The organism is Streptomyces sp. ML-6 (assembly GCF_030116705.1).
GTDB lineage: Bacteria > Actinomycetota > Actinomycetes > Streptomycetales > Streptomycetaceae > Streptomyces.
The window spans coordinates 4,739,636-4,795,229 of the sequence record NZ_JAOTIK010000001.1 but is presented as its reverse complement, the minus strand read 5'-3'; the positions used below and the strand labels follow the sequence as shown (position 1 = coordinate 4,795,229).

At 72.0% G+C, this 55,594-nt stretch carries 56 protein-coding genes and 1 pseudogene (2 of these 57 cut by a window edge); 14 read left to right on the top strand and 43 right to left on the bottom strand.

Annotated features, from left to right (window positions below):
* On the bottom strand, window positions 1–384 hold the 5' portion of the coding sequence (locus OCT49_RS21530; RefSeq protein WP_003948568.1) for a response regulator transcription factor. 228 nt of this gene lie to the left of the window's left edge; 384 of the gene's 612 nt are visible here — the first part of the coding sequence; its start codon is at window positions 382–384; its stop codon lies off the left edge, out of view.
* Between the two features lie 411 nt (window positions 385–795).
* Between OCT49_RS21530 and OCT49_RS21525 the strand changes: the two genes are divergently transcribed.
* On the top strand, window positions 796–1,119 hold the full coding sequence (locus OCT49_RS21525) for a WhiB family transcriptional regulator (protein WP_283853469.1): 324 nt from the start codon (window positions 796–798) through the stop codon (window positions 1,117–1,119).
* A 335-nt stretch (window positions 1,120–1,454) separates the two neighbouring features.
* Here the strand turns inward: OCT49_RS21525 and OCT49_RS21520 are convergent, their stop codons facing one another.
* Complete coding sequence (locus OCT49_RS21520) at window positions 1,455–2,345, bottom strand: LysR family transcriptional regulator (RefSeq protein WP_283853468.1); 891 nt, start codon at window positions 2,343–2,345, stop codon at window positions 1,455–1,457.
* 98 nt (window positions 2,346–2,443) lie between these two features.
* On the opposite strand from OCT49_RS21520, the gene OCT49_RS21515 reads away from it, so the two are divergent.
* Window positions 2,444–3,139: an MOSC domain-containing protein gene (locus OCT49_RS21515; RefSeq protein WP_283855890.1), complete on the top strand. Its 696-nt coding sequence runs from the start codon at window positions 2,444–2,446 to the stop codon at window positions 3,137–3,139.
* Between the two features lie 201 nt (window positions 3,140–3,340).
* The gene (locus OCT49_RS21510; RefSeq protein ID WP_283853467.1) at window positions 3,341–4,114 is read left to right on the top strand and encodes an SDR family NAD(P)-dependent oxidoreductase; all 774 of its coding nucleotides are present in this window, start codon (window positions 3,341–3,343) and stop codon (window positions 4,112–4,114) included.
* A 308-nt stretch (window positions 4,115–4,422) separates the two neighbouring features.
* Here the strand turns inward: OCT49_RS21510 and OCT49_RS21505 are convergent, their stop codons facing one another.
* A complete protein-coding gene (locus OCT49_RS21505) occupies window positions 4,423–5,952 on the bottom strand; it encodes a right-handed parallel beta-helix repeat-containing protein (protein WP_283853466.1) in 1,530 nt (509 codons plus the stop codon).
* Window positions 5,953–6,156: 204 nt separating this feature from the next.
* Between OCT49_RS21505 and OCT49_RS21500 the strand changes: the two genes are divergently transcribed.
* From OCT49_RS21500 to OCT49_RS21475, 6 genes are all read left to right on the top strand, one after another.
* Window positions 6,157–7,245, top strand: coding sequence for a substrate-binding domain-containing protein (locus OCT49_RS21500; RefSeq protein ID WP_283853465.1), 1,089 nt, complete (start codon window positions 6,157–6,159; stop codon window positions 7,243–7,245).
* Window positions 7,246–7,560: 315 nt separating this feature from the next.
* Window positions 7,561–8,886 carry an ABC transporter substrate-binding protein gene (locus tag OCT49_RS21495; protein ID WP_283853464.1) on the top strand — a complete coding sequence of 442 codons (1,326 nt, stop codon included), beginning with the start codon at window positions 7,561–7,563 and terminating at the stop codon, window positions 8,884–8,886.
* Entirely contained in the window at window positions 8,886–9,779 is an 894-nt protein-coding gene (locus tag OCT49_RS21490) for a carbohydrate ABC transporter permease (protein WP_283853463.1), read from the top strand. The genes OCT49_RS21495 and OCT49_RS21490 overlap by 1 nt, the downstream gene beginning before the upstream one ends.
* Window positions 9,776–10,630: a carbohydrate ABC transporter permease gene (locus tag OCT49_RS21485; protein ID WP_283853462.1), complete on the top strand. Its 855-nt coding sequence runs from the start codon at window positions 9,776–9,778 to the stop codon at window positions 10,628–10,630. The genes OCT49_RS21490 and OCT49_RS21485 overlap by 4 nt, the downstream gene beginning before the upstream one ends.
* A 35-nt stretch (window positions 10,631–10,665) precedes the next feature.
* On the top strand, window positions 10,666–11,694 hold the full coding sequence (locus OCT49_RS21480; RefSeq protein ID WP_283853461.1) for a hydroxyacid dehydrogenase: 1,029 nt from the start codon (window positions 10,666–10,668) through the stop codon (window positions 11,692–11,694).
* 168 nt (window positions 11,695–11,862) lie between these two features.
* Window positions 11,863–12,576, top strand: a complete 714-nt coding sequence (locus OCT49_RS21475; RefSeq protein ID WP_283853460.1) for an ester cyclase — start codon at window positions 11,863–11,865, stop codon at window positions 12,574–12,576.
* 150 nt (window positions 12,577–12,726) lie between these two features.
* On the opposite strand, the gene groL is transcribed toward OCT49_RS21475, so the two are convergent.
* From groL to OCT49_RS21460, 3 genes and pseudogenes are all read right to left on the bottom strand, one after another.
* Window positions 12,727–14,352: a chaperonin GroEL gene (gene groL / locus OCT49_RS21470; protein WP_283853459.1), complete on the bottom strand. Its 1,626-nt coding sequence runs from the start codon at window positions 14,350–14,352 to the stop codon at window positions 12,727–12,729.
* 98 nt (window positions 14,353–14,450) lie between these two features.
* Window positions 14,451–14,759, bottom strand: coding sequence for a co-chaperone GroES (gene groES, locus OCT49_RS21465; protein ID WP_148838741.1), 309 nt, complete (start codon window positions 14,757–14,759; stop codon window positions 14,451–14,453).
* Window positions 14,760–15,221: 462 nt separating this feature from the next.
* Window positions 15,222–16,243: pseudogene (locus OCT49_RS21460) on the bottom strand (polysaccharide deacetylase family protein).
* 82 nt (window positions 16,244–16,325) lie between these two features.
* Between OCT49_RS21460 and OCT49_RS21455 the strand changes: the two are divergent.
* On the top strand, window positions 16,326–17,615 hold the full coding sequence (locus OCT49_RS21455) for a THUMP-like domain-containing protein (protein ID WP_283853457.1): 1,290 nt from the start codon (window positions 16,326–16,328) through the stop codon (window positions 17,613–17,615).
* Window positions 17,616–17,657: 42 nt separating this feature from the next.
* Here the strand turns inward: OCT49_RS21455 and OCT49_RS21450 are convergent, their stop codons facing one another.
* The 7 genes from OCT49_RS21450 to tsaB form a co-directional block, all read right to left on the bottom strand.
* The gene (locus OCT49_RS21450) at window positions 17,658–18,323 is read right to left on the bottom strand and encodes a hypothetical protein (protein WP_283853456.1); all 666 of its coding nucleotides are present in this window, start codon (window positions 18,321–18,323) and stop codon (window positions 17,658–17,660) included.
* Between the two features lie 11 nt (window positions 18,324–18,334).
* Window positions 18,335–19,657, bottom strand: a complete 1,323-nt coding sequence (locus OCT49_RS21445) for an RNA polymerase sigma factor (protein ID WP_283853455.1) — start codon at window positions 19,655–19,657, stop codon at window positions 18,335–18,337.
* 100 nt (window positions 19,658–19,757) lie between these two features.
* Window positions 19,758–20,126: a YciI family protein gene (locus tag OCT49_RS21440; protein WP_283853454.1), complete on the bottom strand. Its 369-nt coding sequence runs from the start codon at window positions 20,124–20,126 to the stop codon at window positions 19,758–19,760.
* A 259-nt stretch (window positions 20,127–20,385) separates the two neighbouring features.
* Entirely contained in the window at window positions 20,386–20,646 is a 261-nt protein-coding gene (locus OCT49_RS21435; RefSeq protein WP_283855889.1) for a hypothetical protein, read from the bottom strand.
* Window positions 20,647–20,666: 20 nt separating this feature from the next.
* Window positions 20,667–21,773 carry a tRNA (adenosine(37)-N6)-threonylcarbamoyltransferase complex transferase subunit TsaD gene (gene tsaD, locus OCT49_RS21430; protein WP_283853453.1) on the bottom strand — a complete coding sequence of 369 codons (1,107 nt, stop codon included), beginning with the start codon at window positions 21,771–21,773 and terminating at the stop codon, window positions 20,667–20,669.
* On the bottom strand, window positions 21,773–22,258 hold the full coding sequence (rimI, locus tag OCT49_RS21425) for a ribosomal protein S18-alanine N-acetyltransferase (protein ID WP_283855888.1): 486 nt from the start codon (window positions 22,256–22,258) through the stop codon (window positions 21,773–21,775). The genes tsaD and rimI overlap by 1 nt, the downstream gene beginning before the upstream one ends.
* A gap of 29 nt (window positions 22,259–22,287) precedes the next feature.
* Window positions 22,288–22,950: a tRNA (adenosine(37)-N6)-threonylcarbamoyltransferase complex dimerization subunit type 1 TsaB gene (tsaB, locus tag OCT49_RS21420; protein ID WP_283853452.1), complete on the bottom strand. Its 663-nt coding sequence runs from the start codon at window positions 22,948–22,950 to the stop codon at window positions 22,288–22,290.
* 170 nt (window positions 22,951–23,120) lie between these two features.
* On the opposite strand from tsaB, the gene OCT49_RS21415 reads away from it, so the two are divergent.
* Window positions 23,121–23,687 (top strand): hypothetical protein, encoded by a 567-nt coding sequence (locus OCT49_RS21415; RefSeq protein WP_283853451.1) that lies wholly within the window; start codon window positions 23,121–23,123, stop codon window positions 23,685–23,687.
* A 126-nt stretch (window positions 23,688–23,813) separates the two neighbouring features.
* Here the strand turns inward: OCT49_RS21415 and OCT49_RS21410 are convergent, their stop codons facing one another.
* The 11 genes from OCT49_RS21410 to lanA form a co-directional block, all read right to left on the bottom strand.
* Window positions 23,814–24,005, bottom strand: a complete 192-nt coding sequence (locus OCT49_RS21410) for a hypothetical protein (protein ID WP_283853450.1) — start codon at window positions 24,003–24,005, stop codon at window positions 23,814–23,816.
* A gap of 196 nt (window positions 24,006–24,201) precedes the next feature.
* Window positions 24,202–24,732 carry a tRNA (adenosine(37)-N6)-threonylcarbamoyltransferase complex ATPase subunit type 1 TsaE gene (tsaE, locus tag OCT49_RS21405; protein WP_283853449.1) on the bottom strand — a complete coding sequence of 177 codons (531 nt, stop codon included), beginning with the start codon at window positions 24,730–24,732 and terminating at the stop codon, window positions 24,202–24,204.
* A gap of 176 nt (window positions 24,733–24,908) precedes the next feature.
* Complete coding sequence (locus tag OCT49_RS21400; protein ID WP_283853448.1) at window positions 24,909–26,120, bottom strand: alpha/beta fold hydrolase; 1,212 nt, start codon at window positions 26,118–26,120, stop codon at window positions 24,909–24,911.
* A 108-nt stretch (window positions 26,121–26,228) separates the two neighbouring features.
* Window positions 26,229–27,383 carry an alanine racemase gene (alr, locus tag OCT49_RS21395; protein ID WP_283853447.1) on the bottom strand — a complete coding sequence of 385 codons (1,155 nt, stop codon included), beginning with the start codon at window positions 27,381–27,383 and terminating at the stop codon, window positions 26,229–26,231.
* A gap of 106 nt (window positions 27,384–27,489) precedes the next feature.
* On the bottom strand, window positions 27,490–27,876 hold the full coding sequence (locus OCT49_RS21390) for a DUF488 domain-containing protein (RefSeq protein ID WP_283853446.1): 387 nt from the start codon (window positions 27,874–27,876) through the stop codon (window positions 27,490–27,492).
* 60 nt (window positions 27,877–27,936) lie between these two features.
* Entirely contained in the window at window positions 27,937–29,463 is a 1,527-nt protein-coding gene (locus OCT49_RS21385) for an NAD(P)H-hydrate dehydratase (RefSeq protein ID WP_283853445.1), read from the bottom strand.
* Window positions 29,464–29,467: 4 nt separating this feature from the next.
* Window positions 29,468–29,836: a holo-ACP synthase gene (locus tag OCT49_RS21380; protein ID WP_283853444.1), complete on the bottom strand. Its 369-nt coding sequence runs from the start codon at window positions 29,834–29,836 to the stop codon at window positions 29,468–29,470.
* 20 nt (window positions 29,837–29,856) lie between these two features.
* The gene (glmS, locus tag OCT49_RS21375) at window positions 29,857–31,704 is read right to left on the bottom strand and encodes a glutamine--fructose-6-phosphate transaminase (isomerizing) (protein WP_283853443.1); all 1,848 of its coding nucleotides are present in this window, start codon (window positions 31,702–31,704) and stop codon (window positions 29,857–29,859) included.
* 163 nt (window positions 31,705–31,867) lie between these two features.
* On the bottom strand, window positions 31,868–33,268 hold the full coding sequence (locus OCT49_RS21370; protein WP_283853442.1) for a lanthionine synthetase C family protein: 1,401 nt from the start codon (window positions 33,266–33,268) through the stop codon (window positions 31,868–31,870).
* On the bottom strand, window positions 33,265–36,360 hold the full coding sequence (locus OCT49_RS21365) for a lantibiotic dehydratase (RefSeq protein WP_283855887.1): 3,096 nt from the start codon (window positions 36,358–36,360) through the stop codon (window positions 33,265–33,267). Before OCT49_RS21365 ends, OCT49_RS21370 begins: the two co-directional genes overlap by 4 nt.
* Window positions 36,361–36,583: 223 nt before the next feature.
* Window positions 36,584–36,742 (bottom strand): SCO0268 family class II lanthipeptide, encoded by a 159-nt coding sequence (lanA, locus tag OCT49_RS21360; RefSeq protein ID WP_283853441.1) that lies wholly within the window; start codon window positions 36,740–36,742, stop codon window positions 36,584–36,586.
* A gap of 475 nt (window positions 36,743–37,217) precedes the next feature.
* Between lanA and coaA the strand changes: the two genes are divergently transcribed.
* Window positions 37,218–38,213: a type I pantothenate kinase gene (coaA, locus tag OCT49_RS21355; protein ID WP_283853440.1), complete on the top strand. Its 996-nt coding sequence runs from the start codon at window positions 37,218–37,220 to the stop codon at window positions 38,211–38,213.
* Window positions 38,214–38,385: 172 nt separating this feature from the next.
* Here the strand turns inward: coaA and glmM are convergent, their stop codons facing one another.
* From glmM to OCT49_RS21335, 4 genes are all read right to left on the bottom strand, one after another.
* Window positions 38,386–39,744 (bottom strand): phosphoglucosamine mutase, encoded by a 1,359-nt coding sequence (glmM, locus tag OCT49_RS21350; RefSeq protein ID WP_283853439.1) that lies wholly within the window; start codon window positions 39,742–39,744, stop codon window positions 38,386–38,388.
* A gap of 231 nt (window positions 39,745–39,975) precedes the next feature.
* Window positions 39,976–40,503 carry a 30S ribosomal protein S9 gene (rpsI, locus tag OCT49_RS21345; RefSeq protein ID WP_072486701.1) on the bottom strand — a complete coding sequence of 176 codons (528 nt, stop codon included), beginning with the start codon at window positions 40,501–40,503 and terminating at the stop codon, window positions 39,976–39,978.
* A gap of 44 nt (window positions 40,504–40,547) precedes the next feature.
* Window positions 40,548–40,991, bottom strand: coding sequence for a 50S ribosomal protein L13 (gene rplM, locus OCT49_RS21340; RefSeq protein WP_283853438.1), 444 nt, complete (start codon window positions 40,989–40,991; stop codon window positions 40,548–40,550).
* Between the two features lie 290 nt (window positions 40,992–41,281).
* Window positions 41,282–42,910, bottom strand: coding sequence for an ABC-F family ATP-binding cassette domain-containing protein (locus OCT49_RS21335; RefSeq protein WP_283853437.1), 1,629 nt, complete (start codon window positions 42,908–42,910; stop codon window positions 41,282–41,284).
* A gap of 81 nt (window positions 42,911–42,991) precedes the next feature.
* Between OCT49_RS21335 and OCT49_RS21330 the strand changes: the two genes are divergently transcribed.
* The gene (locus tag OCT49_RS21330; protein ID WP_283853436.1) at window positions 42,992–43,846 is read left to right on the top strand and encodes a hypothetical protein; all 855 of its coding nucleotides are present in this window, start codon (window positions 42,992–42,994) and stop codon (window positions 43,844–43,846) included.
* A gap of 17 nt (window positions 43,847–43,863) precedes the next feature.
* Window positions 43,864–45,807 (top strand): hypothetical protein, encoded by a 1,944-nt coding sequence (locus OCT49_RS21325; protein WP_283853435.1) that lies wholly within the window; start codon window positions 43,864–43,866, stop codon window positions 45,805–45,807.
* Window positions 45,808–45,814: 7 nt separating this feature from the next.
* Here OCT49_RS21325 and truA read toward each other — a convergent pair whose 3' ends face one another.
* The 15 genes from truA to rplF all read right to left on the bottom strand — a co-directional run.
* A complete protein-coding gene (gene truA, locus OCT49_RS21320) occupies window positions 45,815–46,669 on the bottom strand; it encodes a tRNA pseudouridine(38-40) synthase TruA (RefSeq protein ID WP_283853434.1) in 855 nt (284 codons plus the stop codon).
* Between the two features lie 106 nt (window positions 46,670–46,775).
* The gene (rplQ, locus tag OCT49_RS21315) at window positions 46,776–47,300 is read right to left on the bottom strand and encodes a 50S ribosomal protein L17 (RefSeq protein ID WP_283853433.1); all 525 of its coding nucleotides are present in this window, start codon (window positions 47,298–47,300) and stop codon (window positions 46,776–46,778) included.
* Window positions 47,301–47,508: 208 nt separating this feature from the next.
* Window positions 47,509–48,531 carry a DNA-directed RNA polymerase subunit alpha gene (locus OCT49_RS21310; RefSeq protein ID WP_073786804.1) on the bottom strand — a complete coding sequence of 341 codons (1,023 nt, stop codon included), beginning with the start codon at window positions 48,529–48,531 and terminating at the stop codon, window positions 47,509–47,511.
* Window positions 48,532–48,668: 137 nt separating this feature from the next.
* A complete protein-coding gene (gene rpsK / locus OCT49_RS21305) occupies window positions 48,669–49,073 on the bottom strand; it encodes a 30S ribosomal protein S11 (RefSeq protein ID WP_125496499.1) in 405 nt (134 codons plus the stop codon).
* Between the two features lie 104 nt (window positions 49,074–49,177).
* Complete coding sequence (gene rpsM / locus OCT49_RS21300; protein WP_283853432.1) at window positions 49,178–49,558, bottom strand: 30S ribosomal protein S13; 381 nt, start codon at window positions 49,556–49,558, stop codon at window positions 49,178–49,180.
* A gap of 194 nt (window positions 49,559–49,752) precedes the next feature.
* On the bottom strand, window positions 49,753–49,866 hold the full coding sequence (gene rpmJ / locus OCT49_RS21295; RefSeq protein WP_003956441.1) for a 50S ribosomal protein L36: 114 nt from the start codon (window positions 49,864–49,866) through the stop codon (window positions 49,753–49,755).
* 60 nt (window positions 49,867–49,926) lie between these two features.
* Window positions 49,927–50,148: a translation initiation factor IF-1 gene (gene infA, locus OCT49_RS21290; protein ID WP_003956442.1), complete on the bottom strand. Its 222-nt coding sequence runs from the start codon at window positions 50,146–50,148 to the stop codon at window positions 49,927–49,929.
* 291 nt (window positions 50,149–50,439) lie between these two features.
* Window positions 50,440–51,276 (bottom strand): type I methionyl aminopeptidase, encoded by an 837-nt coding sequence (gene map / locus OCT49_RS21285; protein WP_283853431.1) that lies wholly within the window; start codon window positions 51,274–51,276, stop codon window positions 50,440–50,442.
* Between the two features lie 141 nt (window positions 51,277–51,417).
* A complete protein-coding gene (locus OCT49_RS21280; protein ID WP_283853430.1) occupies window positions 51,418–52,074 on the bottom strand; it encodes an adenylate kinase in 657 nt (218 codons plus the stop codon).
* Window positions 52,074–53,393, bottom strand: coding sequence for a preprotein translocase subunit SecY (gene secY, locus OCT49_RS21275; protein ID WP_283853429.1), 1,320 nt, complete (start codon window positions 53,391–53,393; stop codon window positions 52,074–52,076). Before secY ends, OCT49_RS21280 begins: the two co-directional genes overlap by 1 nt.
* Before the next feature lie 213 nt (window positions 53,394–53,606).
* Window positions 53,607–54,062, bottom strand: a complete 456-nt coding sequence (rplO, locus tag OCT49_RS21270) for a 50S ribosomal protein L15 (protein WP_283853428.1) — start codon at window positions 54,060–54,062, stop codon at window positions 53,607–53,609.
* A gap of 1 nt (window position 54,063) precedes the next feature.
* Window positions 54,064–54,246: a 50S ribosomal protein L30 gene (gene rpmD, locus OCT49_RS21265; RefSeq protein ID WP_005313525.1), complete on the bottom strand. Its 183-nt coding sequence runs from the start codon at window positions 54,244–54,246 to the stop codon at window positions 54,064–54,066.
* Complete coding sequence (gene rpsE / locus OCT49_RS21260) at window positions 54,246–54,851, bottom strand: 30S ribosomal protein S5 (RefSeq protein ID WP_072485533.1); 606 nt, start codon at window positions 54,849–54,851, stop codon at window positions 54,246–54,248. Before rpsE ends, rpmD begins: the two co-directional genes overlap by 1 nt.
* Window positions 54,852–54,897: 46 nt before the next feature.
* Window positions 54,898–55,281, bottom strand: a complete 384-nt coding sequence (gene rplR, locus OCT49_RS21255) for a 50S ribosomal protein L18 (protein ID WP_283853427.1) — start codon at window positions 55,279–55,281, stop codon at window positions 54,898–54,900.
* Window positions 55,282–55,283: 2 nt separating this feature from the next.
* Window positions 55,284–55,594, bottom strand: the 3' portion of a protein-coding gene (rplF, locus tag OCT49_RS21250) for a 50S ribosomal protein L6 (protein WP_073786788.1). 229 nt of this gene lie beyond the right edge of the window; only the last 311 of its 540 coding nucleotides appear in the window; its start codon lies beyond the right edge, outside the window — the gene reads right to left on this strand; its stop codon occupies window positions 55,284–55,286.

The following is a 55,594-nucleotide window of genomic DNA, read 5'->3' as shown; positions in this document are numbered from 1 at the left end:
CGGGGCGAGCCGCCACGTCGGGTCGGCCAGCGCCTGGGTGACGGTGGCCCGCAGCTCCGCGCGGGAGGCGTCCTTGTGCAGATAGCCGCGGGCACCGGCGGCGACCGCGAGCGCGACCCCGTCCAGGTCCTCGGCGACGGTCAGCATGATGATCCTGGCGCCGGGATCGGCGGAGAGCAGCCGCCGGACCGTCTCCACACCCCCCAGGCCGGGCATGCGTACGTCCATCAGAATCAGATCCGAACGGTCGGCGCCCCAGCGGCGGAGGACTTCCTCGCCATTGGCCGCCGTCGTCACCCGCTCGACGCCGGGCACGGTCGCGACCGCGCGTCGGAGCGCTTCTCGGGCGAGCGGGGAATCGTCGCAGACGAGCACGGATGTCATGACCGTCCTCCGCAGCTGATGCGCGTCACCTTGTGCCTCCAGGCTGTTACCAGTCGTCACCTGCGCGGTTGACACTCTCGGACACCTGCCCGATCGCTTTTTCCGCCAACCGCCTCCGCCCTCTCAACGACGGTCACTCGAAAGAGTTACGGGTCGGGCAAGCGGGTTCGGCACTCTACGTGAGAAGGCGCACACGGAGGGGAACGGCACGGATCATCCAACGGTCAACCGAAACTTCACATGAAGGTATGCCCCATTTAGCGGGTTTTCTTCCCTTTTGCTGGCGTCTATGACTAGATTCGCAATCAGTCATATTTACATCTGCTTACACCGTAGTTGTACGGTCGTGAGCACGGTCAACGACAGACGACTCGACGTTTCCGACTCAGCACGGTTTCGAGGGGACAAGCAATGGCAGATTTCTCCCGCCTTCCCGGACCCAACGCCGATCTGTGGGACTGGCAGCTGCTGGCAGCCTGCCGCGGGGTCGACAGCTCGCTGTTCTTCCACCCGGAGGGTGAGCGCGGAGCCGCCCGGAGCGCCCGCGAGAACTCGGCGAAAGAGGTCTGCATGCGTTGCCCGGTACGCGCCGAGTGCGCGGCGCACGCCCTGGCCGTACGAGAACCCTACGGAGTATGGGGCGGACTGACCGAGGACGAGCGCGAGGAGCTCATGGGACGGGCCCGCAGCCGACTGATCACGGCGGGCGTGCCGTCCTCGTCGGGGCACGACTGAGAGCCCGCCACACCCGCACGACAAGCAGAGAAACGTTTCAGCACCTCAGCCGGCCCCGAACGGCGCCCCCGGCCACCGCTCCGGACGGCCGACGATCCCGTGCGCCCGCCCGCCCCGGACGGCGATCGCCACCGGGCAGCCGCCCCCTGGAGGGGCCTCACTCCCCCGGCCGCCCGTCGACTCCGGACACCCGTCGACTCCGGACACCCGTCGACCCCGGAGGGTCGGCGGCTCCAAGTACCTGGCGGCTCCGGGCGCCCGTCGCCCCCGGAGACCTGTCGACTCCGGAGACCTGTCGGCTTCGGCTTCCGGTGAGCCCGGTCCTCCTCGGACGCTCAGCGAGCAGCGGCCAGGGACAGCCGCTCCAGCGTGGCCGCCACTGCCGGGACCTGTGCGAGGTCGGGCAGGGTCAGCGCGACGATCTCGCGCTCGACGGCCGGTTCCACCGTCACGGTCCGCACCCCCTTGGGGCGCACCGATTCGATCGCCAGCTCCGGCAGCACGGCCACGCCGAGCCCGGCGCCGACCAGGCCGACCACCGCCGGGTAGTCGTCGGTGGCGAAGTCGATCCGGGGCGTGAACCCCGACTCCTCGCACACCTCGACCAGCTGCCGACGGCAGCGCGGACAGCCCGCGATCCACGACTCGTCGGCCAGTTCGGCGATGCCCACCGCGCCCGCACCGGCCAGCCGGTGCCCCTCGGGGACCAGCCCGATCAGCCGGTCGGTGAGCAGCGGGCGCACGACCAGGTCCTCCCACTCCGCGCCGCAGGTGCCGTACCGGAACGCCAGGGCGATGTCGCAGTCGCCCTCGCGCAGCATCTCGACCGAGCGCGGCGGTTCGGCCTCGACCAGGGAGACCCGGGTGCCCGGATGGGCCGCGCGCAGTGCCGCCAGGGCGCCGGGGACCAGGGTGGAACTGCCGCTGGGGAACGACACGAGCCGGACCCGGCCGGCCCGCAGCCCGGCGATGGCGGCGACCTCCTCCTCCGCCGCGGTGAGCCCGGCGAGGATGCCGGAGGCGTGCCGGGTCAGGGCCTCACCGGCCTGGGTGAGGCGCATCTCGCGTCCCGTGCGGATCAGCAGGGTGGTGCCCACGGATGCCTCCAGGGCCTTCATCTGCTGGCTGACCGCGGGCTGGGTGCAGCCCAGTTCGCGGGCGGCGGCGGAGAACGAACCGGTGGTGGACACGGCGCGCAGGACTCGGAGGTGACGGGCTTCGATCACCCCTGAAAGATAAGCGAATCTTGGGGCAGGGGCGAATTATTGCCGTGCACCTTTTAGGTGTGATGGTTAGCGTTCTCCGTATGACGCCCATGGAACCGATGACGCTGCTGAGCGTGAACGCGGGACGGCCGAAGGCCGTCGACTACACCGACGCCCCCAGTGGCACGACCGGCATCGACAAGCGGCCCGTCGCCGGCCCCGTACGGGTCACCGACCCCGGTCCGAAGGGGGCCGGTGGCAGTGGCGTGGCCGGGGACGCGGTGTGCGACCTGCGCCATCACGGGGGCTCCGACCAGGCGGTGTACGCCTTCGCCCGCGAGGAGCTCGACGTGTGGGAGCGGGAGCTCGGCCGCCCGCTGGCCAACGGCGCGTTCGGCGAGAACCTGACGACCGGCGGCGTGGACGTGAGCGGCGCCAGGATCGGCGAACGCTGGCGGATCGGCCCCGATCTGATACTGGAGGTGACGTCGGGCCGGATTCCCTGCCGGACCTTCGCCGGGCACCTCGGTGAGCAGCGCTGGGTCAGGCGGTTCACCGCGGCGGCGGCCCCGGGCGCCTATCTGCGGGTCGTCGAGCCGGGCGAGATCCGGGCCGGGGACCCCATCGAGATCGTGCACCGGCCGGCCCACGAGGTCACCGTGAAGCTGGAGTTCCTGGCCATGACGACCCGTCGGGACCTGTTGCCGGAACTGCTCGCGGCCGGGGACGCGCTGCACCCCGAGTCGCTGCACGCCGCGCGGGCCCGCGTGGAGAAGTACGGCGACCGGCCCCCGGCGCCCGCGAGCGCCGGCTGAGCCCGCCATCCCGCGCGGGCGCCCGGCTCCCGGGCGAGCGTCCTGCTCCCGGGCGTCGGGGCGCCGGAGCGTCGGGGCGCGTATCTCCGATGGCTTCCGACTCCGGGGATGCGCCCGTGATTCCGTGACATGCGCCCCGCCGCGGTGAGGGGTGACGGGCGGGTCGGGCCCGGGCGTGCGCGGGGCACTAACGTGCCGCGTATGACGACTGCACTGATTACGGGCGCGACCGCGGGGATCGGCGCCGCCTTCGCTCGGCGGCTCGCGGCCGACGGGCACAACCTGGTGCTGGTGGCGCGCGACACCGAGCGACTGCACCGGCAGGCGACCGAACTGCACGACCGGCACGGCATCGAGGCCGAGGTGCTGCGGGCCGATCTGTCCGAGGACGAGGGGATCGCCGCGGTCGAAGAACGGTTGACGGACCGTCGCCACCCGGTCGACCTGCTGGTCAACAACGCCGGGTTCGGCAACAAGGGCCAGTACCTGGACGTGCCCATGGCCGACGAGCTGAGGATGCTGAAGGTGCACTGCGAGGCGGTGCTGCGGCTGACCTCGGCGGCGGCGACCGCCATGCGGGAGCGCGGGCGGGGCGGGGTCGTCAACGTGGCCTCGGTGGCGGCCTTCGTGCCGCGCGGGACGTACGGCGCGTCCAAGGCGTGGGTCGTGCAGTTCACCCAGGGTGCGGCGAAGGACCTGGCCGGTTCGGGTGTGCGGCTGATGGCGCTGTGCCCGGGATTCGTGCGGACGGAGTTCCACCAGCGGGCCGGGATGGGGACCGGCAACATCCCGGGCTGGATGTGGCTCGACGCGGACAAGCTGGTGGCGGCGGCCCTGGCCGACCTGGCACGCGGCCGGTCCCTCTCGATCCCGGACCCGCGGTACAAGGCGCTGATGGGGGTCGTGAAGCTGACGCCGCGCGGCCTGCTCGGAGGCGTCACCTCCAAGACAGGCCGCAAGTACGGTCCGCAGTGAGCGTTCGGTCACCGGCCGGGCGGATACCGCACGGCCGCTTACCGGGCGGGCGGCGGCTCCGTGAGTGTTCACCCACCGGACCGCCGCCCGGTGAACGCTCACCCACCGGGACGCCGCGCAGTGAACGCTCACCCACCGAGGCGCCGCGCAGTGAGTATTCACCCACGGGCCCCTCTCGCAGTGAGTGTTCACCCACCGGGCAGCCCCTCGGTGAACACTCACCCGCCGGCCGACCTTGCAGTGAACGTTCACCCGCCGGCCGTCCGCGCAGTGAACGTTCGCTCACCCGGCCGCCGTCCGGCAGGTCGTCACTCCACGCCGGGGCCCGCGTAGGCGCCGATGTTGGGGGCGCCGGGCTTCAGCCTGTTGCCGAAGTAGTCCTTGCCGCCGTTGTTCTCGATGACGGCTCCGGCGGCGAGGGCGGGCGAGCCCGCACCGAGCCGGAAGTCGTCCAGGAGCTTCGGGTCGGCCGTGATGCCGCCGGGGTTGGGGCGGGTCATGTCGATGCCGTAGAAGGCGTTGTGGTCGAAGGAGAGCCCGGGGGTCGGGTTCTTGAAGGCGTAGCCGCCGGTGCCCTCGCTCACGAAGACGTTGTTGCGGATGGACAGTTCGTGCTGGGTGGTGGCGGGGCTGCCGGCGTCGTCCTGGACGAGGTAGCCGGGGATCTGCTCCTTGTTGTGGAAGGTGTTGTTGTAGATCTCGGTGTCCAGGATCGGGCCCCAGCAGTTCTGGACGAGGCGGGCGCCGTCGTTGCGGCTGACGTTGTAGCGGGCGACCGTGCCGATGGTCTTGGCGCCGCTGTACGGGCAGATCAGCAGGAAGCCGCCCTTGTTGTCGTGGCTGTAGTTGTACTGGAAGACGGTGTTCCGCGAGGCGCCGTCGGCGTCGAAGGACATCCCGTCGTGGGTGTTGCCGCCGCCCGAGACCTCGTTGTACTCGACGGTCGTGTCGTCGGTGTTGAAGGTCCAGATGCCCGCGTTGGCGGAGGGCGAGCGGAGCTGGAAGCCGTCCACCCGGTTGTGGTCGACGCGGGCGCCGCGGGTGGTGTCGAGCTTCATGCCGTCGCCGGCCAGGGACTTCAGCGTGTTGTGGTGGATGCGGACCCGGGTGCTGGGCGTCCACTCGCCCGGGTAGACGTTCGGGTCCTGCTGCTGGCCGACCAGATCGCGCTTGGAGAAGGTCGACTTGAAGTAGATGCCCTCGCGGTCGACGTCCTCGATGCGGTTGTGGGCAATGTTCAGGCCGTCGTACCAGCTGGCCTTCGTCCTGCCCTCGACCGCGATGTGGATCGCGCTGGAGCCGGAGAGTGTTTTGTAATCGCCGCCGCGCACGTCGTGGATGTAGAGGCCGGAGATGTCGAAGCCGCGGGCGACACCGTAGTCGGTGAGGCGCAGGCGGACGCCGTTGCGCTCGCTGCCGGGGGCGGCGGCGTTGACGATCTCCAGGTCCTTGAGGTGCACGTACTGCATGTCTGCGAGCAGAACGACGTCGTGGGCGCCCGCGCCGTCGAGCTTGGCCCGCGCCGGGCCCCCGCCGTAGTCGGCGATGGTGAACGGCGCACGGGCGGAGCCGGTGCCTTTGGGGGCGAGGGTGCCGGTGCAGGTGGTGCCGCGCTTGAAGAGCAGCCGGTCGCCGGGCCCGTAGGTCTGCGCGTTGGCCTCGGCGAGCGAGGTCCAGGGGTGCCGCTTGCTGCCGGTGGCGCCCGCCGGGTCGGCGGCGCAGTCGACGTGGAAGGTACGGCCGGTGGGTGCCGCCTGCGCGGCGGTCAGGCCCGCGGCGGTCAGGCCGCCGGCGACCGTAAGCGCCGCGAGCGCCGTTGCGGTGACGCGATGTCTCACAATTCCTCCGTACAAACAGTCGGGTTCGGAACGGGACGAGTCCGCACCGCCGGAATCCTGAACTCGGATTGATCGAACGTCAATGGATCGCGCTTGAATGATCGAAACACCCATCGTTCGATCACGTTGGTCTAGGGTCGGACTACGGCCCCGGCACCGGCCGGACCAGGGGGCCGGGCCACACACTGCGAGGGGACTGCTGCCGTGCGCGAAAGTGCTGCTGAACGTCATGACCGCCTGCTCGGGCTGGTACGGGAACGGGGTTCGGCCCGGGTCTCGGACCTGGCCTCGCAGCTGGGGGTCTCGCCCGTCACCGCCCGCCGGGACGTGGAGGAACTGGCGGGTCGCGGTCTGCTCGACCGGGTGCACGGCTCGGTGTCCTGGCCCCGGGACGCCGAGCCCGCCTCCGCCGGACCGGGCGGCGCGGGCGGCGGCGGACCGGTCATCGGCATGCTCGCCCCCTCGTCCACCTACTACTTCGCCGAGGTCATCCGCGGCGCCCACGAGGCCGCGGCCAGGGCCGGGGCCCGGCTCGTGCTGCGGATCTCCGACTACCGGCCGCAGGAGGACCACGCCCGCACGGAGGGCCTGCTCTCGGCGGGCGCCGAGGGGCTGCTGGTCGCACCCGGCTGGCAGCATCCGGGCGACCCCGCCGCGTTCGGCGACTGGATCGCCTCGCTGCCCGTGCCGACCGTCCTGCTGGAGCGCCGCCCCGCGCCCGGCTCCCCGCTGGACGGCCTGGACCGGGTCTGCTCGGACCACGCGCACGGCGTCCTGCTCGCGGTGCGCCACCTGGTGGGCCTCGGGCACGGCGCGCCGCTGCTGATGGCCCGCGCCGACTCCCCGACCGCCGTCGCGGTGCGGTCCGGGTACGAGGAGGCCCTCGCCGTGCTCGGGCTGCGCGCACCGCAGGACGTGATCGAATCCGTACCGGCCGAGCTCGCCCCGGAGGCCTTCGAGGAGGCCGTGCGGGCGCTGCGCGAGGCGGTGCACTCGGGCGTGGCCACGGCGGCGCTGATCCACAACGACGTGGACGCGATCCAGGTGGTGCAGCGCCTGGCCGAGCTGGGCGTGCGGGTACCGGAGCACCTGGCGCTGATCGCCTACGACGACGAGGTGGCGGCGCTCGCGGACACCCCGCTCACGGCGGTGGCGCCGCCCAAGCGCGAGGTCGGCCGCCATGCGACGGAACTGCTGGTCGAGCGGCTGGGCCAGGGCTCGGGCGCACCCCGACGGCACCTGACCCTGCTGCCGCAGCTGCGCGTCCGGGACTCCTGCGGAGCCCCCCTGTAGCCGTCGGCACCCGCCGCGCCCGGGCAGGCGTCCGGGCGCGGCGGGTGCCGACGGCGGACACCGGCGTGACTCCGGACACCCGACATGACCCCGGACACCCGGCACCGCCCCGGATACCGGCCCGGGCGCCTGGGCAGGCTTCGCGACGGGCCCGCCCTCGCCCGGCGCACCCGTTCCGCAGCGTGTCCCACTCGCCTCCGTACGTAACTTATCTGATCTTTTTTCGATCAATCGCTCTTTCGCTCTTGACTTCGGTCACAGCTGGTCCAAGGATCACGGCCAACGCCAATGTCGTCGCCTGTCAGGAGTCTCGCTGTGAGCCGCAGTTCGAGCAGAAGGTCCATCGCCGCCGTCGGCGCCGTCACCGCACTCGCCGTTCTCACGGCCTGTGGCGGCAGCGGCGACGATTCCTCCGCCGGGAGCGACGGCAAGCCCGTCAGCATCACCTTCTGGGGCTGGGCCAAGGGCTCCAAGGAGGTCGTCGACGCGTTCAACGTCTCGCACAAGAACATCAAGGTGGTGTACGAGGAGATCCCGTCCGGCAACGCGGGCGGCTACGCCAAGATCTCCAACGCGGTGAAGGCGGGCAACGCCCCCGACCTGGTCTCCATCGAGTACCCGCAGCTCCCGGAGTACGTGAGCCAGGGCGCGCTCCAGGACATCGGCGAATACTTCACCGAGGACATCAGGAAGAAGCTGCTGCCGCAGGCGGTCGAGTTGACGACCCTCGGCGGGAAGAACTGGGCCGTCCCGTTCGACGCCTCACCGCAGTCCTTCTACTACCGCAAGGACCTGTTCGAGAAGTACGGCGTCGAGGTCCCCAAGACCTGGGACGAGTTCCGCAAGGCCGCGGAGAAGATCAAGAAGGCCGACAAGAAGGCCCGCATCGGCACCTTCTTCCCCGACGACCCGACCACGTTCCAGGCGATGGCCTGGCAGGCCGGCGCCCAGTGGTACAAGCCCGAGGGCGACACCTGGAAGGTCAGCACCACCGACGCGGCCACCAACAAGGTCGCCGACTACTGGCAGGGTCTGCTCGACGACGACCTGATCCGCGCCAACGCCTCGTTCAGCCCCGAGTGGACCAACTCCCTCAAGAACGGCGGCACCGTCGGCTACCTCGGCGCCGCCTGGGGCGCGGGCGTCCTCAAGGGCACGCTGCCCGAGCAGAGCGGCAAGTGGGCCGTCGCCCCGATGCCCAGCTGGGACGGCAAGCCGGCCAGCGGCATGCTCGGCGGCTCCACCTTCGCGGTGACCAAGACCAGCAAGAAGGCGAAGGCCGCGGTCGAGTTCGCCACCTGGATGTCGACCACCGAGGAAGGCATCAAGGCCCGCATCGAGTCCGGCACGTCGAGCGCCTTCCCGGCCGCGGCGTCGCTGCGCCCGGCGGCCAAGAACGCCTTCGACGCCGACTACTACGGCGGCCAGGACATCTACCAGGTCTTCGAGGGTGCCGCGGCGTCGATCGGCCAGGACTGGAACTGGGGCCCGACCACCGGCACGACGAACACCACCATGAAGGACCAGTTCGGCAAGGTCGCCAGCGGTGGCACCACCATCAAGGAGGCCGTGAAGGCCGGGCACGATGCCACGGTCGCCGAGCTGAAGAAGCGCGGTCTGAAGGTCGAGGACGCAGGCTGATGAAGCGCGCCCGGACAACCAGAGCCGCCGCCGTACTGCTGGGGCCCTTCTTCGTACTGTTCACCGTGGCCATGGTGCTGCCGATCGGTTACGCGGTCTGGCTCAGCCTGTTCACCGAGAAACAGTCCGGCCTGGGCTTCGGCGGCACCGAGACCGTCTTCAGCGGACTCGACAACTACGCGGCGGCCCTGGGCGACCGGGCGTTCCGCGAGGGCTTCCTCGTACTCCTCGGATACTGCCTGTTCTACATTCCGCTGCTGCTCGTCGGCGCCCTCGCCCTCGCCCTGCTGCTGGACTCCGCGCTGGCCCGTGCCCGCCGGTTCTTCCAGCTCGCGCTCTTCCTGCCGCACGCCGTGCCCGGCATCATCGCCGCGCTGATCTGGGTGTACCTCTACACGCCGCAGCTCAGCCCGGTGGTCAGCGCCATGGAGTCCGGCGGGATCGGCTTCGACTTCTTCTCGCCCGAGGGCGCACTCCCCTCCGTCGTGAACATCGCCCTGTGGGAGTGGCTCGGCTACAACATGGTGATCTTCTACGCCGCGCTGCAGGCCATCGACCGCTCCGTGCTCGAAGCGGCCACGGTCGACGGGGCCGGCGCCTGGCGCACCGCGCTGAGCATCAAGGTCCCGCTGATCCGCGCCTCCGTCGTGATGGTCGCGCTGTTCACGGTCATCGGCTCGCTCCAGCTGTTCACCGAGCCGCTGATCCTCAACAAGGGGACCGGCTCCGCCGTCACCTCCACCTGGACGCCGAACATGTACGCGTACACCGCGGCCTTCGAACGCAACGACTACGGTCTCGCCGCGGCCGCCTCCATCCTGCTGGCGCTCATGGCCGCGCTGCTGTCCTTCGTCGTCACCCGCTTCACCGGCCGGAAGGGCAAGAAAGCATGAACTCCCCCGCTTCCCGCAGCCGGTGGATGTCGAAGACCGCCGTCAACGGTTTCCTCCTGCTCGCCGTCGTCTACATGCTCTTCCCCCTCGTCTGGCTGGTCACCGCCGCCACCAAGGACACCGGGGACCTGCTCGCGGGCAACGCCTTCTCGTTCGAGGGCTTCAACCTCGGCGAGAACCTGTCGAACCTCGCCTCCTACGGCGACGGCATCTACTTCCGCTGGTACCTCAACAGCCTGCTGTACGCGGGCGTCGGCGCCCTCGTCTGCTCGCTGATCTGCGTCGCCGCGGGGTACGCCTTCGACAAGTACGAGTTCCGGGGCAAGGAGAAGCTGTTCGGCCTCGTGCTGATGGGCGTGCTCGTGCCCACCACGGCGCTGGCCCTGCCGATGTACCTGCTGGCCTCCAAGACCGGCCTGGTCAACACCTACTGGTCCGTGCTGATACCGGTGCTGGTCAACCCGTTCGGCGTGTACCTCGCCCGGGTGTTCAGCACCGGCTACATCCCGAACGAGGCGCTGGAGGCCGCCCGTATCGACGGGGCCGGCGAACTGCGGGTCTTCTGGTCCATCGGGCTGCGCATGGTCATGCCCGGCTTCGTGACCGTCTTCCTCTTCCAGTTCACCGCGATCTGGAACAACTTCTTCCTCCCCCTCGTGATGCTCTCGGACCGCAAGCTCTTCCCGCTGAGCCTCGGTCTGTACTCCTGGAACACCAACACCCACGGCGAGCCGAGCTTCTACCCGCTCGTCGTCACCGGTTCCCTCCTCGCCGTCATCCCGCTGATCGTCGCCTTCGTCTCGTTGCAGCGGCACTGGAAGGCCGGACTGACCGCCGGCAGCGTCAAGTGACCCCCACCGCGAGCCCGAGGAGTACGAGTCCCACCATGCCCCACACCACTGACAACCGGCCCGCGGCCCTGCTCGCGATGGGCCCCGGCATAGCCGACCGGCTCCTCGCCGACCGCCACCGCGCCCGGCTGGCCGACCTCACCCGCACCGACCCGCACCTCGTCGCCCACGACCTGGCCGAGCCGACGCCCGAGGTGGCCGCCGCGCTCGCCGAGGCCGAGGTGCTGTTCACCTGCTGGGGCGCCACCCCGCTCACCGCCGAGGTGCTGGCGGCCGCGCCGCGGCTGCGGGCCGTCGTGCACGCCGCGGGCTCCGTGAAGCACCACATCACCGACGCCTGCTGGGAACGCGGGATCACCGTCACCTCGGCGGCCGGGGCCAACGCCCTGCCCGTCGCCGAGTTCACCCTCGCCGCGATCCTGTTCGCGGGCAAGCGGGTGCTGCACGCCGCGGAGCGCTACCGCCGGCTGCGCGCCGACCACGACTGGCTCGCGGAGCTCGACGGGGCCGGCAACTACCGCCGCACCGTCGGCATCGTCGGCGCCTCCCGGATAGGCCGGCGGGTGATCGAGCTGCTGCGCCCCTTCGACCTGGACGTGCTGCTGTACGACCCGTACGTGGACGAGGCCGAGGCGGAACGGCTCGGGGTACGGCTCACCTCGCTCGACGAGCTGTGCGCGCACAGCTCCGTCGTCTCGGTGCACGCGCCCCAGCTCCCGGAGACGCACCATCTGATCGGCGCGGCGCAGCTGTCGGCGATGGCGACCGGGACGACGCTGATCAACACGGCGCGGGGGTCGCTGGTCGACGAGGCGGCGCTGCTGGCCGAGCTGACGGCCGGGCGGCTGCAGGCGGTACTGGACGTGACCGACCCCGAACTCCCGTCCGCCGACTCACCGTTGTACACCCTGCCGAACGTGCTGCTCACCCCGCACGTGGCGGGTTCGCTGGGCGACGAGCTGCACCGGATGGCCGACCAGGCGCTGGACGAGCTGGAGCGGTTCGCGGCCGGTCTGCCCTTCGCGGACCCCGTGCACTCCGGGAGCCTGAGCCACTCGGCCTGAGCCACTCGGCCTGAGCCCCGGGCCGCTCGGCCCGCCCCTCAGGGCCGCTCGGTCCTGGGCCCCGGCCGTCTCGATCCGGGGTCCTGACCGCCTCGATCCGGGCCGTCGAAATGCCCGTTTCTCACTAGACTGGAGGCATCCCACCCGTACGCGAGACCGGGAGCCGTCATGAGATTCGTACAGATGATCGACTGCAAGACGGAGCGGTTCGCGGACATGGACCGGCTCATGGACCAGTGGGCCGAGCGGACCAGGGGCACCAGGACCGCCACCCACAGCCTCGTCGGCAAGGACCGCTCCGACGGGTCCCACTACGTCGAGCTCCTCGAGTTCCCGTCGTACGAGGCCGCGATGGCCGATTCGGGGCTGCCGGAGACCGAGCGGATCTTCCGGGAGATGGTGGCGCTCTGCGACGGGATGCCCACCTTCACCGATCTCGACGTGGTCCGCGACGAGCAGCTGAACCAGACGCAGTCCCGCCGCTTCTTCCACGAGATCGCCGTCGGGGGCCACCTCGACGCCATCGACGAGGTGTTCGCGGCCGACTACACCGACCACGACATCGCGAAGGACGCGCGGTCCGTGGTCGGTTCCGACCGGCTGCGCGAGGACGTCGCCCGGTGGCGCGCCGCCTTCGACTTCACCTTCGACCTGGACCGGCAGATCTGCGAGGGCGACGACGTCGTGACGCTGTGGACCTGGACCGGCACCCACAAGGGCGAGTTCATGGGCATCGCCCCCACGGGCAGACAGTGCGTCATGTCCGGCACCACGATCTTCAGGTTCGAGAACGGGAGGATCAAGGAGGGCTGGTGGCACGAGGACCTCATGGGCCTGATGCGCTGGCTCGGCGCGTCCGACCGGTACAGGGCACCCGCCTGATCGGCGTACGCCGAAGAGCCCGCCGTACGCCGAAGAACTCGTCGAGCGCCAGGATCCCGTCGTACGCCGAAAAGGCCCCTTCCCCCACCGTCGAACGGTGGGGGAAGGGGCCTTCCGTCGGCTGTGCGAGCCGGAGGGAGCGACCGTGCGTCAGTGCGCGTGGCCGTGACCGCCATGGGCGGCCTCGGCCTCTTCCTCGGCCGGCTTCTCGACGACCAGGGTCTCGGTCGTGAGCAGCAGCGACGCGATGGACGCGGCGTTCTCCAGGGCGGAGCGGGTGACCTTGACCGGGTCGATGACGCCGGCCTTCACCAGGTCGCCGTACTCGCCGGTGGCGGCGTTGAAGCCCTGGCCCTTGTCGAGCTCGGAGACCTTCGAGGTGATGACGTAGCCCTCGAGGCCGGCGTTCTCGGCGATCCAGCGCAGCGGCTCGACCGCGGCGCGGCGCACGACCGCGACACCGGTGGCCTCGTCGCCGGTCTTGCCGAGGTTGTCCTCCAGCACCTTGACGGCGTGGACGATGGCGGAGCCACCACCGGAGACGATGCCCTCCTCGACCGCGGCGCGGGTCGCGGAGATGGCGTCCTCCAGACGGTGCTTCTTCTCCTTGAGCTCCACCTCGGTGGCGGCACCGACGCGGATCACGCACACGCCGCCGGCCAGCTTCGCGAGGCGCTCCTGGAGCTTCTCGCGGTCCCAGTCGGAGTCCGTGGCCTCGATCTCGGCCTTGATCTGGTTGACCCGGCCCTTGACGTCGCCGGGCTCGCCGCCGCCGTCCACGATCGTGGTGTCGTCCTTGGAGACGGTGACGCGGCGGGCGGTGCCCAGCACGTCCAGACCGGCCTGGTCGAGCTTGAGGCCGACCTCCTCGGCGATGACGGTCGCACCGGTGAGGGTGGCGATGTCGCCGAGCATGGCCTTGCGGCGGTCACCGAAGCCCGGGGCCTTCACCGCGACGGCGTTGAAGGTGCCACGGATCTTGTTGACGACCAGGGTCGACAGCGCCTCGCCCTCGACGTCCTCGGCGATGATCAGCAGCGGCTTGGAGCCACCGGCCTGGATGACCTTCTCCAGCAGCGGGAGCAGCTCCTGGATGGCACCGATCTTGCCCTGGTGGATCAGGATGTACGGGTCGTCGAGGACGGCCTCCATGCGCTCCTGGTCGGTCACCATGTACGGGGACAGGTAGCCCTTGTCGAAGGCCATGCCCTCGGTGAAGTCGAGGTCCAGACCGAAGGTGTTGGACTCCTCGACGGTGATGACGCCGTCCTTGCCGACCTTGTCCATCGCGTCCGCGATGAGCTCGCCGACCTGCGGGTCCTGCGCGGAGAGCGCGGCCACGGCGGCGATGTCGGCCTTGTCGTCGATCGGGCGGGCGGTCGCGAGGAGCTCCTCGGACACGGCCTTGACCGCGGCGTCGATGCCCTTCTTCAGGGCGGCCGGGGAGGCACCGGCGGCGACGTTGCGCAGACCCTCGCGGACGAGCGCCTGGGCGAGCACGGTGGCGGTGGTCGTGCCGTCACCCGCGACGTCGTTGGTCTTGGTGGCGACCTCCTTCACCAGCTGGGCACCGAGGTTCTCGTACGGGTCGTCGAGCTCGACCTCGCGCGCGATGGTGACACCGTCGTTGGTGATGGTGGGGGCGCCGAACTTCTTGTCGATGACGACGTTGCGGCCCTTGGGGCCGATCGTCACCTTGACCGTGTCGGCAAGCTTGTTGACGCCGCGCTCAAGGGCGCGACGGGCGTCCTCGTCGAACTTCAGGATCTTCGCCATGGGAGCTGAGCTTTCCTCTCGAACGAACTGCGCCCCCGACCGCCCGGCTGGTTATTCGCGGGGGCCAGGGGCGCAGAACAGAAGCAAACGTGGGTGAATTACTTCTCGACGATCGCGAGCACGTCGCGAGCCGAGAGGACGAGGTACTCCTCGCCGCTGTACTTCACCTCGGTGCCGCCGTACTTGCTGTACAGCACGACGTCGCCGGTCTTGACGTCGAGCGGAAGGCGCTCGCCGTTCTCGAAGCGGCCCGGACCCACGGCCAGGACGACGCCCTCCTGGGGCTTCTCCTTGGCGGTGTCCGGAATGACCAGGCCGGAGGCCGTGGTCTGCTCGGCGTCGAGCGGCTGGACCACAATCCGGTCCTCGAGCGGCTTGATCGCAACCTTGGAGCTGGCGGTCGACACGATCCGGTCTCCCCCTTCGGAGATCTCACGGGGTAACAGTCTTGGGGTGGCGACCAGGTGGATCCGTCGTCGCGGGTGCCGGACCTGCCAGTCGCGCAGTGGTGTTGGCACTCTCCAGTGGTGAGTGCCAGCACCGAGACTATGACCGGGATTAGCACTCGGTCAAGCGGAGTGCCAATTCAAGTGGTCGTGGCGTCGCGCCCCCGCCGCTCCCGCCCCGGACCGGAGCAGGGCCCCGGCACCGGCAGGGACGCCGGTACGGACGCCGGTACGGACGCCGGTACGGACGCCGGTACGGACGCCGGTACGGACGCCGGTACGGACGCCGGTACGGACGCCGGTACGGACGCCGGTACGGACGCCGGTACGGACGCCGGTACGGACAACGCGCGGACGGACCGTGCTGTTCCGCGCACCCGGGGGCGGTCGGGAGCGCACCGGCCGGCGGCCGGTGCGCCCTTCTCACACGTAGTCCTCCAGCCGGGCCACGGCGTACCCCTTGTCCGTGACGACCTTCATGACCGCCCGGACCAGGTCGGTCATGCTGCCGCCCCACTCGGACCGGCCCCGGAAGTGGGTGAGGATGATGTCGCCGGGGTGCAGGTCCTGGTCGTCCTCGCGCCACTCCATGTGGTCCGGGAACGCCTCCGCGTTCCACAGCGGGACGGCCTTGATGCCGCAGGACTTCGCGACGCGCAGGGTGTCCCCGTTGTAGTTGCCGTACGGCGGGCGGAAGAGGGCGGGCTGCTTCCCGTACTGCTCCCTGATGACCTCCTGCTGGCCGCAGATCTCGCGCTCCTGCTCGGCGTACGAGAGGCCGGGCAGGTAGGGGTGGTTGAGCGTGTGGTTGTTGAGGGCGACGCCCCGCCGTCGCGCCTCGCCGAAGTACCCGTAGTTGTCGCTCACCTCGTAGTCGCTGAGGAACGCGCTGTACGGGATGTCCAGCTCGTCCATCATCCGGAGCAGCTCGGGGTCCTTCTCGGCGCCGTCGTCGATCGTCAGGAAGACGATCCGCTCCTCGGTCGGGACGGTGGTGAAGACGGGCGGGAGCGAGTCGTCGCCGCCCTCCACCTCGAACCCCTCGCGGGTGGTGATGCGGGGCTTCACCGCGGGCGGTTCCGGGGCGATCAGCGGGGGCTTGTCCAAACCCCACTTCTCGGCGAGGGCGGCCCGGACGGCCGGGGCCAGCTTCGCGTTCTCCCGGCCGACCCCCGGTGCGTCGGCCCGGCCCCGGGTCCGCCGGGGCGGGCGGGCGCCGCGGGGGCGCCGGGATTCCCGGCCGCGGGCCGCTCGCCGCGCCCGGCGCCGCCCGCACGTCCCCCCTCGCCCGCGGCGCAGCCGGAGCCGACCGTCGCGACCAGGAGCGCGACCAGGACCCCACGGACGGACCGGTGCCCGCCAAGGCCCCGGCCGCGTCCGGCCCCAGGCACGGCCGACTCATGACGCTTTGTGGAATTTTTTTCCTTTTGTCGCACAAGCCGCATGGCGCCGCATACTGCCAGCACGTGCTCGGCCGTCCGGTCCGACACCTCCGCCGGGCCCGCCGGTCTACCCGGCTGGCTCACAATGGGACGGGTGAACGCTCTCGCCCCGAACGGCCCGCACGACCCGGCCCGGCCGAACGGCACCGACCTGCCCGGCTCCCCCGGCCCGTCCGACCCCCACGACCCCCTCGCCGCCTTCCTGGCCCTGCGCACCCCCGAGGGCGCCGAGCTGCTGGCCGGGCTGCGGTCGTACGACCCCGCCCAGGAACTCGCCACCGCCACCCGGCTGCGCCGCAGCCACCCGGCCCACCTGGTCTCGGCGGCGCTGGGGCAGGCCCGGCTGCGGCAGCGGGCGGTGGCGAAGTTCGGCGCCGAGGACGCGTACCGGATGTTCTTCACGCCGAACGGCGTCGAGCAGGCGACCCGTACGTCGGTGGCCACCCGGCGCGCGCAGCGGTTCGTGGCGGCGGGCGGGGTGCGGAGCGTCGCCGACCTGTGCTGCGGGATCGGCGGCGACGCGATCGCGCTCGCGCGGGCGGGCATCTCGGTGCTCGCCGTGGACCGCGATCCGCTGACCGCGGAGGTCGCCCGCGCCAACGCCGCCGCCCTCGGGCTGGACGGGCTGATCGAGGTGCGGTGCGCCGATGTCACCGATGTCGACACCTCGCCGTACGACGCGGTGTTCGTGGACCCGGCCCGGCGCGGCGGGCGGGGCCGGATCTTCGACCCCGAGGCGTACTCGCCCCCGCTGTCCTGGGCGGTGGACGCCGCGCTCGGGGCGCCCCGCGCCGCGCTGAAGATCGCCCCCGGCATCCCGCACGAGGCGATCCCGGAGCGGGCGGAGGCCGAGTGGATCTCGGACGGCGGGGACGTGAAGGAGGCGGTGCTCTGGTTCGGCGAGGGCTTCGCGGCCGGTTCGTACCGGGCCACGGTCCTCCCGGACGGCGCCTCGCTGTGGTCGGCGGGCCCGCCGCCCGCACCGCCGGTCGGTCCGGTGGGCCGCTACCTGTACGAGCCGGACGGCGCCGTCATCCGCGCCGGTCTGGTCGCCGACGTCGTGGCGCGGTGCAACGGCCGGCTGATCGACGAGACCATCGCGTACGTCACGGGCGACGAGCCGTACGCGTCCCCGTACACCTCCGGGTACGAGATCACCGACCGGATGCCCTTCAACATGAAGAAGCTGAAGGCGCTGCTGCGGGAGCGGGAGGTCGGCGTGCTGACCGTCAAGAAGCGCGGCTCGGCGGTCGAACCGGAGGAGCTGCGCCGCAGGATGAAGCTGCACGGCCCGAACTCCGCGACGGTCTTCCTGACCCGGGTGGCGGGGGCGCCGACGATGCTGATCGGCCACCCGATGGACGGCCCGGCCTGACCCGGACGGCCCGGCCCGGCGGCCGTCGGGGCGGGCCCGCGGTCAGCGGTGGGCACCGCCCCCGGCGGAGAGCACCCGCTCCGGGGCGGGCGCCCCGGCCAGCACCCGCAGCACCCACCTGCGGTGCGCGAACGCCTTGACGAGACCGATCAGTCCGGCGAGCCAGCAGGTCATCCCGACCCCCATGAACAGGACGACCTCGCCGTAACTCGCCTCGCCCGCCGGGGTGTTCGCCGGCACGGCGAAGCACGCGTACAGGCCCACCGCGCACAGCGCGAAGGACGTCAGCAGCCAGGCGACCGCGACGCCCGGCATCCGCAGCGCCGCGTCGCGCTCCGGGTCACGGTCCAACCCGCCCCAGGCGTACAGCAGTTCGCGGATCCTCCGGTCCCGGCTCAGCCCGACGACGACCAGGATGACGGCGGGCACCACGCAGCAGACGCCCAGGACGAACAGGATCACGGCGACCCCGGCGCTGATGACGTCGTACGTCTCCTTGAAGGTGATGAGCCCCGAGCCCACCAGCGCCCAGCCGAGCGCGCAGAGCGCTCCCCAGAGCCACAGCATCCCCAGTCGCCCCGGCGATACGTGGGCCTTCACCAGTGCCCCGAGCACCACGGCCCGATCGGCGAGCAGGGATTCCCGGTCGGGCCAGGAACGTATCTCCACGGGCGGTGGCGGTGGCGGCAGCTGGGCACGAGTGGACATGGGACCAGACCTTATCGAGCGGGCCGCGCCGTCTCCGTACCTGTCGGGCCGTCCGTACCGGCCGGGGCTCCCGCGTCGGTGCCGGCCGGGTGCTCGGCGCGTTCCAGGAGCATGGCCCGTTCCCGTTCGTTGCGGGCCAGTCCGGCCGCCCGCGCGAACTCCGCCCGCGCCTCGTCCGTACGCCCGGTCCTGGCCAGCAGGTCGCCGCGCACGCTGGGCAGCAGGTGGTAGTCCTTGAGCGCCGGGTCGTCGGCCAGGGCGTCGACCAGGGCGAGGCCGGCCGCCGGCCCCCGGGCCATCGAGACGGCCACGGCCCGGTTCAGCTCGACGACCGGGGAGGGCCCGAGCGCGGCGAGGCGGTCGTAGAGGGCCGCGATGGTGGTCCAGTCCGTGTCCCGGTACGCCGGTGCGCGGGCGTGGCAGGCGGCGATCGCGGCCTGCACCGTGTACGGGCCGAGGCCGGCGCCCTCCCCGGTCGCCGCCACGGCCCGTTCCAGGGCCGCGACGCCGCGACGGATCAGCAGCCGGTCCCAGCGGGCCCGGTTCTGGTCGGCGAGGAGCACCGGCGAACCGTCCGGCCCGGTCCTGGCCGCGGTGCGCGAGGCCTGGAGCTCCAGCAGCGCGGCCAGTCCGTGGACCTCGGGCTCGTGCGCCATCAGGCCCGCGAGCACCCGGGTCAGCCGCAGCGCGTCCTCGCACAGTCCGGGGCGCAGCCAGTCGTCGCCCGCGGTGGCCGCGTAACCCTCGTTGAAGATCAGGTAGATGACCTCCAGCACGGAGCCGAGGCGGGCGGCCCGCTCGGGTCCTTCCGGCACCTCGAAGGGGACGCCCGCCCGGCCCAGGGTCCGTTTGGCCCGGACGATGCGCTGGGCGACGGTCGGTTCGGGGACCAGGAAGGCGCGGGCGATCTCCTCGGTGGTGAGGCCACCGAGCAGCCGCAGGGTGAGGGCGATCCGGCCCTCGGTGGAGAGCACCGGGTGGCAGGCGGTGAAGATCAGCCGGAGCAGGTCGTCGTCGATGCCGTCCGGCTCGGGGGGCTCGGGCGGCGGGACGTCCTCCAGGGCCCGCCCCACCTCGGCGAGCTTGCGCGCGTACGTCTCCTTGCGGCGTACGAGGTCGATCGCACGGTGCCGCGCGGTGGCCATGAGCCAGGCTCCCGGCCGGTCCGGGACACCTGACTCCGGCCACTGTTCCAGCGCGGCCACCAGGGCGTCCTGCGCGAGCTCCTCCGCGATGCCGACGTCCCGCACGATGCGGGCGACCCCCGCGATGATCCGCGCGGACTCGATCCTGAAGACCGTCTCGACCGCCGTCCGCGTGCTCGTTCCCGTCACGGTCACCCATCAGAGCAGCCGTGCCGGGGCGCGGCAAGCCGCGACGGACGGCGCCGGACGGAGGCCACCCGGAGACCATCCGACGCCGTCCGACGAGCCCTCAGACCTGCGGGGTGGCCTCGTCGATCTGGCGCACCTCGGAGGTGACGGTCCAGTTCTCCGGGTGGACCCGCAGGAACCGCTCGGTCCACTCCAGGGCCTCGGCCTTGTCCCTGGTCTGGAGGATGGCGTAGCCGCCGACGACCTCCTTGGTCTCGGTGAAGGGCCCGTCGGTGCAGCTGATCCTCCCGCCGGACCAGGTGACGCGGGTGCCCTCGGAGGTCGGGGTGAGGCCGGCCGTCTCCAGCATGACGCCGGCCCCGGTGATCTCCTCGAACAGGGCGCCCATGCGCTTCTCGAAATCGGGGTCCGGGGCCTCAGCGGGCAGGTTCTGCTCGTCGATGCGGATCAGGGTCATGAAGCGGGGCATGGTGACTCCTCGGTCGGGGGACGGGGGCTCTCCCCGCCTCTCACCCTTGCGTCGAACGGGAACCGGCCGGATCGACAGCGCCCGGAAAATTCTTCCGAGAATTTTCCGGGCGGGCCATCGGGGCGATCGCGGAGGCGGTTTCCGGGCCGGTGGCCGCCGGGACGCCCCGTGCGCCTGAGGACCCCGAGGGCCCGGAGCACCCCATCCGGCCGGGACCGCGCCGGACCGGCGGCCCACGGACCGGGCCCGGCCGGGCGGCTCAGTCGGCGGACTCGGCGGACTCCAGCGACTCGAACCGCCAGCGGTGCACCGGGCGGGTGATCAACTCCGCGTCCGGCTCCGGGAGTTCGGGCAGCTCGTCGCCGTACTCGGCCGCCCACCAGGTGATGACCAGGACCCGGTCCTGCGGGGCGCGCAGCAGTTCGCGGCGCAACGGCTCGCGGGCCAGTTCGCCCGCGCGGGCCCGCGCCCACTCCAGCAGTTCGGGGCCCCGGCCGGTGGTGGCGCGGGCCTCCCACATCAGGGCGACGGTCGTACGGTTCACGAGTAGAGGTTGTCCTTGCTGATCTCGTGCACGTGGTCGTGGTCGTGGGTGTGCGCGTGGGCGCCCGGCACGTGGGCGTCGGTGACCGGCAGCGAGGAGTCCGCGGACAGTTCCAGGTCCGAGGCCGGCCGGTTCCGGGCCACCATCTCCGCGCCCAGCGCCGCGACCATCGCGCCGTTGTCCGTGCACAGTCCGGGCCGCGGCACCCGCAGCCGGATGCCGGCCCGCTCGCACCGTTCCTCGGCCAGCGCCCGCAGCCGCGAGTTGGCCGCGACGCCGCCGCCGATCATCAGGTGGTCGACCCCCTCGTCCTTGCAGGCGCGCACGGCCTTGCGGGTGAGGACGTCCACCACGGCCTCCTGGAAGGACGCCGCCACGTCCCGTACCGGCACCTCCTCGCCCGCCGCGCGCTTGGCCTCGATCCAGCGGGCCACGGAGGTCTTCAGGCCCGAGAAGGAGAAGTCGTAGGCGGGGTCGCGCGAACCGGTCAGGCCGCGCGGGAACGCGATCGCCGCCGGGTCGCCCTCCTTCGCCAGCCGGTCGATGACCGGGCCGCCGGGGAAGCCCAGGTCCAGCACCCGGGCGATCTTGTCGAACGCCTCGCCCGCCGCGTCGTCGATGGTCGCGCCGAGCGGTCGCACGTCCGCGGTGATGTCCGGCGCGAGCAGCAGCGAGGAGTGGCCGCCGCTGACCAGCAGCGCCATCGTCGGTTCGGGCAGCGGGCCGTGCTCCAGCTGGTCCACGCAGATGTGCGAGGCGAGGTGGTTCACCCCGTAGAGCGGCTTGTTCAGCGCGTACGCGTACGCCTTCGCCGCCGACACGCCGACGAGCAGCGCGCCCGCGAGTCCGGGGCCCGCGGTGACGGAGATGCCGTCGAGGTCACGGGCACCGACCCCGGCCTCCTTCAGGGCGCGCTCGATGGTCGGGACCATCGCCTCCAGGTGCGCGCGGGAGGCGATCTCCGGGACGACGCCGCCGAAGCGGGCGTGCGTGTCCACGCTGGACGCGACGGCGTCGGCCAGCAGCGTGGTGCCCCGGACGATGCCGACGCCGGTCTCGTCGCAGGAGGTCTCGATGCCGAGTACGAGCGGTTCGTCAGCCATCAGTCAGTCTCTGTTCCCTGTGCGTGCTCTTGCACGTGCTCTTGTACGTGGTGGCGCATGACGAGCGCGTCGACGTTGCCGGGCTGGTAGTAGCCGCGGCGGAAGCCGATCGGTTCGAAGCCGAAGCGTTCGTACAGCTTCTGCGCCCGGGTGTTGTCGACGCGGACCTCCAGGAGCACCTCGGCGCACTCGAAGGCGGTGGCGTGCCTCAGCAGGTCGGTGAGGAGTTCCGCGCCGAGGCCGCCGCCCCAGTGGTCGCGGGTGACCCCGATCGTCTGCACGTCGGCGAGGTCGCCGGCCGCGGCGAGTCCCGCGTACCCGACGATCCGGCCGGTGGCGCGGTCCTCGGCGACGACGTAGCGGCGGGTGGCCCGCGGGCCCCGGGAGTGCGCCAGCTCCGACCAGAACATCCCGGCCGACCAGGCGTCGTCCGGGAACAGCTCCTGTTCGAGCTCCAGCACCGGGTCGATGTCCCACCAGCGCATCTCGCGCAGCACGGCGGCGGTCGTGGTCGTCACTGCGGGGTGACCACCTTGTAGTTCTTCGGGACCTGGGCATCGGGCCTGCGCAGGTAGAGCGGGCTCGGCGGCAGCAGTTCTACGCCCTCGGCGAGGCGCTCGGCGGCGAGCGCGGCGAGCGCTCCGGCGCTGACGTGCTCCGGTCCCCGGGCATCCGGGAACGCCTCCGGGTACAGCACCGCGCCCGCGCCGACGACGGGGAGCCCCGCCAGCTGCTCGGCGATGTCGGCGGGCCGGTCCACGGCGGGCCCGGCGACCCGGGTGCGGGCGTCCTCGTACCGCGCCCAGTAGACCTCCTTGCGGCGGGCGTCCGTCGCGACGGCGAACGGGCCCTCCAGTCCGGCCCGGCCCGCGGCGTACGCGAGGCCGTCCAGGGTGCACAGCCCGTGCACGGGGACGGAGAGGGCCGAGCCGAAGGTCGCGGCCGTGACCAGGCCGACCCGCAGCCCGGTGTAGGGGCCGGGGCCGACGCCCACGACCACGTCCGTCACCGCGTCGAGTTTCAGGCCGGCCTCGGCCAGGACCCGGTCGACGGCGGGCAGCAGCAGCTCCCCGTGCCTTCGGGCGTCGACCTGACCGGACTCGGCGACGACGGAGGTCCCGTCGTGCAGGGCGACGGTGACGGCGGGGGTTGCGGTATCCACGGCGAGCAAGAGCACGCAAACAGCCTACGGCTCCGCCGACCGGTGCACGGCGCCCCGTACGGCGTCCCGGTCCCACCGGCCCCGGCTGCTACCGTCACCGTGCACACACGCGGGTACGACGTAAACGCTAAACGCTTGTACGACAAACGTTTGTACGGCATAGGGAAGCGAAAGGGGCGCGCACGGTGTCCAGAGGCAGCTCGGGAATCGTGGCCGGGCTCACCGCGGCCGCGCTCGTCGCGGTCGGCGTCCTGGCCTACCAGGCCTCGGCGAACGCCCCCGACGACCTCGCGGCACCCGGGCCGAAGGCGTCCGTTTCCGCGTCCGCCTCCGAGCACGCCGAGCCGAAGGAGAAGAAGCCGCGGCCGGCCGCGCTCCCCGCGGACTCCGGCACCGGGCAGCGGGTCGTGTACGCGCTGGCCGACCGGCGGGTGTGGATCGTGGACGCGTCCGGGAAGGCGACCCGGACTTTCGAGGTCACGCCCAGCGCGCTGAACCCGCTGCCCGGCACCTACCGGGTGAGCACGCGCTCGGGGCCGCCGACCAAGGGCTCGGACGGCGTGATGATCGAGCACGTGGTGCGGTTCGCGGTGGTGGAGGGCATCTCCGTGGGGTTCAGCGCGGCGGTGGACGGCTCGATGGAGAGCCCGGACCCGACGCTGAAGACGGGCGGCGTGCGGATGTCCCGGGACGACGGCGACGCCATGTGGGAGTTCGCGAGGGTGGGCACGAAGGTGGTCGTCGTCCGCTAGCCGTCGACCGCCGGCCGTCGTCCGCCGAGGGCTGTCCGTCCCGCGATCCGCCCTGCGGAATCCGGTCGGTCCGGTCCGGCCCCGGGAGGAGACCCCGGGGCCGTTTCGTCGGATCGGGGCGCCCGGTCAGCTCGCCCGGCGTTCGGGGACGGCCTCGGGGGCGGTCTCGGGGCGGGGCACGGCGGTGACGGGAGTGACGGAGGCGGCGGCCGCCGGGGTGGGCGGCGTGGAGACCGCCGTGGCCGCGGCACAGGCCGCCAGCAGGTCTCTCATCGAGGTCGGGGGCGGCGGCACTTCGCGGTCGGCGAACGTCGTCATGGATGCCTCCTGGGGCTCCGGCGGAAGGCGTGGTTAGGCAGGCCTAACCCGCTCTCGTCATCCATGTGACCACGCCCGCACCGCCCCGCGCAACAATTTGCCGACAGACTGTCGGAAAGGGTGACGTGCCGCGGCCGGGTTCCCGCCTCCGGGGCCGCCCGGCGTCCGGGGCCGCTCAGAACCCGCGCGGCGCCGCTCAGAACTCGCGCAGCCCCGCCCAGCGCGCGCCGACGCCGACCAGCGTCACCTCGCGCCGCTCGTCGTCCGTGTCGCCGACCGCGCGGTCGATCACCACGTGGAGCCGGTCGTCCGACAGCTCCTCGACCTTGCCCTCACCCCACTCCACGACCACCACCGATTCCGGCAGCGACACGTCGAGGTCCAGGTCCTCCATCTCGTCGAGCCCGCCGCCCAGGCGGTACGCGTCGACGTGGACCAGCGCCGGGCCGCCGGTCAGCGACGGGTGGACGCGGGCGATCACGAAGGTGGGGGAGGTGACCGCGCCGCGCACCCCGAGGCCCTCGCCGAGCCCCCGGGTCAGCGTCGTCTTCCCGGCGCCGAGCTCGCCGGTGAGCATCACGAGGTCGCCGGGGCGCAGGAGCCCGGCGATCCGGCGCCCCAGGGCCTGCATCTGTTCGGGGGACTCGACGGGGAGGCTCACGGTGACGCCGTCCGGCGCGGCGTTCCGGACGGCCTCGGCCGCCGGGCTGTTGTGCGGTGCTTCCATGCCCGCCAACGTTAGAGGATCTGACGGGGGCGGCGCGGTGCGCGGAACGGGCGCTCCCGGAGCCGTCGCCTCCTCGGCCCCACCGCCTCCCCGTCGGCCCGTCACTTCGCCGGCACCGTTTACTTCACTTTCGGCCCCACCACTTCCCCGCCGGCCCCGTCACTTCGCCAGCAGCGTTACTTCGCCTTCGGCACCGCGCCGATCCGGGCCAGCAGGTCCGCCAGCCGGTCCGTGACCGTCTCCGGGTGCTCCAGCATCACCAGGTGCCCGGCGTCCGGCACGATCACCAGCTCCGCGTCCGGGAGCAGGTCCGCGATGGCCTCGCTGTGCGAGGAGGGCGTCACCAGGTCCTTGTCGCCCGCCAGGATCAGCACCGGGACGTCCAGGAAGGCGGGCAGCGCGGCGCTCTTGTCGTGCTCGGTGAAGGCCGGGTAGAACTCGGCGACCACGTCGATCGGGGTGGACTCGATGAGCCGCTCGGCGAACCGCTCGACCGACGGGTCGACGTCCCGCGAACCGAACGAGTACCGCTTGATCAGCCCCGCGAAGAGGTCGGCCGTCGCCCGCCTGCCCCGCTCCACCAGTTCGGCCTGGGAGCCGAGCGCCCTGAGCACCCCGGGCAGCACCCGCCGCACCGCGTTCACGCCCGCGACCGGCAGCCCGAAGCTGACCTCCCCCAGCTTCCCGCTCGACGTGCCGACGAACGCGACGGCGGCGACCCGGTCCCGGACGAGTGCGGGGTACTGCTCGGCCAGCGCCATCATCGTCATGCCGCCCATCGAGTGCCCGACGAGCACCAGCCGCCCCTCCGGGGCCGCCGCCTCGATCACGGCCATCAGATCGCGGCCGAGCCGGTCGATGCCGACCGGCTCCCCCTGCGCCTGGGACCGGCCCCGCTCGGAGCGGCCGTGGCTGCGCTGGTCCCAGTGGACGGTGCGGACCAGGCCGCGCAGCGCCGCCCGCTGGAAGTGCCAGGAGTCCTGGCTGAGGCAGTAGCCGTGGCTGAAGATCACGGTGACGGGCGCGGGGGCCTTGCGGCCGAAGAGCCTGCGGCGGCGCGTTCCGGCGCCCGTGGCGTCGTCCTCGGCCGGGGCGGCCGCCGCGCCGCCGTCCGGTTCGACCTCGTCGACCTCGTAGTACAGCTCGGTGCCGTCGTCGGCCGTGGCCCGGCCCGGCATCCCGCGCAGCGAGCCGTACGGGCCCGTGGCGTCCAGCGTGAGCCTGGCCCTGCGGCGCATGCCCCGGCCGACGGTGAGCCGTTCGACCGCGACCCCGGCCGCCGCGCCCGCCGCGAGCACGCCTATGGCCGCTCCGGCGATGCCCGCCCGGCGCCAGCCGGCCGCCGTGGCGGCCGTCGTCACCGCGTCCCCCGCACCGATCTCGCTCACCGTGCCGCGCTCCTCGTCGGTCGTGTCCGTCAGGTCGGGACCGGCCCGTTCCGGCCGTGAAACGGATCGTGCCCGGTCAATCGTGCCCGGTCAGGTGTGCACGTTCGGTCAGGACTCGGCGGGGGTCGCGTTCAGGTGCACGCGCGGCACGCGGGTGCCGATCCGGGTCACGATCTCGTACGCGATGGTGTCGGCGGCCCGCGCCCAGTCCTCGGCGGTGGGCTCGCCCCGGTCCCCGGGGCCGAAGAGCACCGCCTCGCTGCCCACCCCGACTTCGTCCCCGCCCAGGTCGACGACGAACTGGTCCATGGCGACCCGGCCCGCGATCCGCCGGGTGACGCCGCCGACGAGGACCGGGGCGCGGCCGGAGGCGTGCCGCGGGATGCCGTCCGCGTAGCCGACCGGCACCAGGCCCAGGGTGGTCTCGGCGGTGGTGGTGTAGTGGTGGCCGTAGCTGATCCCGTGACCGGCCGGCACCCGCTTGACCAGGGCGATCGAGGCGGCGAGCGTCATGACGGGGCGCAGCCCGAAGTCGGCCGGGGTGCCCAGCTCGGGGCTGGGCGAGATGCCGTACATCGCGATCCCGGTCCGCACCAGGTCGAAGTGCGCCTCGGGGAGCGTCAGCGTCGCCGGGGAGTTGGCCATGTGGCGCACCTCGGGGTCGACGCCCTCCTTCTCCGCGTACGCCGTCATGTCCCGGAACGCGGTCAGCTGGGCGGCGATGGAGGGGTGGCCGGGCTCGTCGGCGCAGGCGAAGTGGGACCACAGGCCGGTGATCCGGAGGGTGCCCGCGGCCTCGGCGGCGCGGGCGGCGGCGACCAGTTCCGGCCAGTCGGCGGGCTGGCAGCCGTTGCGTCCGAGGCCGGTGTCGGCCTTGAGCTGTACCCGGGCCGGCGCGCCCGCCTCCGTCGCCGCGGCAACGACCTCGCGCAGGGCCCACATCCCGCTCACCGACACGTCGATGCCGGCCTCGATCGCCTCGCGCCAGGGGCCGCCCGGGGTCCACAGCCAGCACATCACCCGGCCGCCGAGCCCGGCGGCCCGCAGGGCGAGCGCCTCCTGCGGCGTGGCGGTGCCCAGCCAGGTCGCCCCGGCCTCCAGCGCGGCGCGGGCGCAGGGCACCGCCCCGTGCCCGTAGGCGTCGGACTTGACGACGGCCATGAGCTGCGCGCCCGCCGCCCGTGCGCGCAGTTCGCGCACATTGGCACGCAATGCGGCGAGGTCGATCTCGGCACGGGCTCTCAAGGACGCTGTCTCGTTCATCGCGCCCAGTCTCTCAGAGGCGTACGGCGGGCCACCGGGGCGGCGGGCCGGGTGCCCGCTCGTGCCGGGGCCTCCCGCGCGCGGGCGCAGGGGGCGCGAGGACGCCTCAGTGGCGGCGCAGTTCGTGCTCCAGGTGGTCGACGATGACCGGGACATGACTGTGCGGTACGTCCTTGACCGCTGTGACCAGGGTCACCGGGCCGCCCTCCCGGACCAGTTCGACCAGTTCCCGGACGGCCGCCGCGTGGACGGGGTCGGCCAGTTCGGCGCGGTAGCGGTCGACGAACTCGTCGTAGCGGGTGGCGGTGCGGTCCTCGTGGTACCAGTCGCGGAGCTCATCGGACGGGGTGATGTCCTTGAGCCACTTGTCGATCGCCGCCTTCTCCCTGGACTCGCCGCGCGGCCAGAGCCGGTCGACCAGGACGCGGGTGCCGTCCCCGTCCTCCTTCGGCTCGTACACCCGGCGTACGCGCACCTCGTCGCTGCTGCCCACGGTCGGTCCTCCTGTCGGCGTCCTTCGGTCCGGTCGGTGTCCGCCTGCGCCCAGGATCGCTCAGGCCCGGACGTCCCGCCACGCCGCCGGGATCGCCTCCGCGACGTCCTGCGCGGCGACGGGGCCGCCGTCGGCGGCGAGCCGGGCGGCCAGTCCGTGCAGATGGGCGCCGACCGACGCGGCGTCGTGCGGGGCCAGGCCCCCGGCCAGCAGGGAGCCGATCAGGCCGGAGAGGACGTCGCCGCTGCCGGCCGTGGCCAGCCAGGCGGTACCGGTCGGATTGACCCGTACCGGGGCGTCCCCGGGGCCGGTGGCGACCAGCGTCGTGGAGCCCTTGAGCAGGACCGTGGCGCGGTGGCGGGCGGCCAGTTCGCGCACCGCGGCGAGCCGCCCCGCCTCGACCTCCTCGCGCGCCACGCCCAGCAGTGCGGCGGCCTCCCCGGCGTGCGGGGTGAGGACGGTCGGCGCGGTGCGGGCGCGCACGGCGGCGGCGTCGAGCAGCCGCAGCCCGTCCGCGTCGACGAGCACCGGAACCTCGGTGGCCAGTACGTCGTCCACCGCCCCGGCGGCCTCCGCGCCGTCGCCGAGGCCGGGCCCCACGACCCACGCCTGGACCCGGCCCGCCTTCGACGGCGGCCCCGGGTGCACCAGCGTCTCCGGGTGGCGCGCGATCACCGCGTCGGCGCCCGGACCGACGTACCGCACGGCCCCCGCGCCGCCGCGCAGCGCCCCGGAGACGGCCAGCACCGCCGCCCCGGGGTAGCGGGCGGAACCGGCGACGACGCCGACGACCCCGCGCCGGTACTTGTCGCTCCCGCCGCCGGGCACCGGCAGCAGCGCGGCGACGTCCGCGTACTGGAGCGCCTCCAGGTCGGGCACCGCGGGCAGCTCCGGCCCGAGCCCGATGTCCACGAGGCGCAGCGCGCCCGCGAGTCCGGCGGCGGGGTCGACGAGCAGGCCCGGCTTGTACGTGCCGAAGGTGACGGTGGCGTCGGCGCGCACCGCGTCGCCGAGCACCTCGCCGGTGTCGGCCTCGACCCCGCTGGGCAGGTCCACGGCGAGCAGGGGCGCGCCGGTCGCCGCGAAGGCCCGTACGAGCGCGGCGGCCCCCGGGCGCAGCCCGCCGCGTCCGCCGATGCCGGTGATGCCGTCCACGACGAGGTCGACGTGCCCGCCCCAGGCGCCCGCCACCGCGTCGTCCTCCGTTGCGGCCTGGGTACCTTCCGCCGCGTCCGCCGGGCCGTTCCCCGGTCCGTCCGCCGGGCCGTCCACCACCCGGCCGCCGGCCGCGAGCAGCGCGGCGAGTCCGCCCGCGTGGGCGCGGCCCGGCGCGGTGAGCACGGCGCGCACGCCCGCGCCCCGGCGGGCCAGCCGGGCGCCCGCGTACAGCGCGTCGCCCCCGTTGTCGCCGCTGCCCACCAGGAGGACGATCCGGGCCCCGTACACCCGCCCGCGCCTCCGCAGCACCTCGGCGCAGGCCGCCGCGAGCCCGGCGGCGGCGCGTTGCATCAGGGCGCCCTCGGGGAGACGGGCCATCAGGGCCCGCTCGGCGGCCCGTACGGTCTCGACGCTGTACGCGGTACGCATGTGCTCAACCCTCCGCGATCACCACGGCCGACGCCACTCCCGCGTCGTGGCTGAGCGAGACGTGCCAGTGCCGCACGCCCAGCTCGTCCGCGCGGGCGGCGACCGTGCCGCACACCCGCAGCCGGGGCCGGCCGCTGTCCTCGACGTACACCTCGGCGTCCGTCCAGAGCAGCCCGCCCGGCGCGCCGAGCGCCTTCGCCAGGGCCTCCTTCGCGGCGAACCGGGCGGCGAGCGAGGCGATGCCCCGCCGGTCACCACTGGGCAGCAGCAACTCGCTCTCGACGAAGAGCCGTTCGGCCATCTGCGGTGTGCGCCGCAGCGCCGCGTCGAACCGTTCGATCTCGGCCACGTCGATCCCGACCCCGATGATCACGGGCGTCCCCTCATCCCTCGCTACTCCACGGTCACGGACTTCGCCAGATTGCGCGGCTGGTCCACGTCGTTGCCGCGGGCCCGGGCCAGTTCGCAGGCGAAGACCTGCAGCGGCACGGTGGACACCAGCGGCTGAAGCAGCGTAGGCGCAACGGGAATCCGGATCAGGTGGTCGGCGTACGGGACGACCGCCTCGTCGCCCTCCTCGGCGATGACGACGGTGCGGGCGCCGCGGGCCCGGATCTCCTGGATGTTCGACACGATCTTGTCGTGCAGCACCGACCGGCCGCGCGGCGAGGGCACCACCACGACGACCGGCAGCCCGGCCTCGACGAGCGCGATCGGCCCGTGCTTGAGCTCGCCCGCGGCGAAGCCCTCGGCGTGCATGTACGCCAGTTCCTTGAGCTTCAACGCGCCTTCCAGGGCCACCGGGTAGCCGACGTGACGGCCCAGGAAGAGCACCGTGTCGTGGGTGGCGAGGGAGCGGGCGAGTTCGCGCACCGGCCCCATGGTCCCCAGGACCCGTTCGACCGCCCCGGGGAACTCGGAGAGCTGGCGGACGACGGTGCGGATCTCGTCGCCCCACTTCGTGCCGCGGACCTGTCCGAGGTACAGGGCGACGAGGTAGCAGGCGACCAGCTGGGTGAGGAAGGCCTTGGTGGAGGCGACGGCGACCTCGGGCCCGGCGTGCGTGTAGAGCACGGCGTCGGACTCGCGGGGGATCGTGGAGCCGTTGGTGTTGCAGATGGCCAGGACCTTCGCGCCCTGTTCGCGGGCGTGCCGCACGGCCATCAGGGTGTCCATCGTCTCGCCGGACTGGGAGATCGCGACGACCAGGGTGCGGGGGTCGAGGATCGGGTCGCGGTAGCGGAACTCGCTGGCCAGCTCGGTCTCGCAGGGGACGCGGGCCCAGTGCTCGATGGCGTACTTGGCGATCATCCCGGCGTGGAACGCCGTGCCGCAGGCGACGACCACGACCTTGTCGACCTCCCGCAGCTCGTGCGGCGGGATGCGCACCTCGTCGAGGCGGAGCGAGCCCTCGCCGTCGGTCCTCCCGAGCAGTGTGTCGGCGACGGCCCGGGGCTGTTCGGCGATCTCCTTGAGCATGAAGGAGTCGTGGCCGCCCTTCTCGGCGGCGGAGACGTCCCAGTCCACGTGGTACTTGCGGACCTCGGCGGGGCGCCCGTCGAAGTCGGTGACGGTGACGCCCTCCCGGCGCAGCTCCACCACCTGGTCCTGGCCCAGTTCGATCGCGGAGCGGGTGTGTGCGATGAACGCGGCCACGTCGGAGGCCAGGAACGCCTCGTCCTCCCCCACCCCCACCACGAGCGGCGAGTTGCGCCGGGCCCCGACGACCACCTCGGGCGCGTCGGCGTGCACGGCCACGAGGGTGAACGCGCCCTCCAGCCGGCGGCAGACCTGCCGCATCGCCTCCGCCGGGTCCGCGCAGGAGGAGAACGCCTCGGCCAGCAGGTGGGCGACGACCTCGGTGTCGGTCTCGGAGGCCAGGTCGTGGCCGCGGTCGGCGAGTTCGGCGCGCAGGACGGCGAAGTTCTCGATGATCCCGTTGTGCACGACGGCGACGCGTCCCGCGTTGTCCAGGTGCGGGTGGGCGTTGGCGTCGGTGGGCGCGCCGTGGGTGGCCCATCGGGTGTGCCCGATCCCCGTGCTCCCGGCCGGGAGCGGCGCCTCGACCAGCGCCTTCTCCAGATTGACGAGTTTTCCGGCCCGCTTCGTCGCGGCCAGGCCGCCGTCCGCGAGGACGGCGATGCCCGCCGAGTCGTAGCCCCGGTATTCGAGGCGCTTGAGACCCGCCACGACGACGTCCTGCGCCGACTGCCCACCGACGTAACCGACGATTCCGCACATACCGTTCCCTTCTTGCCCATCAGTGGCCGAACCCCCTCTTCTCCGCATCGTCGCAGAAGGCGAACGGGGCGGCAGGGGGGAACGGCGGCGCGGGGGCCGGGGCGTCGGGGCGGGGCGTCGGGGCGGGGCGTCCGGTGCGGCGGGCCGGTCCGGGGTCGGTGCCTCAGGACAGCAGCAGCGGCATGTCCCAGTCCGAGGGCGTGCCCCCGACGGAGTACGAGTCCAGGGCCAGGGCCACGCCCGCCGCCCCGTCGAGGTACCCGGAGACGTCCGTCCCGAACGGCACCTTCGTCATGGTGAAGCGGTGGCCGAAGGGCAGCTCCGGATCGAAGTCCCCGACCAGCCGGGCCGCGATCCGGTCGCGCAGCTCCTCGATCCGTTCGTCGCCGATGTGCTCGTTCAGCCGGCCGAGCTGGTGCAGGGCGCCCGCCCAGCCGTGGCACAGGGCGTGGTCGTTGATGCCCCACCGCTCCATGGGCAGGGCCAGCAGCCGGGCCACGGACTCCTTCGCCGTACCGGTCCAGTCCGTGCGGTCCAGCGCCACGCCCGCCAGCTGGAGCCCGCGGGAGACCCCGGGGGCGCCGTAGCACCAGGAGGGCCATCCGGCGGGCGCGGCGAAGGCCCCGGGCCCGGCCCGCCATTCGTCCAGGCTCAGGTGCGGGGGCCAGAACACCCCGTGCTCGTCGCGCACCGCCCACCGCGTGAGCAGCCCGGCGGCCGACTCGATGGCCTCCTGCTGGCCCGGCACGCGGACCCCTTGGCGCCAGGCGGCCGACAGCAGGGCCAGCGGCCCCGCGACGCCGTGCGACAGCCCGAGGTTGAGGTGTCCGTCGGGCAGCCGGTGCTCCGCGCCGATCCGGGGCGCGTCCAGGGCCCACCACCGCGGCACCTTGTGGCCCCGGTGCTCCACCTCGCCCTGCGCGAGGCGGACCAGATAGGCCAGTACGGTCTCCAGCTCCTCGCCGCAGCTCCCGGCGCGGGCCAGCAGGTAGCGGCCCACGCCCGTCATGCCGCGCACCAGTTCGTAGTGGCCGATGGTGGGCAGCGGGGAGTTCCGCGGGACGGCGGGCAGCGCGGTGCGCACCAGTTCGCGCTGGTACCCGTCCAGGCGCTGGAGCGCGGAGACGTAGCCGCCCGTGGCCCGGTGGGCGAGCAGTACGGCGAAGGCGAGGGCGCCGGGCCCCTTGAAGATGCCGCTCGGGGCGGTGTCCCCGGTGCCTGCGGCCCGGGTGGCGACCGCGAGGTAGGCGTGCGCGCGGGCGGTGCGGTCGGTGCCAGGGCGGGCCGCGCCGCTGAAGGCGATGGCCAGGCCGGGGCTGCCGCTGCCGAGGGTCATCTCGGCCCAGATCCCCTCGCCCTCGCCGTCGTCGGACGCCTCGGCCGGAATCCGGGTCGCGGCCATGGTGGCGGCGGGGTCGGCCAGCTTGTCGAGGATCAGCTCCGAGACCTGCCCGGCGCGCTCGCGCAGGCCGGTGACGGCCGGCTCGGTGGCCGGTGCGGTGGCCGGTGCGGTGGCGGGCGGTGCGGCGACGGGCGACCCGGTGCCGGGCTGCGGTGCGGTCATCGGGCCCTCCTGGCGGACGACCGGGCCTCGTGGTCCCGGCGGGCGACATGGGTACGGGCGGCCCCGCGCAGCACCGCGTAGCCGCGGGCCTCCGCCGCCGCGTCGATGCCGAACAGCCGGTTGTGCCGCATGTGCAGCAGCGAGAGCACCGCCTCGTCGCGGTCGGCCTCGTCGGCGGCGAGCACCAGCTTCCCGTAGGCCCGCGCCTCGGGGGCGTCGGCCCACAGTTCGGCGAGCGCCGGGACGCCGAGCCCGGCGGCGACGGTGCGGGCGGTGTCGCCGGGCACGTCCCCCGGGCGGACCAGCCGGTCGGCCAGGGCCCGGTGGCGCTGGTAGGCCTCGTGGTCGGGGCCCTTGGTGAACATGTGGTCCGCCCAGGCGCACCAGTCCCAGTCGCCCAGCGAGTCCAGCAGCACCGCGTGGCCGGCGGCGGCCAGCACCTCGGGAGGCACGGCCGCCGCCCCGGCCCGCCGGGCCCGCAGCTGGAGCAGCGCGGACCGGCTGTCGGTCAGGAAGAGTTCCTCGACGGCCTCCTGCGCGGCGGGGCCGAGGTAGCGGTCGGTCTCCGGGCGGTACACGTCCAGCGTCATCGTCCGCGCCGCGCCGGACCCGGTCAGCCGGCGCACGTGCCGGGCGACGGCGGGCAGGACCCGGTCCCGCAGGACGGCCGGGTCGCCGTGCAGCCGGATCCGCAGATGCGGGTCGGGGTCGCGGTAGCGGATGAAGAACCAGCGGTCGAGGTCCTCCTCGACCTCGGCCAGCAGGGCGGGGAGGTCCTCGGCGAGGAGGTCGTCGTGGGTGGCCTGTTCGGCGTACAGCTTGACGGTCAGCCAGTCCTCGCCGGGCAGATGGACCGCGGTGGGCGCGAGCCTGATGCCGGACCTGGCGAGCGGCGCCGGCGCGTCCGGGGAAGCGGCCGGCGGGGCGTGCGGAGCGCGGACCAGCGGGACGACGATCTCGGTGCTGTGCCCGGAGTTCCAGCCGAGCCCGGTGCCGTCCGCGGTGAGGTCCTCGTACAGCTGGAACCGGGGTTCCTTCGCGGTCAGTTCGGCGCGCAGCAGCCCCTGGTCCCACGGGTCGCGCAGGTCGACCGGGAACATCTGGTCGTTGCGGGCGATCTGGACGCGGTCCGGCACCCGGCCCCGGCGGCGCCAGTCGCGCAGGCCCGCCGCCCACACGGCCGCGTCCGGCGACCGGGCGGCGTCCCGCAGCCGGCGGTCCGCGAGCCAGCGGCGCGGCGCGGTCAGCACCCGTCCGTACCGGACGCTCGGCAGGTACGGGAGGATGTCGAGCCCCGCCCAGTCCCAGCCGGACCAGACCCGGGGCCGGGCCGCCGCGAGGTCGCAGAGGAAGCGGGCGACGGGCGGTGCCTGGGTGTCGAGGGCCAGCATGTGCGGGAGGACGGGGACGACCTGACGGCCGGTCGGGGCGTGCAGCAGCCGCAGCCCGTTCTCGCCCGCCGCGACCAGGAGGGTGCGCCAGTCCAGGCAGTGCGGGTCGCCGCGGTCGTCGGCGACGCCGATGGGGATGCGGTACGGCAGCAGCGGCGGCACCTGCACGATGTTCAGCGAGCGCGGGTCGCTCGGCGCGACGTCGACCTGGGCGACGAGGACGTCCTCGTCGCCGGGGCCGGTCGCGGGGCCCGCCACCAGCCGGGCGAGGTCGTCGGTGAGCCCGGTGAGGGCGGCGAAGCGGCCGGCGGTCGCCCCGGCGGTCCAGGAGCCGATGTGCGGGCTGCCCAGGAGCAGGAAGTCGCCGCGGTCGAGGGCCTCCCGGCTGTCCGCGAGGATCTGGAAGCAGAGTTCGAGGGTGCGCGGCGGGCGGCTCACCGGGAGGTGCCCGGCGGCCTCGGCCAGCCGCGCCACGTCGGCGTCGGTGAGCTCGATGTCACCGCCGTCGAGGATCGCCTGCTGGGTGAGTTCGGCGATCGCGGCGCGGCGGGGGCGGTCGGGGTCGTCGCCGGAACCGGAACCGGTGCGGGGGCGGTCGGGCGCGAGGGCGCCGTACTCGGGCGGCAGGCCGAGGCCGCGGTGCGGGTCGACGAGGTCGGCGAGCGGGACGGCGCAGGCGGTCCCGTACCGCTCGATGAACCGGTCGCGGTACTCCCGCATGTGGTCGAGGGTGGTCCACTGCGGGGTCATCGCCCAGATCGCGGCGGCGTAGCGACGGATCTCCTCCCCGACCGCCTCGGGCAGCACGATGTCGGCGGGCATCCGCAGGTCCACGTGGACGGGGGGCCGTCCGCCGTCGTCGGCCGCCGCCCCGTCGCCGTCCATGGCCCGGACGGCGGTGAGCAGGGCGCGCCAGGAGTCCCGTCCCTCCCCGGGCGGGTGCGCCTCGTGGGCGGTGGCGGCGGCGCGGACCGCCCGCAGTCCCTCGGCGGCGCCCGGCACGGCCCCGTCCACGGCGGCCTCGACGCGGTCGAGGAGGGCGGCGTCGATGCGGTGCGGGGTGAGCGCGGTGAGCAGGAAGCCGTGCTGGACGAGGCCGGCGAGCAGGCCGTCGATGCGGTCCGCGGCGACGGCGGGGAAGCGGGCGTCCAGCTCGTCCAGGAGGGCGGCGTACGGTACGGGCCGCCCGGCGGCCTCGCGGACCGCGGCGACGAGGGCGTTGTCCCGTACCGAGACCTCGCGTCCGCCGGTGTGCAGGGTGAGCCGTCCGTCCCGCCGTACGCACAGGTCGTTCAGGACGACGTCGGTCCGGCGGCGGACCGCGGGGACGGCGAGCCAGTCGAGCACCCGGCGGTGCAGCCAGCCGCCGTCGAGGCGGACCGCCACCTGGCCGGGGCCGGTGAGCCGGGCCCCGGCGGCGGGTCCGAACACGGCCCTGCCGACGCCCGCGAACAGGCCGAAGGGGGTGGGGCGGCCACCGGCCCGGCGCGCGTAGCGGGTGAGGGTCCGGGCGGCGCTGAGGGTGCGCTTCGGGCCGAGGGCGGCGGCGCCCTCGTCGGTGTCCAGCCTCCGGAGGCCGAGCGCGAGGCTTCCGCTGGCGACCTCGACGGCCTGGCGGAGCAGCGGGTCGGCGGCCAGCAGGCGGAGTCCGGGGACCGGGTCCGCGGCGTCGACCCGGGGTTCGTCGCGGTCGCGCGGCATGCTCGCGATCCGTACGAGCACGGGCTCGCGGACCTCGAAGAGGTCCAGGTCCAGGTCTGATCGCACGTCGGTCGTCCCCCAGGGTGCGGTGGTACGGGAGGGCGGGGCGGGCTCGGCCCGCCCCGCCCGTTCCGCTCAGGGCCTCTCGTTCGGATCGTGCCGGGCCCGTCCCGGACGGAAGACCTCTGGTCGGGTCACACCGGCCGGACGCCCTGCCGACGCGTCAGACGCAGCAGACGGGACAGCGGGTGCCGATCGCGTAGCTGCTCGGAGAGGTGTAGGTACCGCCGCCGATCTCCTGCGTCTGGTCGGGGGCCTCTGCGATGCGGAGGTCCAGGTCCAGGTCGGTGGCGTCGTTGGTGAGAATCATTTCGGTGCGCATGTGTCCCCCAGAGGGTCATCGAAGCGAACAAATGATTGATCTACCAGGGCGCCCGTTCGGCGCCCGCCTTCACACCCTTCACTGCCGCACCATTGCGCGGGGAGCCCGTTTCCGGCCAACCGGGGGAAGCCGCGCATCGCCCCTCCGGGCACCGGAAAAACGGCCCGCCCGGGCCCCGGGACCAGGAGCTTTCCCCACCTCCCGGGCAGCGGGCGCACCGCCCCGGGAGCACGGGCCGGCCGCACGCCTCCCATCGACATTCGGCCGCCCCAACGACATCTCGCGCATTCGGCGAGTTCTCGCTCTTGCGCCGTCCGCTCCGGCGCCCGGTGCCGACGGGAACCGGTGGGGGCCACCGACGGATTCGGGAATTCCGCCGCGGCCCGCACCGCCGGCCCGGCGGTGCGGGCCGTCCCGTGCCCCACGTGACCGAGCCCACCCCCCGCTCCGTTCGAACTCCCGCGACAATGAACCCGTGATCACTTCGCCGCCACGGAGCACCCACCGACGCGCCGAGCCCGCGGCGACGCCGTACGTCGATCTGTCCCGCGCCGAATGGAGCGCCCTGCGGGACAAGACCCCGCTGCCGCTGAGCGCCGACGAGGTCGAGCGGCTGCGCGGCCTCGGGGACGTCATCGACCTCGACGAGGTACGGGACGTCTACCTGCCGCTCTCCCGTCTCCTCAACCTCTACGTCCAGGCCACCTCGGGCCTGCGCGGCGCGCTGAACACCTTCCTCGGGGACGCCGGGAACGGCCACGGCGAGCAGCGCGGCACCCCGTTCGTCATAGGCGTCGCGGGCAGCGTCGCGGTCGGCAAGTCCACCACCGCGCGCATCCTCCAGGCGCTGCTGGCCCGCTGGCCCGAGCACCCGCGCGTCGAGCTGGTGACCACCGACGGCTTCCTGCTGCCGATGAAGGAGCTGCGGGCCCGCGGCCTGATGTCCCGCAAGGGCTTCCCCGAGTCGTACGACCGGCGGGCCCTGACCCGTTTCGTCGCCGACATCAAGGCCGGCAAGGACGAGGTGACGGCGCCCGTCTACTCGCACCTGATCTACGACATCGTCCCGGACGAACGCCTCAGCGTGCGCCGCCCCGACATCCTGATCGTCGAGGGGCTCAACGTCCTCCAGCCCGCGATGCCCGGCAAGGACGGCCGGACCAGGGTCGGCCTCGCCGACTACTTCGACTTCAGCGTGTACGTGGACGCGCGCACCGAGGACATCGAGACCTGGTACCTCAACCGCTTCCGCAAGCTGCGCGACACCGCGTTCCAGGACCCGTCCTCGTACTTCCGCAAGTACACCCAGGTCTCCGAGGAGGAGGCCATGGAGTACGCGGCGACGATGTGGCGGACCATCAACAAGCCGAATCTGGTGGAGAACGTCGCCCCCACCCGGGGCCGCGCCACCCTGGTGCTGCGCAAGGGCGCGGACCACAAGGTCCAGCGGCTGTCCCTGCGCAAGCTCTGACCGCCCCGCGCACGCCGCCCGCCCCGCGCACGCCGCCCGCCCCGCGCACGCCGCCCGCCCCGGGAGCGCGCCCGCGCCCCCACCTGCGACCTGGTCCTGCTGGGCGGAAAAGGCCGCCCCGTGGCCCCCGGCGGCCGGGGATCACGGGGCGGCCCGGTCCGTGCGGCGGCGGTCAGCCGAGCGCGGACTTCACCACGTCGGCCAGCCGCTCGGCGACGGCCCGCGCCTGCTCGATGTCGGCCGCCTCGACCATGACCCGCACCAGCGGCTCGGTACCCGACTGGCGCAGCAGCACGCGTCCGGTGGAGCCCAGCTCGCGCTCGGCCTCGGCGACGGCCTGGGCGATCTCCGGGGAGGTGCCGACCCGGGACTTGTCCACGTCGGGGACGTTGATCAGCAGCTGCGGCAGCCGCTGCATGACCCCGGCCAGGTCGGCGAGCGTACGGCCGGTGGCGGCGACCCGGGCCGCCAGCAGCAGGCCGGTCAGGGTGCCGTCGCCGGTCGTGGCGTGGTCCAGGACGATGACGTGGCCGGACTGCTCGCCGCCCAGCGCGTAGCCCTCGGCCTTCATCGACTCCAGCACGTAGCGGTCGCCGACGGCGGTCTGGACGAGCTGGATGCCCTCCCGCTCCATCGCGATCTTGAAGCCGAGGTTGGACATGACCGTGCCGACCACGGTGTCCTTGCGCAACTGCCCGGCCTCGCGCATGGCGAGGGCCAGGACGGAGAGGATCTGGTCGCCGTCGACCTCCTCGCCGGAGGCGTCCACCGCCAGGCAGCGGTCGGCGTCGCCGTCGTGCGCGATGCCGAAGTCGGCACCGTGCTCGACGACGGCGGCCTTCAGCGGCTCCAGATGGGTGGAACCGCAGCCGTCGTTGATGTTCAGGCCGGTCGGGTCGGCACCGATCGTGATCACCTCGGCGCCGGCCCTCGCGAAGGCCTCCGGCGAGACGCGGGCGGCGGCCCCGTGCGCCTCGTCGAGCACCACCTTCAGCCCGTCGAGCCGGTTCGGCAGGACCGCGACGAGGTGGGCCACGTAACGGTCGAAGCCCTCCGTGTACTCGGTGACGCGTCCCACCCCGGCACCGGTCGGGCGCTCCCACGGCTCACCGGTGCGGTGCTGCTCGTAGAGCGACTCGATCCGGTCCTCCAGCTCGTCGGAGAGCTTGTGACCGCCGCGGGCGATGAACTTGACCCCGTTGTCCGGCATGGAGTTGTGGCTCGCCGAGAGCATCACGCCGAGGTCGGCCCCCAGCGCGCCGGTGAGGTACGCCACCGCGGGGGTGGGCAGCACGCCGACGCGCAGGACGTCCACGCCCGCGCTGGCGAGACCGGCCACGACCGCGGCCTCCAGGAACTCCCCGGAGGCGCGTGGGTCACGGCCCACCACGGCCGTCGGCCGGGCCCCGTCGGCGGTGCTCCCTTCGGTGAGCACGTGCGCCGCGGCCACCGAGAGGCCGAGCGCCAGCTCGGCCGTCAGATCCGCATTGGCGACACCGCGCACGCCGTCCGTACCGAAGAGTCGTCCCACTGGTGTCCTCCGAAGATGCTCCGAAACCGCAAACCAAACCGACCAAAGCAATGCAACACAACGACACAATGCGCACAACACCGCGCATCGAACGCCGAGCAACACAACGTCACGCAATCAAGACTATGAATGTCTTATGCCGTTATACGCCCGGAGGTGTCGATAAACGAACGCCCCGGCAGCACGAGGAGTGCCGCCGGGGCGGGCGTGTAAAGCAGACGAGCAGGCGGTTTAGCGCTTGCTGTACTGCGGGGCCTTACGGGCCTTCTTGAGACCGGCCTTCTTGCGCTCGACCGCACGGTCGTCGCGGGAGAGGAAGCCGGCCTTCTTCAGCGTGGGACGGTTGTTGTCCACGTCGGCCTCGTTCAGCGCACGGGCCACACCGAGGCGCAGGGCACCGGCCTGACCCGAGACGCCGCCACCCGAGATGCGGGCGATGACGTCGTAGCGGTTGTCGAGCTCGAGCACCTTGAAGGGCTCGTTGACTTCCTGCTGGTGCACCTTGTTGGGGAAGTAGTCCTCAAGGGTGCGACCGTTGATCTTCCACTTGCCGGTGCCCGGAACGATCCGGACGCGGGCGATGGCGTTCTTCCGACGGCCAAGGCCGGCGGCGGGCTGCGGGTCGCCGAAGCGGGAGGCCAGCGACTCGCTGGTGTACTCGCCCTCGACGGGAACCTCGGACTCGAAGGTGGTGACCTCGGCGAAGACCTCTTCGCCCTCGGTGCCCTCGACGGGGTTCTCAACAGTGGTCTCGGCCACGATTCTCCTCAGATCTTTCTTTTGGTCTTAGGGGGAGGCCGGAACTACTGCGCGACCTGGGTGATCTCGAACGGGACCGGCTGCTGAGCAGCGTGCGGGTGCTGGTCGCCCGCGTAGACCTTGAGCTTCGAGAGCATCTGGCGGCCCAGGCTGTTCTTGGGGATCATGCCCTTGATGGCCTTCTCGACGGCCTTCTCGGGGCTCTTGGCGAGCAGCTCGTCGTAACGGACGGAGCGCAGACCACCCGGGAACCCGGAGTGGCGGTACGCCATCTTCTGGGTCTTCTTGTTGCCGGACAGGTGAACCTTGTCGGCGTTGATGATGATGACGAAGTCGCCCATGTCCATGTGGGGGGCGTAGATCGGCTTGTGCTTACCGCGGAGAAGGTTCGCAGCCGTGGTGGCCAGACGACCCAGGACGACGTCCTGAGCGTCGATGATGTGCCACTGGCGAGTGACATCGCCGGGCTTGGGGCTGTACGTACGCACTTCGTAGCCTTCGCTTCTTCAGTGGATGGGGTCCATACACACGACACCTCTGAAGCGATCATGCAGCTGGGGCACACAATGCCGGGAACACGCCCGTATGCGAGCCACTGGTAACTGCTCCAGAGAACTTGCGCAAGGGCTCTTCGCGTGAGAACACGCAGCCCATACGCATAACAGCAGTCGACATTACCCGCCCCGCCCCGGACGGGTCAAAACGCGTCGGCCGGGGCGGCACCGGGGGCCGGCCGCCTCCACCCCCGGCACCCCGGCCCCAGCGCTCCCCCGGAGCCCTACCGCGCCCGCTCCACCCGGCGCTCGTCCCACACCGGCTCCCGCGTCTCGCGCACCACCCCGTCGGAACCGAAGACCAGATAGCGGTCGAAGGACTTCGCGAACCAGCGGTCGTGCGTGACCGCCAGCACCGTCCCCTCGTACGCCTCCAGCCCGTCCTGAAGCGCCTCGGCCGACTCCAGGTCGAGGTTGTCCGTGGGCTCGTCGAGCAGCAGCGCGGTCGTGCCGGCCAGCTCCAGGAGCAGGATCTGGAAACGGGCCTGCTGGCCGCCGGACAGCTTCTCGAAGGGCTGGTCGCCCTGGCGCTCCAGCTCGTAGCGGCGCAGCACCGACATCGCGCCGCCGCGGTCCCTGGCGTGCTCGGTCCACAGGATCTCGACGAGCGTGTGCCCCAGCAGCTCCGGGTGGGCGTGGGTCTGCGCGAAGTGTCCGGGCACGACCCGCGCCCCGAGCTTCCACTGACCCGTGTGCGCCACCTGCTCGCCCGCCAGGAGGCGTAGGAAGTGCGACTTGCCGGAGCCGTTCGAACCGAGGACGGCGACCCGTTCCCCGTAGAAGACCTCCAGGTCGAACGGCTTCATCAGCCCGGTCAGCTCAAGCTTCTCGCAGGTCACCGCCCGCACCCCGGTCCGGCCGCCGCGCAGCCGCATCCTGATGTCCTGCTCGCGCGGCGGCTCCGGCGGCGGACCGGCGTCCTCGAACTTCTTGAAGCGGGTCTGCATCGCCCGGTAGCGGGACGCCATGTCGGGGCTGTTCGCCGCCTGCTGCCGGAGCCGGAGGACCAGCGCCTTCAGCCGGGCGTGCTCCTCCTCCCAGCGCCGCAGCAGCTCCTCGAACCGGGCGAACCGGTCCTTGCGCGCCTGGTGGTACGTGTCGAAGCCGGCGCCGTGCACCCATACGTCGCTGCCCGCCGGGCTGGGCTCCACACTGATGATCTTCTCGGCGGCGCGGGCCAGCAGCTCGCGGTCGTGGGAGACGAACAGGACCGTCTTGCGGGTCTCCTTCAGCCGCTCCTCCAGCCACCGCTTGCCGGGCACGTCGAGGTAGTTGTCCGGCTCGTCGAGCAGCAGCACCTCGTCGGGCCCGCGCAGCAGCGCCTCCAGCACCAGCCGCTTCTGCTCCCCGCCGGACAGGGTGCGCACCTCGCGCCACTGCGCCTTCTCGTACGGGACGCCGAGCGCGGCCGTGGTGCACATGTCCCAGACGGTCTCGGCCTCGTAGCCGCGGGCCTCCGCCCAGTCGCTCAGGGCCTGCGCGTACTTCATCTGCGCGGCCTCGTCGTCGACGGTGAGGATCAGCTCCTCGGCCCGGTCGACCGCCAGGGCCGCCTCCCGGATGCGGGGCTGGGACACCGAGACGAGCAGGTCCCGGACCGTGCGCCCGTCCCGCACCGAGCCCACGAACTGCGGCATCACCCCGAGCCCGCCGCTCACCGAGACGGTGCCGCCGTGCGGCTGGATCTCCCCGGAGAGCAGCCGCAGCAGGGTCGTCTTCCCGGCGCCGTTGGCCCCCACGAGGGCGGCCACCGCCCCGTCCGCCACCCTGAACGAGGCATCACCGAGCAGTACCCGCCCGTCCGGTAGGTAGTACTCAAGGTGGCCCGCTTCGAGATGTCCCATGCACAGCATTGTCACGGTCCGCGAAGCCCCGCCCAACCGGTTTACGTTCCGCTCGCCGCCGGGACCGGGGGGCACATTAGGATTCGCCGCATGAGCTTTGGGCATGGGGGGCCCTCCTGGGGGCCCGGGGACGCACAGACCCCTGACTGGGCGGCGCTGGCCGACGCCTCCGCCGCACGCAACCGGCGCAAGAAGTGGCTGCTGATCGGCGGGGGGGTGCTCGCCACCGCGGCGGTCGGCGCGATCGTGGCCACGGCGGTCATCTCCACCGACAAGAACAACCGCTCCGCCGGATCGGGCAAGCACGCGAGCGAACTGCCCGCGCCGTCCGAGCTGCCGAACGAGACCGCCGAGCCCGAACCGTCCTTCTCCTCGGTGGCACCGCCGCCCCCGCCGAACCCGAAGGACTACATATCCAGCGGGAAGAAGGACCGGGCGCCGATCACCGCCGACGCCTTCTTCCCCGGCAAGAAACTGACGATGGGCGACCGCGTCTACGTCAAGGGCGCGACCCAGCAGACCAAGAACTGCGCCGCCACCACCAAGGGCGCGCTCGGCTCGATCCTCGTGAACAACGGCTGCCAGCAGGTGATCCGGGCGACGTACAGCAAGGACGGCGTCGCCGCCACCATCGGCGTCGCGGTCTTCGAGACGGAGGCCCGGGCCAAGAAGGCGGCCCAGCAGGCGTCCGGCAGCATCGCCACCCTGAGCGGCGCGGGAGTGCCCTCCTTCTGCCCCGCCGGCTCCGTCTGCCGCCGCACCGCCAACTCCTACGGCCGTTACGCCTACTTCGCCATCAGCGGGTTCACCAACGGCAAGAGCGTCACCACCGCCGACAAGAACGTCTACACCACCGGCAACGACCTGACGAACTTCACGTTCCGTCAGATCCACCACCGCGGCGAGCTCCAGGCCTCGGCGGCGGCGACCGCGGCCACCGGCTGACGCGGCCGGGGACCCACGTGCGCCTCCCGTTCCTCCTCACCCTCCCCCGGGTACTGCGCCACAGCGCCGCCATCGGCGCCGACCTGCCGCCGGACGAGGCGGTCGTCGTCGACGCCCCGGACCCCGCGCTGCGCGCCGCCCTGACCTCGGCCGCCCGGGGCGACCACGGCCCCGCCCGCGCCCTGCTCGCCGCGACCCGCGAGCACGCCCAGTGGGAGCTGAGGGACGGCTACGTCTGCCGCCTCGCCGCGGCCGCCCTGCACAACCCCGGCTGGCTGGACGCCTGGCAGGACGAGCTGCCCGACGACCCGGACGCGGCCCTGGTCGGCGCCGCCCTGCTGATCGACCGGGCGTGGGAGATCCGCACCGCGGACCGCGCCGACCAGGTCTCGCACGACCAGTTCCGGGCCTTCTTCGCGCTCCTGGAGGACGCCGCCCCGGTGATCGGCCGGGCGGCGGAGCTCAACCCCGCCGACCCCGTGCCGTGGCGCCTCGCCCTGACCCACGCGGTGGGCAGCCAGGCCCCCCGCCCGGTCTTCGACGACTACTGGGCCCAGGTCATGGCCCGCGACCCGCACCACTACGGCTGCCACGCAGCGGCCCTGCAGTACCTGTGCGCGAAGTGGCACGGCTCGCACGAGGAGATGTTCGGTTTCGCCGAGGGCGCCGCCGACACCGCCCCGCCCGGGTCGAAACTGCACGCGCTGCCGCTGTTCGCGGCGCTGGAGTACGCGGTCCTGGCGGCCGGGCCGCCGGACGACGGCCCCGACCCGTACGCGCCCCGCCTCGACGCCGCGGTCACCCGCGCCCTGGACCTCTCCGCCGCGTACGGGCCGGGCAGCCCGGAGGCGGCCGGCTTCCGCAACTGCCTCGTCCTGATGCTGCTGCGCGAGGAGCGCTGGGAGGAGGCGCTCGACGTCTTCCGCTCCATCGGCGCCCACGCCACCAGGTACCCCTGGGCGTACCTCGGCGACGACCCGCGCCAGGAGTTCCTGGACACCCGCTCGGGCGTCCGGGTCCACCTGGCGGCGCGGACCCCGTTCTTCGGCCGCCCCGCGCCCTCCGCCGCCGCCCCCGGCCCCGCCCCCGAGTGGGCACCGGCGGCGCCCTGCGCGGTCGCGATAGCGGCGGCCCGCCCGGCGGACGTGGCCCAGGCGGCCCTGGTCTGCGGCGTCTCCCTGCGCACCGCCCCGGCCACCGACACGCACACCTACGTCGAGGCCGTCGCCGACGCCCGGCCCGCCAAGCGCTCGCTGCTGTCCACGGAGGACCCGCTGACCACGGCGGCCGACAACTTCACCACCGGCGAGAAGTGGCCCACGCTGGTGCTGCGCCGCACGCCCGAACGCTGCGGATTCACCCTGTTCCTCAAGGGCCGCCCCCTGGCCGCCCACGAGTGGGACGCCGCCGCCCCGGCCCCCGACCACACCGCGGTCACCGCCACGGCCGAGGCCCTGTCCCACGCCTTCGCCCTCGACGACCCCCGCCCGCTGACGCACGTACTGCGCTCCACCGGTGACCCGTCCCGCCACCAGGCGGACCTGCTGGCCGCGCTCTCCCTGCCCCCGCTCCCCCCGGGCTTCGGCGACCGCCCCGAGGTCCTCGACGCCCTCCCCGGCGCCCGGGTCCTCGCCCACCGCGGCCTGCTGGCCGGGGTGCGCTCCACGCTGACCACGCCGGACGGCGCCCATCCGGCACCCCCCGGCTCCCGGGAACCGCGCGGGGCGGGCTGGTGGCTGCTGCGCGTCCTGGGCCTGCTGCTGTTCACCGCCGCCGCCGTGCTCGGCTGGTCGCCCCCGGAGGTCCGCCCGGTCCCCGGGACGGCGGCCGCGCTGGTGGCCCTGTACCTGGCGGTCCGGCTGGTGCGGGCCCTGCGGTGGCGCAGGACCCGCGGCACGGCCGCCGTCGCCCCGGACGAACCTCCGGCCCGGGTGAACCCACCCGGACCGGAGGCGAACTGACACCCGCTCAGCAGCAGCCCGCCCCGGGCAGGGTGCGCACATTGCGCGCCTGCACGGCCCGGTCGGCCAGCAACTCGTCGGCGGGGTAGGCGACTTCCTCCAGCGTCAGCCCGTGCGGGCGCACCACGTGCACCCCGGGGTCCCGCGCCCCGGCCGCGAGCACCTGCGCGGGCCACTCGGCCGGGCGGCGCCCGTCACCGACGAAGAGCGCCGCGCCGATCAGCGCCCGGACCATGTTGTGGCAGAACGCGTCGGCCTGGACCGTCGCCGTCAGGATGCCGCTCGCCCCGTCCCGCACCCAACTCAGCTTCTGCAGCGTGCGGATGGTCGTCGCACCCTCACGCTTCTTGCAGTACGCGGCGAAGTCGTGCTCCCCCGTCATCCGGGCGGCCGCCTCGTTCATCGCGTCGACGTCCAACGGCCGGTCGTGCCACAGCACATGACCCCGCAACAGGGGGTCCACCCCGCCGGGACGGTCGCAGACCCGGTACGCGTACCGCCGCCACAGCGCGGAGAAGCGGGCGTTGAACCCGTCGGCCGCCGGTGCGATCCGCCAGATCCGCACGTCGGGCGCCATCCGCCCGGCCATCCGTCGCAGCAGCTTGTCCCCGTGCTCCTCCCACACCTCGGCCGGCAGGTCGACATGGGCGACCTGGCCCCGGGCGTGCACCCCGGCGTCGGTGCGGCCGGCGACCGTCAGGTCGTACGTCCGCCCGGACCGGGTCACGGTCCGCAGCGCGTCCTCGATCTCCCCCTGGACGGTCCGCCGCCCGGTCTGCTTGGCCCAGCCCGAGAAGTCCTTGCCGTCGTACGCCAGGTCCAGCCGCAGCCGTACGGAGCCGGGCTCCACTTCGTCACTCACCCCAGGGTCCTTTACTACCGGTGCGTGCAGGTACATCAGGTGCATACGGAACGGGCCCGCACCGCCCCGAAGGGTGGTGCGGGCCCGTCCTGTGCGCTCAGAACGCTCAGGCGTCCTTGGCGTCGGCCGGCTTGGCGTCCTCGACGGCCTCTGCCTCGGCCGGCTTGGCGTCCTCGACGACCTCGGTCTCGGCGGCGTCCTTCTTGAGGGCGTCCTCCTTGACCGCACGCTTGGTGGCGGCCTCGGCCTCACCGGTGGCCTGCTGCGCCACGGTCAGCGCCTCGACCAGCTCGATGACGGCCATCGGGGCGTTGTCGCCGCGACGGTTGCCGATCTTGGTGATGCGGGTGTAACCACCGGGGCGGTTCTCGTACCGCGGGGCGATCTCGGTGAAGAGCGTGTGGACGACGCCCTTGTCCGTGATCGACTGCAGCACCAGGCGACGGTTGTGGATGTCGCCCTTCTTCGCCTTGGTGATGAAACGCTCGGCGATCGGACGCAGGCGACGGGCCTTGGCCTCGGTCGTGGTGATGCGGCCGTGCTCGAACAGCGCCTTCGCGAGGTTGTTGAGAAGAAGCTTCTCGTGCGCGGCGCTGCCGCCCAGACGGGCACCCTTGGTGGGCTTCGGCATGGTGTTTCTCCTTGTGTGCTGCACCGGCCGTATCAGGTACCGGTGTCAGTTCCCGGGCAGCGGTCGCCACTCGGAAGATTCAGAAGTCCGCCGGGCGCACTCGAGATCCGTCATCAGCGGAACATCGAGCCCGTCCGGCGATCGAGGACAAGCCCCGGTCCCGGCACGGGGGCGCCCAGGGTTCCGGGCACCCCCGCCGGGAGGTGGATCAGTACTGCTCGGTCTCGGCGAAACCGGCGTCCGCGTCGTCGTCGGCGCCGAAGGCGTCGGCGGCGGCGGTCGGGTCGAATCCGGGCGGGCTGTCCTTGAGGGCCAGGCCCATGCCGGCCAGCTTCGCCTTGACCTCGTCGATCGACTTCGCACCGAAGTTGCGGATGTCGAGCAGGTCGGCCTCGGAGCGGGCGACGAGCTCACCCACGGAGTGGATGCCCTCGCGCTTGAGGCAGTTGTAGGAGCGGACCGTGAGCTCCAGCTCCTCGATCGGCAGCGCCAGGTCGGCGGCGAGCGCGGCGTCCGTCGGGGACGGGCCCATGTCGATGCCCTCGGCGTCGATGTTGAGCTCGCGCGCCAGGCCGAACAGCTCGACCAGGGTCTTGCCGGCCGAGGCCATGGCGTCGCGCGGGCGCATGGCCTGCTTGGTCTCGACGTCGACGATCAGCTTGTCGAAGTCGGTGCGCTGCTCGACACGGGTCGCCTCGACCTTGTAGGTGACCTTGAGCACCGGCGAGTAGATGGAGTCGACCGGGATGCGGCCGATCTCCTGGCCCACCTGCTTGTTCTGGACGGCGGAGACGTAGCCGCGACCGCGCTCGACGGTCAGCTCCATCTCCAGCTTGCCCTTGCCGTTGAGCGTGGCCAGGACCAGGTCCGGGTTGTGCACCTCGACACCGGCCGGCGGGGCGATGTCGGCAGCGGTGACCAGGCCGGGGCCCTGCTTGCGCAGGTACATCACGACCGGCTCGTCGTGCTCCGAGGAGACGACCAGCTGCTTGATGTTGAGGATGAGGTCGGTGACGTCCTCCTTGACGCCCGGCACGGTGGTGAACTCGTGCAGGACACCGTCGATCCGGATGCTGGTGACGGCGGCACCGGGGATCGAGGAGAGGAGCGTGCGGCGGAGCGAGTTGCCGAGGGTGTAGCCGAAGCCCGGCTCCAGCGGCTCGATGACGAACCGGGAGCGGAACTCGTCAACGACCTCTTCGGTCAGCGACGGACGCTGAGCGATAAGCATGTTGGGATCCTTCAGTCGTGGGCACCCACTATTTGATGCCCGACAGATGAAACAAGGATACGGGCGGCATGCCCCCGGAAGGGACATACCGCCCGGATCCGCGTCACTGACGCACGGCCGTCACCGACCGTGACGGATCAGACGCGACGGCGCTTCGGCGGACGGCAGCCGTTGTGCGGCGTCGGGGTGACGTCCTGGATCGAGCCGACCTCCAGGCCGGTGGCCTGGAGCGAACGGATCGCGGTCTCGCGGCCGGAGCCCGGACCCTTCACGAAGACGTCGACCTTGCGCATGCCGTGCTCCTGCGCGCGGCGGGCGGCCGACTCGGCGGCCATCTGCGCGGCGAAGGGGGTGGACTTGCGCGAGCCCTTGAAGCCGACGTGGCCGGCGGAGGCCCAGGAGATCACGTTGCCCGAGGGGTCCGTGATCGAGACGATGGTGTTGTTGAACGTGCTCTTGATGTGCGCGTGGCCGTGAGCGACGTTCTTCTTTTCCTTGCGACGCACCTTCTTGGTAGCGCCCTGACGACCCTTGGGGGGCATGTCTTGACTCCAGATGGAGAGGGGAGGTGATCGGTCCTACAGCGAAGACCGCTGGTTGCTGCGGGTTCCGGTGGTCCGGACGTCCGCAGTGCGTCCGCTGAGGACTACTTCTTGCCCGGCTTCTTCTTACCGGCGATCGCGCGACGCGGGCCCTTGCGGGTACGAGCGTTCGTGCTGGTGCGCTGGCCGTGGACCGGCAGGCCACGGCGGTGACGCAGACCCTGGTAGCAGCCGATCTCGACCTTGCGGCGGATGTCGGCCTGGATCTCGCGGCGGAGGTCACCCTCGGTGCGGAGGTTGGCGTCCACGTACTCGCGGATCTTGACCAGGTCCTCTTCGGCCAGGTCACGAACGCGGGTGTTCGGGTTCACGTCGGTGGCGGCGAGGATCTCCTTGGACCGGGTGCGCCCGATGCCGAAGACGTAGGTGAGGGCGACCTCCACGCGCTTGTCGCGCGGGATGTCAACACCTGAAACGCGTGCCATTCAATGGCTCCAGTTGTCATGTCGGGGGTCTTCCGCAGTGCCACTCCCGACCGCCGACCCCTCCTGGGAGAGGTGGTACGTCCGGGTCCCCGGCCCCCGCCGGAGGTGTCGTCAGCCGAAGCTTGGACGGACTCTGCGTATGTACGGTGTTACGTGCGTCGCGCGAAGTGCTGCGAGATGCAGGGGGTCGTGCGTCAGCCCTGGCGCTGCTTGTGGCGCAGGTTGTCGCAGATGACCATGACCCGGCCGTGGCGGCGGATCACCTTGCACTTGTCGCAGATCTTCTTGACGCTCGGCTTGACCTTCATGGGATGTCAGGTTCTCCGGGTCAGTGCCATCACCGCGCCGAGGCGGGGTGCAGGCAAGATCTACTTGTAGCGGTAGACGATCCGGCCACGCGTCAGGTCGTACGGGGAGAGCTCCACGACGACCCGGTCATCCGGAAGGATTCGGATGTAGTGCATCCGCATCTTGCCGCTGATGTGCGCGAGGACCTTGTGACCGTTCTGGAGTTCCACCTTGAACATGGCGTTCGGGAGGGACTCGATCACGGTGCCCTCAATTTCGATGGCACCTTGCTTCTTGGCCACGCTTCGCCTTTCGAATCGGCTACCTTGATCGACTTCCGTCATCGCATGTGGAATGTGGACACACTGATGCACGAGAGCCGACGAGTCAGTCTACGTCAGCAAACCCCAAAAGACGAATCCGTCAAGTTTGCCCAGCCGAGGAGATCCTTAGACCTTCGCAAGCGGGTCAAATCCACCACACGGGCCCCGTCGAACACTCGTCCCACACGTTCCCCACCGGTCTCACCGCCGGCGCCGGGCCGGTCCGGGCCCGGCCTAGCGGGTCCGGGGCCCGGTCACGAGCGGGCCGGTTCAGCCGAGCGGGTCCGGGGCCGCCTCGATGCCGTACTGCGCCAGCTTCGCCCGGCCGCAGTCGGGGGCGGTCAGGACCAGGGGGCCCTGTTCGGTGAGGGCGATCGAGTGCTCCCAGTGGGAGGACCAGGTGCCGTCCGTCGTGATGACGGTCCAGTCGTCCTGGAGCACCTCGGTGTGCGCCGTGCCCAGCGAGACCATCGGCTCGATGGCCAGGCAGACGCCGGGGACCAGCTTGATGCCCTTGCCGCGCTTGCGGGAGACGTAGTTCAGCAGGTGCGGGTCCATGTGCATCTCGGTGCCGATGCCGTGGCCGCCGTAGTCCTCGATGATCCCGTACTTGCCGGTGGCGGGGCGGGGCTGGCGGCGGATGTAGGACTCGATCGCCTTGGAGATGTCCACGAGCCGGTTGTTCACCTTCATCGCGGCGATGCCGGCCCACATGGATTCCTCGGTGACCCTGGACAGCTCGACCAGTTCCGGGGCGTGTCCGGTGCCGACGAAGGCGGTGTACGCGGCGTCGCCGTGCCAGCCGTCGACGATGGCCCCGGCGTCGATGGAGATGATGTCGCCGTCCTTGAGGACGGTCTTGTCGTCCGGGATGCCGTGGACGACGACCTCGTTGACCGAGGTGCAGATCGTCGCGGGGAAACCGCCGTACCCGAGGAAGTTCGACTTGGCGCCGTGATCGGCGATCACCTTGCGGGCGACCTGGTCCAGGTCCCTCGTGGTGGCACCGGGCACCGCCGCCTCACGGGTGGCCGCGTGAATGGCAGCGACCACCAGCCCCGCCTCGCGCATCTTCGCGATCTGCTCGGGGGTCTTGATCTGCACCATTGCTCGGCGCCTCTCTGCGTCGGACTGGATCGAACGGCGGTCGGGGGATGCGGCGTACCAGGACAACGATACGGCGCAAACAGTCGGCCGCGGCGTCCGAGGACGCCGCGGCCGACTGCACGAGTACTGCGGGTGTGGCGCTCAGCCCCGGTCGGACTTGAGTGCCTCCATCGCCCGCTCGGTCACGTCGGTGACCTTGCCGAGCGCGGAGATGGTGACCACCAGGCCCTGGGCCCGGTAGTAGTCGATGATCGGCTCGGTCTGGGTGTGGTAGACCTCCAGCCGGGTGCGGACCGTCTCCTCGGTGTCGTCGTCCCGCTGGTACAGCTCGCCGCCGCAGACGTCGCAGAGGCCCTCGGTCTCCGGCGGGTTGTACGTCACGTGGAAGACGTGCGAACCGTCGTTCCGGCAGATCCGGCGGCCGGCGATGCGCTTGACCACCTCGTCCTCGGGGACCTCCAGGTCCAGGACCGCGTCGAGCTTGGTGCCCTCGTCCTTGAGCATGGCGTCGAGCGCCTCGGCCTGGCCCACGTTGCGCGGGAAGCCGTCCAGCAGGAAGCCGCCCTCGGCGTCCGGCTGGGACATGCGGTCCTTGGCCATCCCGATGGTGACCTCGTCCGGCACCAACTGGCCTGCGTCCATGTAGGCGCGGGCCTGCTTGCCAAGGTCGGTGCCCTGGCTGATGTTGGCGCGGAAGAGATCGCCCGTGGAGATCTGCGGAATCGACAGGTTCTTGGCAAGGTACGCAGCCTGCGTTCCCTTGCCGGCACCGGGCGGCCCGACGAGGACGATTCGCATCAGCGGAGGAACCCTTCGTAATTGCGCTGCTGGAGCTGACTCTCGATCTGCTTCACGGTCTCCAGCCCCACACCCACGATGATCAGGATGCTCGTCCCGCCGAACGGGAAGTTCTGGTTGGCACCGTTGAAGCCTGCCAACGCCATCGTCGGCACAAGAGCGATCAGACCCAGGTACAGCGAGCCCGGCCAAGTGATCCTGTTGAGCACGTAGCTCAGGTACTCGGCAGTAGGTCGACCAGCCCGGATACCCGGGATGAAGCCACCATACTTCTTCATGTTGTCGGCGACTTCCTCGGGGTTGAACGAAATCGCCACATAGAAGAAGGCGAAGAAGACGATCAGGAGGAAGTACGCGGTGATGTAGTACGGGTGGGTGCCCGTGACGAAGTGGTCCTGGATCCATGTCGCCCAGCCCGCGGTGGAGTTGGAGAACTGGACGATCAGGGCGGGGATGTAGAGCAGCGAAGAGGCGAAGATGACGGGGATCACACCCGCCTGGTTCACCTTCAGCGGGATGTACGTCGAGGTACCGCCGTAGGAACGACGGCCGATCATGCGCTTCGCGTACTGCACCGGGATGCGGCGCTGGGCCTGCTCGACGAAGACGACGAGGCCCACCATCACGAAGCCGATCAGGATGACGGTGCCGAACTCGATCCAGCCGTCGGCCAGCTTGCCGCTGGTCTTGATGGCCCACAGGGCGCCGGGGAAGCTGGCGGCGATCGAGATGAACATCAGGATCGACATGCCGTTGCCGATGCCGCGGTCGGTGATGAGCTCACCGAGCCACATGACGGCCGCAGTGCCCGCGGTCATCGTGACGACCATCACGATGGTGGTGAAGATCGACTGGTCGGGGACGATCTGGTCGGCGACCGGGCAGCCGCTGAAGAGCGCACCGCTGGTGGCGGTGGCCACCAGGCCGGTGCCCTGGAGGATGGCGAGCGCGACGGTCAGATAACGCGTGTACTGCGTGATCTTGGCCTGGCCGGACTGCCCCTCCTTCTTGAGCGCCTCGAGTCGGGGGATGACGACGGTCAGCAGCTGAAGGATGATGCTGGCCGTGATGTACGGCATGATGCCGAGCGCGAAGATCGTGATCTGCAGCAGTGCACCACCGCTGAACATGTTCACCAGGCCGAAGAGGCTGTTATTGCCCTTACTGGCCTGATCGACACAAATCTGGACATTCTCGTAGCTCACTCCCGGTACCGGGATATGCGCCCCGAGGCGATAGATCACGATGATGCCGAGCGTGAAGAGCAGCTTCTTGCGCAGGTCGGGCGTCTTGAACGCCCGGGCGAACGCGGTGAGCACGGTGCCTCCTGCGACCCCCGCGCAATGCGAAGAGGTGACGGTCTTGAGGATCGACGAATACGTAAACGGTCAAAGGTCCCGGGCAGTGCCCAGGGGGTACCACACAACAACGCACGCCACCTTACCGGCGACCATGCCCCCCTAGGAACGACCAACCGGGGATGCCCCATTTGAGAGGCATCCCCGGTCGGATGTTCAGGCCATCGAGTTGTCTCAGACGAGCTCGGTGACGGTACCGCCGGCGGCGGTGATCTTCTCCTTGGCGGAGCCGGAGACGGCGTCAACCGAAACCTGCAGCGCCACGGAGATCTCGCCCTGTCCGAGGACCTTGACGAGGTGGTTGTTGCGCACGGCACCCTTGGCGACCAGGTCGGCCACGGTGACCTCGCCACCCTCGGGGTAGAGGGTCGCGAGCTTGTCCAGGTTCACGACCTGGTACTCGGTGCGGAACGGGTTCTTGAAGCCCTTGAGCTTCGGGAGACGCATGTGGAGGGGCATCTGCCCACCCTCGAAGCGCTCCGGAACCTGGTAACGGGCCTTGGTGCCCTTGGTGCCACGACCGGCGGTCTTACCCTTGGACGCCTCACCACGACCCACACGGGTCTTGGCGGTCTTGGCGCCCGGGGCGGGCCGGAGGTCATGGGCCTTCAGCGGGTTGTTCTCCGCCATGTCAGTCGACCTCCTCAACCGTCACGAGGTGGCGGACGGTGTGCACCATGCCGCGGAACTCGGGGCGGTCCTCCTTGACGACCACGTCGTTCAGGCGCTTCAGCCCGAGCGAACGAAGGGTGTCGCGGTGGTTCTGCTTGCTGCCGATGTACGACTTCGTCTGCGTGATCTTGAGGCGAGCCATTACGCACCCGCTCCCGCACGCGCACGGAGCAGAGCCGCGGGGGCGACGTCCTCGAGCGGCAGACCGCGGCGGGCCGCGATCTCCTCGGGACGCTGCAGGCCCTTGAGGGCCTCCACGGTCGCGTGCACGATGTTGATCGCGTTGTCGGAGCCGAGCGACTTCGACAGGATGTCGTGAACGCCGGCGCACTCCAGGACGGCGCGCACCGGGCCACCGGCGATAACACCGGTACCGGGGGAAGCAGGCTTCAGCAGGACGACGCCCGCAGCCTTCTCACCCTGGATCGGGTGGGGGATGGTGCCCTGGATGCGCGGGACCTTGAAGAAGTTCTTCTTGGCCTCTTCCACGCCCTTGGCGATGGCCGCGGGAACTTCCTTGGCCTTGCCGTAGCCGACACCGACGGTGCCGTCACCGTCGCCCACCACGACCAGCGCGGTGAAGCTGAAGCGACGACCACCCTTCACAACCTTGGCGACGCGGTTGATCGCGACGACGCGCTCGACGTACGCGGTCTTCTCGGCGGCAGCTGCGCCGCCGTCACGGCCCTTCCGGTCCCGCCGCTCGCCGCCACCGGCACCGCTTCCGCGGCGCTGGGGTCCAGCCATTGGATTTACCTCTCTCTGTTACGTCCGCTGTGCGTAGGAACCGGGCTCAGAACTTCAGACCGGCTTCACGGGCGGCGTCAGCCAGAGCGGCAATCCGCCCGGCGTACTGGTTACCACCGCGGTCAAACACGACGGCCTCGACGCCTGCGGCCTTGGCGCGCTCAGCGACCAGGGCGCCGACCTGCTTGGCCTGGGTGCTCTTGTCGCCCTCGCCACCACGGATGGAGACGTCCAGGGTCGACGCCGACGCGAGCGTGTGGCCCGCGATGTCGTCGATGACCTGGGCCACCATGTGGCGGTTGGACCGCGTCACGACCAAGCGCGGACGCTCCGGCGTACCGGAGATGTGCTTGCGGACACGGATGTGGCGACGCTTGAGGGCGGCACGCTTGTAGGCGTCGCCCTTGGCGATCTTCACGCCGTATGCCATGGCTACTTACCAGCCTTTCCGACCTTGCGGCGGATGACTTCGCCGGCGTACTTGACGCCCTTCGCCTTGTACGGGTCGGGCTTCCGCAGCTTGCGGATGTTGGCCGCGACTTCGCCGACCTTCTGCTTGTCGATGCCCTCGACGGACAGCTTGGTCGGGGACTCGACCTTGAAGGTGATGCCTTCCGGCGCCTCGACGACGATCGGGTGGCTGTAGCCCAGGGCGAACTCCAGGTTGGAGCCCTTCGCCTGGACGCGGTAACCGACACCGCTGATCTCGAGCGCCTTGGTGTATCCCTGGGTCACACCGGTGA

What these genes read in the sequence shown, in the direction of transcription:
- OCT49_RS21525 (WP_283853469.1), top strand. Translation starts at nt 796, where the DNA reads ATGGCAGATTTCTCCCGCCTTCCCGGACCCAACGCCGATCTGTGGGAC.
- OCT49_RS21515 (WP_283855890.1), top strand. Translation starts at nt 2,444, where the DNA reads ATGACGCTGCTGAGCGTGAACGCGGGACGGCCGAAGGCCGTCGACTAC.
- OCT49_RS21510 (WP_283853467.1), top strand. Translation starts at nt 3,341, where the DNA reads ATGACGACTGCACTGATTACGGGCGCGACCGCGGGGATCGGCGCCGCC.
- OCT49_RS21490 (WP_283853463.1), top strand. Translation starts at nt 8,886, where the DNA reads ATGAAGCGCGCCCGGACAACCAGAGCCGCCGCCGTACTGCTGGGGCCC.
- OCT49_RS21485 (WP_283853462.1), top strand. Translation starts at nt 9,776, where the DNA reads ATGAACTCCCCCGCTTCCCGCAGCCGGTGGATGTCGAAGACCGCCGTC.
- OCT49_RS21480 (WP_283853461.1), top strand. Translation starts at nt 10,666, where the DNA reads ATGCCCCACACCACTGACAACCGGCCCGCGGCCCTGCTCGCGATGGGC.
- OCT49_RS21475 (WP_283853460.1), top strand. Translation starts at nt 11,863, where the DNA reads ATGAGATTCGTACAGATGATCGACTGCAAGACGGAGCGGTTCGCGGAC.
- groL (WP_283853459.1), bottom strand. Translation starts at nt 14,352, where the DNA reads ATGGCGAAGATCCTGAAGTTCGACGAGGACGCCCGTCGCGCCCTTGAG.
- OCT49_RS21455 (WP_283853457.1), top strand. Translation starts at nt 16,326, where the DNA reads ATGGGACGGGTGAACGCTCTCGCCCCGAACGGCCCGCACGACCCGGCC.
- OCT49_RS21450 (WP_283853456.1), bottom strand. Translation starts at nt 18,323, where the DNA reads ATGTCCACTCGTGCCCAGCTGCCGCCACCGCCACCGCCCGTGGAGATA.
- OCT49_RS21440 (WP_283853454.1), bottom strand. Translation starts at nt 20,126, where the DNA reads ATGCCCCGCTTCATGACCCTGATCCGCATCGACGAGCAGAACCTGCCC.
- OCT49_RS21435 (WP_283855889.1), bottom strand. Translation starts at nt 20,646, where the DNA reads ATGTGGGAGGCCCGCGCCACCACCGGCCGGGGCCCCGAACTGCTGGAG.
- tsaD (WP_283853453.1), bottom strand. Translation starts at nt 21,773, where the DNA reads ATGGCTGACGAACCGCTCGTACTCGGCATCGAGACCTCCTGCGACGAG.
- rimI (WP_283855888.1), bottom strand. Translation starts at nt 22,258, where the DNA reads ATGCGCTGGTGGGACATCGACCCGGTGCTGGAGCTCGAACAGGAGCTG.
- OCT49_RS21410 (WP_283853450.1), bottom strand. Translation starts at nt 24,005, where the DNA reads ATGACGACGTTCGCCGACCGCGAAGTGCCGCCGCCCCCGACCTCGATG.
- tsaE (WP_283853449.1), bottom strand. Translation starts at nt 24,732, where the DNA reads ATGGAAGCACCGCACAACAGCCCGGCGGCCGAGGCCGTCCGGAACGCC.
- alr (WP_283853447.1), bottom strand. Translation starts at nt 27,383, where the DNA reads ATGAACGAGACAGCGTCCTTGAGAGCCCGTGCCGAGATCGACCTCGCC.
- OCT49_RS21385 (WP_283853445.1), bottom strand. Translation starts at nt 29,463, where the DNA reads ATGCGTACCGCGTACAGCGTCGAGACCGTACGGGCCGCCGAGCGGGCC.
- glmS (WP_283853443.1), bottom strand. Translation starts at nt 31,704, where the DNA reads ATGTGCGGAATCGTCGGTTACGTCGGTGGGCAGTCGGCGCAGGACGTC.
- OCT49_RS21370 (WP_283853442.1), bottom strand. Translation starts at nt 33,268, where the DNA reads ATGACCGCACCGCAGCCCGGCACCGGGTCGCCCGTCGCCGCACCGCCC.
- OCT49_RS21365 (WP_283855887.1), bottom strand. Translation starts at nt 36,360, where the DNA reads ATGCCGCGCGACCGCGACGAACCCCGGGTCGACGCCGCGGACCCGGTC.
- lanA (WP_283853441.1), bottom strand. Translation starts at nt 36,742, where the DNA reads ATGCGCACCGAAATGATTCTCACCAACGACGCCACCGACCTGGACCTG.
- OCT49_RS21335 (WP_283853437.1), bottom strand. Translation starts at nt 42,910, where the DNA reads ATGCTGTGCATGGGACATCTCGAAGCGGGCCACCTTGAGTACTACCTA.
- OCT49_RS21330 (WP_283853436.1), top strand. Translation starts at nt 42,992, where the DNA reads ATGAGCTTTGGGCATGGGGGGCCCTCCTGGGGGCCCGGGGACGCACAG.
- rplQ (WP_283853433.1), bottom strand. Translation starts at nt 47,300, where the DNA reads ATGCCGAAGCCCACCAAGGGTGCCCGTCTGGGCGGCAGCGCCGCGCAC.
- OCT49_RS21310 (WP_073786804.1), bottom strand. Translation starts at nt 48,531, where the DNA reads ATGCTTATCGCTCAGCGTCCGTCGCTGACCGAAGAGGTCGTTGACGAG.
- rpsK (WP_125496499.1), bottom strand. Translation starts at nt 49,073, where the DNA reads ATGCCCCCCAAGGGTCGTCAGGGCGCTACCAAGAAGGTGCGTCGCAAG.
- rpsM (WP_283853432.1), bottom strand. Translation starts at nt 49,558, where the DNA reads ATGGCACGCGTTTCAGGTGTTGACATCCCGCGCGACAAGCGCGTGGAG.
- rpmJ (WP_003956441.1), bottom strand. Translation starts at nt 49,866, where the DNA reads ATGAAGGTCAAGCCGAGCGTCAAGAAGATCTGCGACAAGTGCAAGGTG.
- map (WP_283853431.1), bottom strand. Translation starts at nt 51,276, where the DNA reads ATGGTGCAGATCAAGACCCCCGAGCAGATCGCGAAGATGCGCGAGGCG.
- OCT49_RS21280 (WP_283853430.1), bottom strand. Translation starts at nt 52,074, where the DNA reads ATGCGAATCGTCCTCGTCGGGCCGCCCGGTGCCGGCAAGGGAACGCAG.
- rplO (WP_283853428.1), bottom strand. Translation starts at nt 54,062, where the DNA reads ATGGCGGAGAACAACCCGCTGAAGGCCCATGACCTCCGGCCCGCCCCG.
- rpmD (WP_005313525.1), bottom strand. Translation starts at nt 54,246, where the DNA reads ATGGCTCGCCTCAAGATCACGCAGACGAAGTCGTACATCGGCAGCAAG.
- rpsE (WP_072485533.1), bottom strand. Translation starts at nt 54,851, where the DNA reads ATGGCTGGACCCCAGCGCCGCGGAAGCGGTGCCGGTGGCGGCGAGCGG.
- rplR (WP_283853427.1), bottom strand. Translation starts at nt 55,281, where the DNA reads ATGGCATACGGCGTGAAGATCGCCAAGGGCGACGCCTACAAGCGTGCC.